The 56,310-nt window shown below is 61.9% G+C and carries 54 protein-coding genes and 2 riboswitches (2 of these 56 running past the window's edge); of the genes, 30 read left to right on the forward strand and 24 right to left on the reverse strand.

What is annotated here, in order from left to right; all coding sequences use genetic code 11:
- From CWS72_RS08850 to CWS72_RS08860, 3 genes are all read left to right on the forward strand, one after another.
- Positions 1-877, forward strand: the 3' portion of a protein-coding gene (locus CWS72_RS08850) for an L-fuconate dehydratase (protein WP_101250228.1). The gene continues 431 nt to the left of window position 1, outside the view; 877 of the gene's 1,308 nt are visible here — the last part of the coding sequence; its start codon lies off the left edge, out of view; its stop codon occupies positions 875-877.
- Positions 878-955: 78 nt separating this feature from the next.
- The gene (locus CWS72_RS08855; protein WP_199175601.1) at positions 956-2,290 is read left to right on the forward strand and encodes an MFS transporter; all 1,335 of its coding nucleotides are present in this window, start codon (positions 956-958) and stop codon (positions 2,288-2,290) included.
- Between the two features lie 190 nt (positions 2,291-2,480).
- Entirely contained in the window at positions 2,481-2,927 is a 447-nt protein-coding gene (locus CWS72_RS08860) for an RrF2 family transcriptional regulator (protein WP_101250229.1), read from the forward strand.
- 19 nt (positions 2,928-2,946) lie between these two features.
- Here the strand turns inward: CWS72_RS08860 and CWS72_RS08865 are convergent, their stop codons facing one another.
- Positions 2,947-3,147: a hypothetical protein gene (locus CWS72_RS08865; RefSeq protein ID WP_101250230.1), complete on the reverse strand. Its 201-nt coding sequence runs from the start codon at positions 3,145-3,147 to the stop codon at positions 2,947-2,949.
- A 209-nt stretch (positions 3,148-3,356) separates the two neighbouring features.
- Positions 3,357-4,118, reverse strand: coding sequence for a hypothetical protein (locus tag CWS72_RS08870; protein ID WP_101250291.1), 762 nt, complete (start codon positions 4,116-4,118; stop codon positions 3,357-3,359).
- Between the two features lie 209 nt (positions 4,119-4,327).
- Here CWS72_RS08870 and CWS72_RS08875 point away from each other — a divergent pair, with 209 nt between their 5' ends.
- From CWS72_RS08875 to CWS72_RS08900, 6 genes are all read left to right on the forward strand, one after another.
- A complete protein-coding gene (locus CWS72_RS08875; RefSeq protein ID WP_101250292.1) occupies positions 4,328-5,008 on the forward strand; it encodes a Crp/Fnr family transcriptional regulator in 681 nt (226 codons plus the stop codon).
- Between the two features lie 122 nt (positions 5,009-5,130).
- The gene (locus CWS72_RS08880; RefSeq protein WP_101250231.1) at positions 5,131-5,325 is read left to right on the forward strand and encodes a YgaP family membrane protein; all 195 of its coding nucleotides are present in this window, start codon (positions 5,131-5,133) and stop codon (positions 5,323-5,325) included.
- A gap of 8 nt (positions 5,326-5,333) precedes the next feature.
- Entirely contained in the window at positions 5,334-5,741 is a 408-nt protein-coding gene (locus CWS72_RS08885; protein ID WP_101250232.1) for a YeeE/YedE family protein, read from the forward strand.
- A complete protein-coding gene (locus CWS72_RS08890; RefSeq protein WP_199175602.1) occupies positions 5,738-6,160 on the forward strand; it encodes a DUF6691 family protein in 423 nt (140 codons plus the stop codon). Before CWS72_RS08885 ends, CWS72_RS08890 begins: the two co-directional genes overlap by 4 nt.
- 177 nt (positions 6,161-6,337) lie before the next feature.
- Positions 6,338-6,685, forward strand: coding sequence for a carboxymuconolactone decarboxylase family protein (locus CWS72_RS08895; RefSeq protein WP_101250233.1), 348 nt, complete (start codon positions 6,338-6,340; stop codon positions 6,683-6,685).
- 104 nt (positions 6,686-6,789) lie between these two features.
- Positions 6,790-7,809, forward strand: coding sequence for a substrate-binding domain-containing protein (locus tag CWS72_RS08900; RefSeq protein ID WP_101250234.1), 1,020 nt, complete (start codon positions 6,790-6,792; stop codon positions 7,807-7,809).
- 83 nt (positions 7,810-7,892) lie between these two features.
- Here the strand turns inward: CWS72_RS08900 and CWS72_RS08905 are convergent, their stop codons facing one another.
- From CWS72_RS08905 to CWS72_RS08935, 7 genes are all read right to left on the reverse strand, one after another.
- Positions 7,893-8,666 carry a TSUP family transporter gene (locus tag CWS72_RS08905; RefSeq protein ID WP_101250235.1) on the reverse strand — a complete coding sequence of 258 codons (774 nt, stop codon included), beginning with the start codon at positions 8,664-8,666 and terminating at the stop codon, positions 7,893-7,895.
- Positions 8,667-8,784: 118 nt separating this feature from the next.
- Positions 8,785-9,600: a phosphodiesterase gene (locus tag CWS72_RS08910; RefSeq protein WP_101250294.1), complete on the reverse strand. Its 816-nt coding sequence runs from the start codon at positions 9,598-9,600 to the stop codon at positions 8,785-8,787.
- Positions 9,601-9,611: 11 nt separating this feature from the next.
- Positions 9,612-10,694 carry an ABC transporter ATP-binding protein gene (locus tag CWS72_RS08915; protein ID WP_101250236.1) on the reverse strand — a complete coding sequence of 361 codons (1,083 nt, stop codon included), beginning with the start codon at positions 10,692-10,694 and terminating at the stop codon, positions 9,612-9,614.
- Between the two features lie 321 nt (positions 10,695-11,015).
- On the reverse strand, positions 11,016-11,822 hold the full coding sequence (locus CWS72_RS08920) for an ABC transporter permease (RefSeq protein WP_101250237.1): 807 nt from the start codon (positions 11,820-11,822) through the stop codon (positions 11,016-11,018).
- Positions 11,819-12,646 carry an ABC transporter permease gene (locus tag CWS72_RS08925; protein ID WP_241911646.1) on the reverse strand — a complete coding sequence of 276 codons (828 nt, stop codon included), beginning with the start codon at positions 12,644-12,646 and terminating at the stop codon, positions 11,819-11,821. Before CWS72_RS08925 ends, CWS72_RS08920 begins: the two co-directional genes overlap by 4 nt.
- Positions 12,643-13,653, reverse strand: a complete 1,011-nt coding sequence (locus tag CWS72_RS08930; protein ID WP_338056167.1) for an ABC transporter substrate-binding protein — start codon at positions 13,651-13,653, stop codon at positions 12,643-12,645. Before CWS72_RS08930 ends, CWS72_RS08925 begins: the two co-directional genes overlap by 4 nt.
- Before the next feature lie 152 nt (positions 13,654-13,805).
- Positions 13,806-14,216: a bacteriohemerythrin gene (locus CWS72_RS08935; RefSeq protein ID WP_146002686.1), complete on the reverse strand. Its 411-nt coding sequence runs from the start codon at positions 14,214-14,216 to the stop codon at positions 13,806-13,808.
- 165 nt (positions 14,217-14,381) lie between these two features.
- Here CWS72_RS08935 and CWS72_RS08940 point away from each other — a divergent pair, with 165 nt between their 5' ends.
- Both CWS72_RS08940 and CWS72_RS08945 read left to right on the forward strand, forming a co-directional pair.
- Complete coding sequence (locus CWS72_RS08940) at positions 14,382-15,542, forward strand: OpgC family protein (RefSeq protein WP_241911647.1); 1,161 nt, start codon at positions 14,382-14,384, stop codon at positions 15,540-15,542.
- 20 nt (positions 15,543-15,562) lie between these two features.
- Positions 15,563-16,429, forward strand: coding sequence for an SGNH/GDSL hydrolase family protein (locus tag CWS72_RS08945; protein ID WP_146002687.1), 867 nt, complete (start codon positions 15,563-15,565; stop codon positions 16,427-16,429).
- 10 nt (positions 16,430-16,439) lie between these two features.
- Here CWS72_RS08945 and CWS72_RS27745 read toward each other — a convergent pair whose 3' ends face one another.
- The 3 genes from CWS72_RS27745 to CWS72_RS08960 form a co-directional block, all read right to left on the reverse strand.
- Positions 16,440-17,225, reverse strand: coding sequence for an SGNH/GDSL hydrolase family protein (locus CWS72_RS27745; protein ID WP_241911648.1), 786 nt, complete (start codon positions 17,223-17,225; stop codon positions 16,440-16,442).
- Entirely contained in the window at positions 17,198-18,079 is an 882-nt protein-coding gene (locus CWS72_RS08955) for a dienelactone hydrolase family protein (protein ID WP_101250241.1), read from the reverse strand. Before CWS72_RS08955 ends, CWS72_RS27745 begins: the two co-directional genes overlap by 28 nt.
- Positions 18,080-18,411: 332 nt before the next feature.
- Complete coding sequence (locus CWS72_RS08960; protein ID WP_101250242.1) at positions 18,412-18,591, reverse strand: hypothetical protein; 180 nt, start codon at positions 18,589-18,591, stop codon at positions 18,412-18,414.
- Positions 18,592-19,008: 417 nt separating this feature from the next.
- On the opposite strand from CWS72_RS08960, the gene CWS72_RS08965 reads away from it, so the two are divergent.
- On the forward strand, positions 19,009-20,142 hold the full coding sequence (locus CWS72_RS08965) for an SAM-dependent methyltransferase (protein WP_274540592.1): 1,134 nt from the start codon (positions 19,009-19,011) through the stop codon (positions 20,140-20,142).
- A gap of 86 nt (positions 20,143-20,228) precedes the next feature.
- Here the strand turns inward: CWS72_RS08965 and CWS72_RS08970 are convergent, their stop codons facing one another.
- Positions 20,229-21,149: a DMT family transporter gene (locus CWS72_RS08970; RefSeq protein ID WP_101250244.1), complete on the reverse strand. Its 921-nt coding sequence runs from the start codon at positions 21,147-21,149 to the stop codon at positions 20,229-20,231.
- 66 nt (positions 21,150-21,215) lie between these two features.
- On the opposite strand from CWS72_RS08970, the gene CWS72_RS08975 reads away from it, so the two are divergent.
- The gene (locus CWS72_RS08975; protein ID WP_101250245.1) at positions 21,216-21,839 is read left to right on the forward strand and encodes a TetR/AcrR family transcriptional regulator; all 624 of its coding nucleotides are present in this window, start codon (positions 21,216-21,218) and stop codon (positions 21,837-21,839) included.
- A 136-nt stretch (positions 21,840-21,975) separates the two neighbouring features.
- On the opposite strand, the gene hpnJ is transcribed toward CWS72_RS08975, so the two are convergent.
- The 3 genes from hpnJ to CWS72_RS08990 are packed head-to-tail and all read right to left on the reverse strand — an operon-like array spanning position 21,976 to position 25,166.
- Positions 21,976-23,397: a hopanoid biosynthesis associated radical SAM protein HpnJ gene (gene hpnJ, locus CWS72_RS08980; RefSeq protein ID WP_101250246.1), complete on the reverse strand. Its 1,422-nt coding sequence runs from the start codon at positions 23,395-23,397 to the stop codon at positions 21,976-21,978.
- Positions 23,394-24,548, reverse strand: a complete 1,155-nt coding sequence (hpnI, locus tag CWS72_RS08985; RefSeq protein ID WP_101250247.1) for a bacteriohopanetetrol glucosamine biosynthesis glycosyltransferase HpnI — start codon at positions 24,546-24,548, stop codon at positions 23,394-23,396. Before hpnI ends, hpnJ begins: the two co-directional genes overlap by 4 nt.
- A gap of 6 nt (positions 24,549-24,554) precedes the next feature.
- Positions 24,555-25,166 (reverse strand): ABC transporter substrate-binding protein, encoded by a 612-nt coding sequence (locus CWS72_RS08990; protein WP_101250248.1) that lies wholly within the window; start codon positions 25,164-25,166, stop codon positions 24,555-24,557.
- Between the two features lie 323 nt (positions 25,167-25,489).
- Between CWS72_RS08990 and ispH the strand changes: the two genes are divergently transcribed.
- Both ispH and hpnH read left to right on the forward strand, forming a co-directional pair.
- Positions 25,490-26,413: a 4-hydroxy-3-methylbut-2-enyl diphosphate reductase gene (gene ispH, locus CWS72_RS08995; RefSeq protein ID WP_101250249.1), complete on the forward strand. Its 924-nt coding sequence runs from the start codon at positions 25,490-25,492 to the stop codon at positions 26,411-26,413.
- Positions 26,414-26,417: 4 nt separating this feature from the next.
- Positions 26,418-27,566: an adenosyl-hopene transferase HpnH gene (hpnH, locus tag CWS72_RS09000; RefSeq protein WP_101250250.1), complete on the forward strand. Its 1,149-nt coding sequence runs from the start codon at positions 26,418-26,420 to the stop codon at positions 27,564-27,566.
- On the opposite strand, the gene CWS72_RS09005 is transcribed toward hpnH, so the two are convergent.
- The 6 genes from CWS72_RS09005 to hpnA form a co-directional block, all read right to left on the reverse strand.
- Entirely contained in the window at positions 27,516-28,178 is a 663-nt protein-coding gene (locus tag CWS72_RS09005) for a phosphorylase family protein (RefSeq protein WP_101250251.1), read from the reverse strand. The genes hpnH and CWS72_RS09005 overlap by 51 nt on opposite strands.
- A 258-nt stretch (positions 28,179-28,436) precedes the next feature.
- The gene (gene shc / locus CWS72_RS09010; protein ID WP_101250252.1) at positions 28,437-30,365 is read right to left on the reverse strand and encodes a squalene--hopene cyclase; all 1,929 of its coding nucleotides are present in this window, start codon (positions 30,363-30,365) and stop codon (positions 28,437-28,439) included.
- A gap of 164 nt (positions 30,366-30,529) precedes the next feature.
- Positions 30,530-31,402 (reverse strand): presqualene diphosphate synthase HpnD, encoded by an 873-nt coding sequence (gene hpnD / locus CWS72_RS09015; protein ID WP_101250253.1) that lies wholly within the window; start codon positions 31,400-31,402, stop codon positions 30,530-30,532.
- Positions 31,399-32,250, reverse strand: coding sequence for a squalene synthase HpnC (hpnC, locus tag CWS72_RS09020; protein ID WP_101250254.1), 852 nt, complete (start codon positions 32,248-32,250; stop codon positions 31,399-31,401). The genes hpnD and hpnC overlap by 4 nt, the downstream gene beginning before the upstream one ends.
- The gene (locus CWS72_RS09025; protein WP_101250255.1) at positions 32,247-33,410 is read right to left on the reverse strand and encodes a glycosyltransferase; all 1,164 of its coding nucleotides are present in this window, start codon (positions 33,408-33,410) and stop codon (positions 32,247-32,249) included. The genes hpnC and CWS72_RS09025 overlap by 4 nt, the downstream gene beginning before the upstream one ends.
- Positions 33,407-34,399 carry a hopanoid-associated sugar epimerase gene (gene hpnA / locus CWS72_RS09030; RefSeq protein WP_101250256.1) on the reverse strand — a complete coding sequence of 331 codons (993 nt, stop codon included), beginning with the start codon at positions 34,397-34,399 and terminating at the stop codon, positions 33,407-33,409. The genes CWS72_RS09025 and hpnA overlap by 4 nt, the downstream gene beginning before the upstream one ends.
- Before the next feature lie 797 nt (positions 34,400-35,196).
- Here hpnA and CWS72_RS28590 point away from each other — a divergent pair.
- The 14 genes from CWS72_RS28590 to ltrA all read left to right on the forward strand — a co-directional run bounded on the left by CWS72_RS28590 (position 35,197) and on the right by ltrA (position 51,797).
- Positions 35,197-37,305 carry a HAMP domain-containing methyl-accepting chemotaxis protein gene (locus tag CWS72_RS28590; protein WP_101250258.1) on the forward strand — a complete coding sequence of 703 codons (2,109 nt, stop codon included), beginning with the start codon at positions 35,197-35,199 and terminating at the stop codon, positions 37,303-37,305.
- A 27-nt stretch (positions 37,306-37,332) separates the two neighbouring features.
- Positions 37,333-38,193 carry a CheR family methyltransferase gene (locus CWS72_RS09045; RefSeq protein WP_101250259.1) on the forward strand — a complete coding sequence of 287 codons (861 nt, stop codon included), beginning with the start codon at positions 37,333-37,335 and terminating at the stop codon, positions 38,191-38,193.
- A 532-nt stretch (positions 38,194-38,725) separates the two neighbouring features.
- Entirely contained in the window at positions 38,726-39,724 is a 999-nt protein-coding gene (locus CWS72_RS09050) for an HD-GYP domain-containing protein (protein ID WP_241911652.1), read from the forward strand.
- 59 nt (positions 39,725-39,783) lie between these two features.
- Positions 39,784-40,101: an STAS domain-containing protein gene (locus CWS72_RS09055; protein ID WP_101250260.1), complete on the forward strand. Its 318-nt coding sequence runs from the start codon at positions 39,784-39,786 to the stop codon at positions 40,099-40,101.
- A 2-nt stretch (positions 40,102-40,103) separates the two neighbouring features.
- Positions 40,104-40,472, forward strand: a complete 369-nt coding sequence (locus tag CWS72_RS09060) for a response regulator (protein WP_101250261.1) — start codon at positions 40,104-40,106, stop codon at positions 40,470-40,472.
- A complete protein-coding gene (locus tag CWS72_RS09065) occupies positions 40,469-42,532 on the forward strand; it encodes a chemotaxis protein CheA (protein ID WP_101250262.1) in 2,064 nt (687 codons plus the stop codon). The genes CWS72_RS09060 and CWS72_RS09065 overlap by 4 nt, the downstream gene beginning before the upstream one ends.
- A 19-nt stretch (positions 42,533-42,551) precedes the next feature.
- Entirely contained in the window at positions 42,552-43,004 is a 453-nt protein-coding gene (locus CWS72_RS09070; RefSeq protein ID WP_101250263.1) for a chemotaxis protein CheW, read from the forward strand.
- Positions 43,005-43,045: 41 nt separating this feature from the next.
- The gene (locus CWS72_RS09075) at positions 43,046-45,277 is read left to right on the forward strand and encodes a methyl-accepting chemotaxis protein (RefSeq protein WP_101250299.1); all 2,232 of its coding nucleotides are present in this window, start codon (positions 43,046-43,048) and stop codon (positions 45,275-45,277) included.
- A gap of 136 nt (positions 45,278-45,413) precedes the next feature.
- Complete coding sequence (locus tag CWS72_RS09080; protein ID WP_101250264.1) at positions 45,414-45,908, forward strand: chemotaxis protein CheW; 495 nt, start codon at positions 45,414-45,416, stop codon at positions 45,906-45,908.
- On the forward strand, positions 45,893-46,768 hold the full coding sequence (locus tag CWS72_RS09085; RefSeq protein WP_101250265.1) for a CheR family methyltransferase: 876 nt from the start codon (positions 45,893-45,895) through the stop codon (positions 46,766-46,768). The genes CWS72_RS09080 and CWS72_RS09085 overlap by 16 nt, the downstream gene beginning before the upstream one ends.
- Positions 46,769-46,770: 2 nt before the next feature.
- Positions 46,771-47,850 (forward strand): protein-glutamate methylesterase/protein-glutamine glutaminase, encoded by a 1,080-nt coding sequence (locus CWS72_RS09090; RefSeq protein ID WP_101250266.1) that lies wholly within the window; start codon positions 46,771-46,773, stop codon positions 47,848-47,850.
- Positions 47,851-48,136: 286 nt separating this feature from the next.
- A complete protein-coding gene (locus tag CWS72_RS09095; protein WP_101250267.1) occupies positions 48,137-48,661 on the forward strand; it encodes a PAS domain-containing protein in 525 nt (174 codons plus the stop codon).
- The gene (locus tag CWS72_RS09100) at positions 48,639-49,949 is read left to right on the forward strand and encodes a methyl-accepting chemotaxis protein (RefSeq protein WP_241911649.1); all 1,311 of its coding nucleotides are present in this window, start codon (positions 48,639-48,641) and stop codon (positions 49,947-49,949) included. Before CWS72_RS09095 ends, CWS72_RS09100 begins: the two co-directional genes overlap by 23 nt.
- A 513-nt stretch (positions 49,950-50,462) precedes the next feature.
- Positions 50,463-51,797: a group II intron reverse transcriptase/maturase gene (gene ltrA, locus CWS72_RS09105; RefSeq protein ID WP_199175604.1), complete on the forward strand. Its 1,335-nt coding sequence runs from the start codon at positions 50,463-50,465 to the stop codon at positions 51,795-51,797.
- A 590-nt stretch (positions 51,798-52,387) separates the two neighbouring features.
- Here ltrA and thiC read toward each other — a convergent pair.
- Positions 52,388-54,202 carry a phosphomethylpyrimidine synthase ThiC gene (thiC, locus tag CWS72_RS09110; protein ID WP_101250270.1) on the reverse strand — a complete coding sequence of 605 codons (1,815 nt, stop codon included), beginning with the start codon at positions 54,200-54,202 and terminating at the stop codon, positions 52,388-52,390.
- 75 nt (positions 54,203-54,277) lie between these two features.
- A riboswitch (TPP riboswitch) is annotated at positions 54,278-54,402 on the reverse strand.
- Between the two features lie 83 nt (positions 54,403-54,485).
- Positions 54,486-54,673, forward strand: a riboswitch (cobalamin riboswitch).
- 51 nt (positions 54,674-54,724) lie between these two features.
- Here thiC and cobT point away from each other — a divergent pair.
- Entirely contained in the window at positions 54,725-55,744 is a 1,020-nt protein-coding gene (gene cobT, locus CWS72_RS09115; RefSeq protein ID WP_101250271.1) for a nicotinate-nucleotide--dimethylbenzimidazole phosphoribosyltransferase, read from the forward strand.
- A gap of 115 nt (positions 55,745-55,859) precedes the next feature.
- Here cobT and CWS72_RS09120 read toward each other — a convergent pair whose 3' ends face one another.
- A protein-coding gene (locus CWS72_RS09120; RefSeq protein WP_101250272.1) for a multidrug efflux RND transporter permease subunit crosses the window boundary here: on the reverse strand, positions 55,860-56,310 show its final stretch. The gene runs 2,666 nt beyond the window's last position; only the last 451 of its 3,117 coding nucleotides appear in the window; the start codon falls outside the window, past its right edge; the stop codon is at positions 55,860-55,862.

A 56,310-nucleotide genomic window follows, 5' to 3' on the forward strand; every position in this document is an offset into this window, starting at 1 on the left:
GGAAGAATTGGTCCGCTGCGTCGACTTCACCTATCTGACCGACGTGCTCACGCCCGAGGAGGCGATCGCCCTTCTGCGCCGGGTGGAACCCGGCAAGGCGGCCCGCGAACGTGAAATGCTGGAACAGGGTTTCCCCGGCTATACCACGGCTGCCGGGTGGCTCGGTTATTCCGAGGAGAAGATGCGCACCCTGGCGCGCGCGGCGGTGGCCGACGGCTGGACTCATCTCAAGCAGAAGGTCGGCGCGGATATCGAACAGGATCTCCGCCGGGCCCGCATCCTGCGCGAGGAACTGGGGTGGGACCGCAAACTGATGATGGACGCCAACCAGACATGGGATGTCGATCAGGCCGTCGAGAACATGCGCAAGCTGGCGGCGTTCGATCCCTGGTGGATCGAGGAACCGACCAGTCCCGACGACGTTCTGGGGCATGCCGAGATTCGCCGGCGCATCCATCCCATCGGCGTGGCCACCGGGGAACATGCCCATAACCGGGTGATGTTCAAGCAGTTCTTCCAGGCCAAGGCTTTCGATTTCTGCCAGTTGGATCCGGCCCGCCTGGGTGGCCTGAACGAGGTTCTCGCCGTGGTTCTGATGGCAGCGAAGTTCGGGGTTCCGGTCTGCCCGCATGGCGGTGGCGTCGGCCTTTGCCAGTATTCCCAGAACATCGTTCTGTTCGATTACATCGCGGTGGCGGCATCCCTGGAAAACCGGGTTTTGGAATATGTCGATCATCTTCACGAGAATTTCGTGGAACCGATCGTGATCAGGCGCGGCCGCTACATGCCGCCCAAGCTTCCCGGATACAGCGTCACGATGAAGGAGCAGTCCCTGGACCGCTTCGCCTATCCGCACGGCGCGGAGTGGATCTCCTGAAGCTCCATCCTACTGAAGCAAAATAAAAAAATGCCGCCGCCATCGGGTGATGGACCGGGGCATCGTCAAACGGAGGAAATGATGACTACGACGGCGACGGTTCACGCGGACGCCCTGGCGAGGGCGATCAAAAAATCGGCGGTACGGCTGCTTCCATTCCTGGCCCTCATGTATGCGTTGTCCTTCGTCGATCGGGCCAATGTCGGATTTGCCAAGATCGCCTATCAGGCAGATACGGGCATCAGCAATGCCGCCTATGCCTTCGGTGCCGGCATCTTCTTCATCGGCTACGCCATCTTCGAAGTGCCCAGCAATCTGATCCTGCACAAGATCGGCGCGAAGATCTGGATGAGCCGGATCATGGTGACCTGGGGCATGGTTTCCGCCTCCATGATTTTCGCGACGACCGAAACCTCCTTTTATGTCGTAAGGTTCCTGCTGGGAGCGTCCGAAGCCGGTTTCTTCCCCGGCGTCATTCTGTTCCTGACCTATTGGTTCCCGGCCAAGCAGCGTTCCCGCGCCTTGGGCTTGTTCTATTTCGGCGTGCCTTTGGCCATGCTGTTCGGCAGCCCCCTTTCGGGCTACCTGCTGGATATGCACGGCATGTTCGGCTTCACCAACTGGCAATGGATGTTCATCGTCGAGGGGCTGTCGGCTTCGGTCGTCGGCGTCATCGCCTTCTTTTACCTGGACAGCCGTCCGAAAACGGCCAAATGGCTGGCCGAGGACGAGCGGGCCGCGCTGATCTCGGAAATCGAGGCGGAAGAGGCGGTCAAGGTGAAGAACGCCCCCAACTCGGTGTTCGGCGTGTTGAAAAGCGGCCGTGTCCTGCTGTTCATCGCCATATATTTCTGCATCCAGATCGGCAATGCGCCCCTGGCCTTCTATCTTCCCTCGAAGCTCGCCTCCTCGATGGGCGGGCAGGTTAATTTCATGGTCGGTCTGCTGCTGTCGGTTCCATGGCTTTGCACCATCTTCGCCATGCGTCTGGCCACCAAATTCGCCGATCGCCACGACAATCACCGCGTGGTCGCCACCTGCATGCTGGCGGCCGGCATTCTGGCTTTCGCCTCGCTGTCGGTGATCACCACTCCGGTCCTGACGGTTCTCGCCTTCTGCATCGCCATTCCCGGATTGGTGGCCTGCCAGCCGGTGTTCTGGAGCCTGCCCACCCGTTATCTGGGGGGAACGGGCGCCGCCAGCGGGATCGCCTTCATCGTGTCCATCGGTAATCTGGGCGGCTTCGTTTCGCCGCAGATCAAAGCCTATGCCGACACCCTTTCCGGAAACACCAATACCGGCTTCCTGGTGGTGGCCATCCTGTGCTTCGTCAGCGTGTTGCTGATGTGCACTCTTCCCCATCAGCCGGCGGCCAAGCCGGTGGCGGTCGGCTCCGAGGTGGAAACCGCCTGATTGCCGAACGGTTTCCGTGTAAGAAAAAAGAAGCGTGTTCCGCGTAATCGGGACACGCTTCTTCTTTTTCATCCCGCAAGATGATATTGAGGGCGCTTCGACTTCGCCTGCGAAATTTGCGCTTCACGCGCGGACATTGACATGAGAAACGCCGCTGAGGCACTCTCGCGGGCCACGGAGAAGGGCTAGAATGCTTTCGGCAAAAGCGAAATATGGTCTCAAGGCGGCGCTCTATCTGGCCGAACGGGAAGGTGAGGGCGGTATTCTGGTGGCGGATATTGCCGAAAGTCAGCGAATTCCCAAGAAGTTCCTCGACACCATCCTGCTCGAACTGAAGAACAACGGTCTGTTGTCCAGCAAGAAGGGCAAGGGGGGGGGATATATGTTGGCCCGCCCCGCGTCCAAGGTGATGGTCGGGCAGATCGTGCGTATTCTGGACGGACCCATTGCGCCGGTGGCCTGCGTCAGTCAGACCGCCTATCGTCCTTGCACCGACTGCACCAGCGAAGACGCCTGCCTGATCCGGCGGGTCATGCAGCGTGTGCGCGACGCGACGGCCGAAATTCTCGACAACACCAGTTTACGCGATATGGCGACCGCGCCGCGACCTCCGGCCGTTCTCAATTACGAAATCTGATCGCCCTTCCGGGCGGGCGTCATCGCGTCGGATGGGGCTTTTCGACCAGCCGCCATTCGAAGTGCGGGGTGTTGTCATAGACCCGGACGAGCGCGCGGGAGGCCTCGTCGCCGTTATTGAGATGTCGGGACAGGGGCCAGGCGATGGCCATGACACCTGCCGCGATCAGCAGGGCCTGGCGATATTGGCCGATCAAATCGCGCAGTTGACGAACCCACATTTTCCATCTCCGTAGTCCAGGCCGTCGGCAAGCGTGACGGATCTCCTGTTTCCAGAACGTTTTGCGGCTTGTTGTTCAAGCCCTTGGCCTTGGCGCACGCCTCTGCGTGCTTGGCCCGAGAAGCGTCATCGGCAACTGTAGGGCCTTTCCCCGTAAGGCTTCGACGGGGGAATTCATCAAAATTCCATAAACGTCCGGCCGTTGTGCGCTCAGATGCTGTAATCATCATGACGGGGCAGGCGGGTGGTGAAGGTCCCGCCCAGCAGACCCGCCAGCAGACGCAAGTCGGGCAGGATGTCGAGAAGCAGTGTCTCGGCGCCACCGCCCAGCAGAATGCCGGTTCCGCCATCTTCCGTCATCAGTTCCAGCCCGGTGCGGCCGATCTGGTCGATCGGCGCCTGCGGGGCGTCGATGGCATAGCTGATCATGTAGGGAACCTTGAGAGTCTCCAGCAGCAACGCCGCATCGATGGCAAAAGTGGGGTCGCGGGCGTCGTCCGCCGGCGGATCGATGAAGACGAAATCGGGGGCCGCCCGCAGCGAGAGTTGCGAGCGCAGGAACGAAAACCAGTCCAGGCTCCAGAAGCGGACCCAGGTTCCCTCGCGGTAGCCCCGTCCCTTGGCGACCAGGGTCGCGTCGATGTCATTAACGTCGATTTCGACCACCAGGCGTTCGCCGCCGGCCGACCCGATCACCCGCCCTGCCAGCACCCAGGAGCCGGGATGCTCATCGTCCGGTAGATGCGGTTCCAGCCCGGCGAAATAATCATCGGCGGCAAAGGAACGCCGTTCGGCGAACAGACGATCGAGGAGTGGACCGGGTTTGGGAATACGGCCCGAACCGGCATGGGTGTCCACATAGCAGAACGGAATGGCGCCATCGGCCGCCTGGGCAGCGGTCATCCTGGCCATTCGTCCCAGCGCCCGTGCCAGGATGAAATGATTCCACAAGGTCCTTCGGGCATCCGCCATCGTGGTAGCCGTCCAGACATGAGAAAGCGCAGCCGCCATAATCAGCATTAATTTCATGTTATTACTAATTGAAATAACATAGCACAGATGTTTTGAGGGAGGGAAACGTCCATCGCTATGCCTTTCGCGAGGGAGTTGCCGGTTCTTGGATCTTTCCGCGCGCAAAGGGCGATCTGGCGAAAGGCCCATTGAAAGCGCATATTTTCCAAATGAAGACCGTAAAATCAGACTGGCTACCTCTTTTTCCTCAATTCCAGGCACTGGACGCCGAGACCGCTCGCTCGCTGAGGGACGGCGCCCGGCTGGTCACTCTGCCGGCGGGGACGGTCCTGTTCCGCGAAGGAGAGCTTTGCGACAATTTCCTGCTGTTGCTGCATGGCAAGGTCCGCGTCCAGAAGGTCGCCGCGTCAGGACGCGAGATGGTGCTCTATCGGGTGGAAAGCGGCGAAAGTTGCATCCTGACCACCTCCTGCCTGATGGCCAGCGAGGCCTATAGTGCCGAAGGCGTCGCTGAAACCGAGGTTCGAGCGGCCGTCGTCGGCGATGCCCTGTTCCACGATCTGCTCGGGCGGTCGGCGGTTTTCCGACGTTTCGTCTTCGGTGCCTGCGGTCAGCGTCTGGCCGATCTGCTGTGTCTGCTCCAGGAGGTGGCTTTCGGCCGTATCGATGTTCGTCTCGCCCAGATACTGCTCGATCAGCCCGTCAGGGAGGGAGCGATCCGGACCACCCATCAGACGCTGTCGGTCGAATTGGGGACCGCCCGCGAGGTGGTCAGCCGTCAGTTGAAGGATTTCGAACGCCGCGGTTGGGTGAAGCTGGGGCGCGGATCCATCGTACTCTTGCAGCCGGACGCATTGGCGGCCGTGAGCGATCCCCGCTCCCTCCTGTGACTAGGTTACAGACGGAGGCCCCTTTTGGATGGTCTCCTCTCCGTCGTTATTCCAAGCAACCAAGGGCTCATGAAACGATGACGCATCGTTTCTCGGCTCCTTGATGGTGGAGGACCACGCGGATGTTCGGAAAAAATATCGGTCTTATCGATCGAGCCGCCCGGGCCGTGCTCGGATTAGCTTTGATCATCTGGGCTCTTCTCGGCGGGCCGCTGTGGGCCTGGATCGGCGTCTTGCCTCTGGCGACGGCGGCGGTTTCCTTTTGCCCTGCCTATGCCCTATTGGGGCTGCGGACCTGTCCCCGACCGAAAAGCTGAAATCCGTCATGTGGCATGACATCGTGTTGGCCTTGGCCGGCGGCTGCTTGATTGGCCTGGCGGCGGGTCTGTTCTATCTGGTCAACGGACGGATTCTGGGCATCAGCGGTCTTGCCCAATCGCTGCTCGGTCGCTGGCCGGCCCGGGCGTCGGAGTCCGTGCTGTTTTTCGCAGGCTTGCTGGTTGGCGCGCTGGTTCTTGCCGATCCGGCCAGATCCCTTGCCCTGGTTCCCACGCCCAGGCTGCTTTTCGCCGGTCTGCTTGTCGGGATCGGCGTTCGCCTGGCCAATGGATGCACCAGTGGCCATGCGGTTTGCGGGCTGGCCAGGGGGGCGCGGCGTTCTTTGGCCGCGACCGCGTTTTTCATGGCGAGCGCCGCGCTGACCGTCATCCTGGTGAAAGTGATCGGATCATGATGCGGAGTGTCGTTGCTGTCGTCGCCGGCCTGCTGTTCGGGGCCGGCCTGGCACTGTCGGGGATGGTCGACCCCGCCAAGGTTCTTGGCTTTCTCGATATCACCGGGGCATGGGATCCCAGCCTCGGAGGTGTGATGGCGGCGGCGATCCCGATGACCGCGTTATTCTATTATCTGGGACGCCGTCGGGGCGTTTCTCTGTCGGGCTCGCCTTTGCCCGAACCGCCTTCGAAGGTGATCGACGCCCGTCTGATCGGTGGCTCCATCATCTTCGGCATCGGATGGGGGTTGGCCGGGTTGTGCCCCGGGCCGGCCATCGCCGATCTCGCCCTGGATGGGCGGGTGCTGCCGTTCGTCGTCGCCATGGCGGTCGGCATGATCCTGGTAAAAGCGATCCGGAGAATTCCCATCATTCATTGATTATCCCGGCGAGCCGTTGATCTGGGCTGTTCGCCGCTAAGGGCCCGTTCCGCGATAACCGCGCCGACGTGGTGGTCGCGGGCACTAAGCCCGAGTGGCGTCTGAGCCAGGGTTTCCGCGGATGCGGAAACTCAACACTGATGACTTCAAGGGCCGTTATAATAAGGAGAGAGCACGATGGTTAAGGATTGGCAGAAGATCGCGGGCGACCTGGGCGGGGCCATCGCCAAGCTGCATACGGGCATTCCCGATGTGATGAAGGCGTTCCGCGCCATGGACGCCGCCGTGTCCACCGACGCGGCCTTGTCGCCGAAGACCAAGGAACTGATCGCCCTCGCCCTCGGCGTCGCCGCCCGCTGTGACGGCTGTCTGGCCTTCCATGCCAAGGCCGCCCGCAAACATGGCGCCGCGCGCGAGGAAATTCTCGAGACCATCGGCATGGCCATCTACATGGGCGGTGGCCCCTCGGTCATCTATGGCGCCCAGGCCTTGGAGGCCTTCGATCAGTTCAGCGCCGCCGACTGATAGACCTTTACAGGATTCATCTTGTCATCGGAGTGTCACGTGGCTGTGGAGGAGGAAAGAGGCAGTATGTGCCCGTCTTTTTCCACAGCCAGGAAATTCCGGTTATGAATGCCAAGATGTTCGTTTTCGCCGCCATGGCGACGGTGGCCCTGACGGCCAATGCCGAGGCCCGCGATCAGATCAGGATCGTCGGTTCCTCGACGGTTTATCCCTTCGCCACGACCGTTGCCGAGAATTTCGGCAAGACATCCGGCTTCAAGACGCCGGTGGTCGAAAGCACCGGATCGGGCGGCGGCTTCAAGCTGTTCTGTGCTGGCGCCGATGAGAACACTCCCGACGTCACCAACGCCTCCCGCCGCGTTACCGCCGGCGAAGTGGCGGCCTGTGCCGCCAACGGCGTCAAGGACATCACCGAAATCGTCATCGGATACGACGGCATCGTGATCGCCAATGCCAAGGCCGGTCCGAAATATGCCCTGACCAAGGAACAGATTTTCAAGGCGATCGCCAAGACTGTCCCCGTTGACGGCAAGCTGGTGCCCAACCCCTATAAGAAGTGGAGCGACGTCGATCCCTCCCTGCCGGCTGAAGCCATCGTCGTCTTCGGCCCCGCCTCCAACCATGGCACCCGCGACGCCCTGGTCGAGCTGGTGATGGACGAGGCCTGCCCCAAGTTCCCCGAGATCAAGGCGCTCTCCGGCGATGCCAAGAAGGTGGCCTGTGATGCGGTGCGCGAAGACGGCGCCTTCATCGAGGTTTCGGAAGACTATAGCCTGGTCATGCAGAAGCTGCAGAGCCAGCCGCACGCCGTCGGTGTCCTGACCTTCAGCTATCTCGATCAGAATGGCGACAAGATCAAGGCGGCGACCGTCGACGGCCAGACCGCGACCTACGAGAATATCGCCAGCAGCAAATATCCGGTGTCCCGTCCGCTCTATTTCTACGTCAAGAAGAGCCACGTCGGCGTGATCCCCGGCATCAAGGAATACATTGCCGAATTCACCTCCGAGAAGGCGTGGGGCAAGAACGGTTATCTGGCGAGCAAGGGCCTGATCGCCATGCCTGACGACCAGCGCAAGGCGGAAGCGGCGAAGGGCAAGGATCTGAGCAATCTGGCCCTGTGATTGACTTCCGGCGCTCGTGTTTCACGGGTGCCGGTTCCTTTTCAAACCCGGCGCGGGGACATCTCCCGCGCCGGGTTTCCTGTTTAAAACGGCAGAAAGCCTTTCTGCCAGAAATAACGGCCGACCATCGAGAAGCAGACGACGACGATGAGCGGGCGGATCAGGCGCGCGCCGCCCTTGATGGCCGCGTGCGTGCCGGCGTAGGCGCCGATGACCTGGCCGCAGACCATCACCATGCCGACCAGCCAGAGCACCTTGCCGCCGGCGATGAACAGAATGAGCGAGGCGATGTTGGTGGCGAAGTTCAGGACCTTCGCGACCGCCGTCGCGCCGATCAGGCTCTGTCCACGGAGCGAGACGCCGACCAGCGAGAAGAAGGATCCCGTCCCCGGTCCGAAGAAGCCGTCATAGAAGCCGATGATCGGCACCAGCACGAAACGATAGAGGCCGCCGCCGAGCCGGGGTTTGCCGTCAACCTCCCCGGCATTGGGAGCCAGCAGGAAATAGAAGCCGATTCCCAGCAGGATCAGCGGAATGATGGCGTCCAGGGCCTTGGGGTTGATCTGCTGTACGGCGATGGTGCCGAGCGCCGCCCCGAGGAAGGCGGCGATGAACGGGACCCGGACGTCGGCGAAGCGGACCTGGCGCTTCTTCAACATGGTGAGGGCTGCGGTGAAGCTGCCGGAACAGCCCTGCAATTTGTTGGTGCCGAGCGCCAGCAGGGGCGGAAGCTGCACCAGAAGCAGCGCCGGGATGGTGATCAGTCCGCCACCGCCGGCCATGGCGTCGATGAAGCCGGCGGCCATGGCCACGAAAAACAGCAAAGCGAGCACGTCACCGTGGAGTGTGAAGTCCATTGAAGACACCTGGATTGCGCGCCGATCGACGCGGTGGGGCGTCGCCGCGCCCCTGAGGGAAGCGAATGGAAAATCCAGGGCAGGTGATACAGCATGCGTGATCGCGGGTCGAGAGGGGTCAGTCGATCAGGCTGCCGTCCTTGAAGAAGGGATGCCGCGCCCCGTAGTCGCCGATCACCATGGTATGGGTGACCAGGCCGGACCTCGGCACCCAGAGATGCAGAAGATAACCGGGGGGTTCCATGATGAAACGCGACGGAGCGTCCGGCGCCAGGTCAAGGGCCACCTGATGGGCTGGGCTGGGGGCGCTGACCACCGGACGCCCGCCGACCTGGGCGTGGATCGGACGGTGCAGGTGCCCGCAAAGAATCCGCTGGATGTGGGGGTGTCGGGCCACCACCGCGGCGAAATCCGGAGCGTTGTCGAGGGAAATGGCGTCCATGTGAGTGACGCCGCAAAGAAATGGCGGATGATGCATGGCGACGATGGTCGGTTGCCCGGGCTTTTCCGCCAGCGTCGAGTCCAGCCAGGCAAGGTCCTCCGGATCGAGGTGACCGCCCCCCGATCCGGGACGCAGGGTATCCAGGCAGATGATGCGGATCGGCCAGTTTTCGATGACCGAATGCAGACGGCCGGGGCGCCTGGCCCAAGGCGCGTCCGGCCAGGCGGCGCGCATGGCCTCCCGGTCGTCGTGATTGCCGGGCAGCAGATAGACCGGCAGGCCGAGGGGGGCCAGCAATTGCTTGAAATGGGCGTATTCGTCCGGCGTACCGAAGTCGGCGAGATCCCCGGTGAAGAGCACCAGATCGGGTTGAGTGTCCTGGCGTGCGAGATGGGCGAGGCAGGCCGTCAGCGCGGTCGAGGTATCGACTTGGCCGTAGGCCAACCGTCCGGGCGTCTTGATATGGGTATCGGATATCTGGGCGATCAGCATCGGTCCGTCCTTCACGAAGGCATGACGCCCGTCTCCCGCGGAGAAGACGTGCTGGTAAGCGAGAGGATTTCCAACGGTACCGTCGCGCCGACGGCGAGGTCAACCGGCCCCATCAGGTCGACGGTGACCGGCCCGGCACCGATGCCGTCGATCAGAAGGCGGGTGCGATCTCCAAGAAAGAAGGCGGCGCTCAAGGTTCCCCGGACATGGGCCCGTTCCGTTTGGGTCAGGCGGGCATGTTCGGGGCGGAACAAGGCGTTACCCGGACCGTCGGATCCGGGGACGCCGTTGGCGCCGGCGGGAATGCGTCCTCCGGCGCAATGAAGCCAGCCATCCTTCCATTCACCGTCGACCCGGTTCATCAGGCCGACGAATTCGGCGACGAACAGGTCGGACGGCTGATGATAGATCTGATGCGGCGTGCCGATCTGGGCAATGCGGCCGTGACTCATCACGACGATCCGCTCGCCCAGGGCCATCGCCTCGGCCTGGTCGTGGGTGACATAGACGGCGGTGGTGCCCAGTTGCCGCAGCAAGCCGTTGATTTCGACGCGAAGGGTTTCGCGCAGTTTGGCGTCGAGCGCCGTCAGCGGTTCGTCGAACAGCAACAGCCTGGGGCGCGGCGCGATGGCGCGGGCCAGGGCGACCCGTTGCCTTTGTCCGCCCGACAACTGATCGATGGAGCGCCCGGCCAGCGCCTCGATGCGCATCATGGCCAGCAGTTCATCGACCCGTTTGCGGCGTCGCTCCCTCGGCATGCCGGCGATCTTGAGGCCGTAGCCGACGTTCTCGGCCACCGTCATGTTGGGGAACAGGGCATAGCTTTGGAACACCATGCCGACCTTCCGCCGTTCGATCGGCGCTGCCGTCACGTCCTGGTCGTCGAACCACACCCGGCCACCGGGGTCGGGGATGTCGAGCCCGGCGATCAAACGGAGAAGTGTGGTCTTGCCGCAGCCCGACGGTCCCAGGAAAGCCAGCGTCTCTCCGGCTCCGATGGAAAGGTCGAGCGGCTGGAGCGCTTTCGTGCCGTCCGGGAACGTCTTGGCGCAGCCTTCCAGGCGCACGGCCAAAGCTTTGTCGTTGAAGGTCATCGTTGGCTCTTGAATGCAGGAATACTCGTCAAAATGTGCGTCCTTGCACTGGGGCGTGTGGGAAATTGGCCAGATGCACTTTTTCCTCCCGATGGTTTCGGTGCGCTCCGGCTTTTTTAGAAACCACCAAGACACCAAGGCACCAAGGCGCCTTTCGGATCACCCGGCCGGCAGCCGATGACAGGGCGGGAAAATGCCTGAGGTACACTCCGCCGCCTTGGTGTCTTGGTGCCTTGGTGGTTCAAAATATCCGGGGCACCTTTCACGGCACTGGGGACCCAGAGGTCATCAAGGCCTGGCACGAAGGTCATGAATGTCACACTAGCTTTTCGATCGGCGGGACGCCGATGCCGCGGCCAGTTGCAGCAGGATCAGCGCCGGTACGATCATCAGCAGGAAAACCACGGTATAGGCGCTGGCGATTTCCATGCGCATCGAGGCATAGGCGTCGGCCAGTCCGACCGGAAGCGTCTTGGTCAGCGGCGTGTGCAACATCCAGGTCATGTTGAATTCGCCGATGGAAAGCGTCACCACCATCAACGATCCGGCCAGGATGCCCGGACGGGCATTGGGCAGCACCACCGTCGCCAGACGGCGAAAGGGGCCGGCGCCCAGGCTGGCGGCGCCTTCCTCCAGGGTCGGGACGTCGATGGCCGACAGCACCGCCAGAACCGAGCGAACCATGAAGGGCAGGGTGAACAGCACATGTCCGACCAGGATGAAGGCCGAACTGTTCCGGAAGTCATGCAGGCCGCCGTAGAGAATGATCAGGGCGAGCGCGGTGGCCAGGCCCGGCACGGCCACCGGCAGCATGATCAGTTCCTCGACCAGGCGGGTCCAGCGGCTCTGCCGGCGGACCAGCACATAGGCCAGGGGCACGCCCAGCGCCAGATCGCAGGCAAGGCAGGCCAGGGCGACGGCGAGCGAACGGGCGACGGTTTCGGCATAGAGCGCCCAGACCTGTTCGATCCATTGCAGGGTCAGGCCGCCGGCCGGACCTCGTTGCCAATTGAGACTGACGCCGGCCAGCATCGACAGGGCGACCGGCAGGATCAGGAAGGCGCAGACGGCGATGGTGAACGCCATCTGCGGCCAATAGAGGGGACCTCGGCGGGTCGTCGTCGTCATGCCGCCGCCGCCACGCCCGCCCCGGTCGCATTGCGGGCGAGGGCCAGGACCGCCCAGGTGACGACGCCGAGAACGAGGCTCAACGCCGCCGCCGTCGCCATGTCGGCGAACAGGGTGAATTCGGTATAGATCGTCATCGGCAGCACCGAAATGCGCGTGGCCAGGGTGAAGGCCGTTCCGAAGGCGCCCATCGAGGTGGCGAAGCACAGGGCGCCGGCCCCGATCAGGGCGGGGCGCAGGCCCGGCAGCAGGACGTCGCGGATCACGCGGGCGGGCGACGCCCCCAGCGAACGGGCCGCCTCTTCCAGCGCCGGGTCGAGTTTTTCGGCGGCGGCCATGATGGTGAGCAACACGCGGGGAATGGAAAAATAGAGATAGCCGAGGAACAGTCCGCCCATCGAATAGGCGAAGACCGGCTTGCCCGCGCCGATGGTCTGGGCGATCAGGCCGATCAGGCCCTGCCGGCCGGCCATCAGAATCACCATGAAGCCGACCACCACGCCGGGGAAGGCCATGGGCAGGGTCAGCATGCCGACCAGCAGGTCGCGTCCGCGGAAATCATGCCGGCTGAGAAAGACCCCGGTGATGCCGCCGATGATCAGGGTCGCCCCGGTGACGGCCATCGAAAGCAGGATGGTGGAAACCAGACTGGCCAGATATTGGGGATGGGTCAGCACCGCCAGATAGGCATTCCAACCGGTGGGGCCCGTCCCGGCGAACAGCGCGAGACGGGCCATCGGCAGCAGCCAGAAGGCGGTGAAAATCGCCACGGCCGGCATGGCGAGCACGACCAGCATGCGCCCGCCGCCGGAGATGCTGCTCAATGCACCTCCGCCTGATAACGATCGGTGAAGCTTTTCTGGACCTCGGCCATGTGGCCGTAATCCACGGTGCGGGCTCGCGCGTAATCGCTGTCGGGAAGGAATTTCGCCGCCACCTCGGGGGGGAGCGCGGTGGTCCGGACCGGCCGCAGGAAGGCCTTGGCCCACAAGGTTTGCCCTTCGTCGGACAGCGTGAAGTCGAGTACCTTGCGCGCGTCGGCGGCGTGCGGCGCTCCCTTGGTCAGGGTCATGACGTAGGGCACCGTCAGCGTTCCCTCCTTGGGGATGACGAAAACGATGTTGGCGTTGTCCTTGTATTTGGCGCGGTAGGCGTTGAAGTCGTAATCGACGAGAATGGGAATCTCGCCCGAGAGCGCCCGCGCGTAGGACGTCTGTTTCGGTACGATGGGGTCGTTCTTCGACAGGGCCTGGAAATAGGCGATACCGGGCGTGAAGTCGTCGAGCGTGCCGCCTCGGGCCTGATTGATCGCCACCGCGCCCACATAGCCGACGAATGCCGAGGTCGGGTCGAGATAGCCGACCATGCCTTTGTAATCGGGCTTCAGAAGATCGGCCCAGGACTGCGGAACGGGTTTGCCGCCAAGGGCATCGACGTTGACCAGGAGGCCCAGCGTTCCCGAATGGATGGTGAACCACTGGTCGTCGGGATCCTTCAATCCGGCGGGAATCTCATCGGCCTTGGCAGGCCGGTAGGCGGCGGTGATTCCTTCCTTCTTGGCCTGGATTCCGAAGGTGACGCCGAGGTAGGCGACGTCGGCGACCGGACTGGACCGTTCCGCCAGCATCTGAGCCAGGGCCTGACCGGAGTTCTTGTTGTCGAAGGGTATCGTGATGCCCAGGCGGTCCTTGATCGCCTTGATCTGAGCCGCCCAGTCGGCCCATTCCGGCGGGCAGTTGTAGCAGATGGTCGTCTGGGCCTGGGCCATTCCCGTCAGGGAAGCGGTTTGAGCCAACGCCAGCAGAAGGCCGAAAAGCAATCGTCGCAGCAAGAGAGTCCCTCCTCGTCGACGCCCCGGAAGCCGGGGCGAATGGTCGGGACAAAATGGACTGTTCTGGCCGAACGATCTAATGACGCTTTCTTGACAAATCGGCCGCGCAAGCCTTGAGCTGCGCTTGGTTTGCGAGGAAAGCGGAGGGAACTCTAGCCAGCCAGAACCATATCTTTCGGCTTAGCCAGATATTTGGCGAAGGTCTGATCGTGGGTCTTGATATGGTCGACGACCAGACGTTTCAGCATGGTGATTTCGCTTGCCGTCATTTCGGAATCACCGGCCACGAAGCCATCCTCGACCTTGCGTAATTGCTCGATCAGATGATCGTGTTCCATTTCATGCCCGCCGATGTCGGGATAGGCATGCAGTCGCATCAGCAGTTGCTCCGACATGAAATGAATATTCGTATATTCGACCAGTTGATTGAGGATGGAGGAAATGTCGCTGCGGCCCCGACCCTGCTGGAGGCTTTGTTCGAGAGCCTGGATCAATCCGATCTGAACCTTGTGTTCCGCGTCCATTTCGGTGTGGTTGGTTTTGGCATCGTCTTCTTGCTTCATGAAAAGCCCCTCCGGCAGGCCTGGATGCAATTGGACATTGACCGGGGTGTTGCGTCAATCGGGAAACGTCGCCATGGACAGAGCGGGGCGGGAGGCCTAGCGTCGAAGGCTTCGAAAGGGGGCTGTCACCGGCCTCGTTCATAAATGAAGTGGGGTCCCGGCGAGATGATGACCGGTTCCGCGACCGAACAACCGACGAAGCCCGGGAAGCCGGGGGTGCCGCGCGAGTTCCGCCTCGATTTTTTTCGCGGTCTCGCCCTGATCTTCATTTTTCTCGATCACATTCCTTCCAATGCCCTGAACTGGCTGACGATCCGCAATTTCGGATTTTCCGACGCTTCCGAGGCCTTCGTCTTCATCGCCGGCTATTCGGCCGTTCTCGCCTATGGGCGGCGTCTCGACGTCAATGGCTTCGTGTTCGTCGCCGCGCGAATTTACAAACGATGTTGGCAGCTTTACGTCGCGCAATTGCTGTTGTTCATGGTGTTCACGGCGCAGGTTGCGTATACGATGGAAAAGTTCAATAATCCAATGTATAGCGAGGAGATGGGGATCGTTAATTTTTTTAATGAACCGCATATTACATTAATGCAGGCGATACTTCTAAAATTTCGTCCGACGAATATGGATATATTGCCGCTCTATATAGTGATTTTGGCCACCTTTCCGTTCGTTCTTCTGGGGTTGCGACATTTTCCGAAATGCGTTCTGCTGATTTCGGGATTGGTCTATCTGGCGACCAGCCGCTTCGCGTGGAATTTTCCGACATGGCCGGATGGAACCTGGCTGTTCAACCCGCTGGCCTGGCAGTTCCTGTTCGTTCTGGGGGCAGCCGCCGGCGTTGCCCATGGTCGCCCCTGGATGCGTCGTTTTCGCGCCTGGGTCGTTCCTCTTGCCGCGCTTTATCTGTTATTCGCTTTGTTCGTCGTATCGACGTGGCACTTTCCGTTCCTTGAGATCTATCTGCCGGATCGGCTTGAATCCATGCTCTATCCGATCGACAAGACGGATTTGTCACCCTTGCGGCTCGTCCATTTCTTCGCTTTGGCCTATCTGGTCATTCTGGCCGTACCGGCCGACAGCCGGCTCATGAAGTGGCGCCTGCTGCAGCCGGTGATCCGGTGCGGACAGCATCCGCTGGAAATCTTTTGCCTGAGCATCTTCCTGTCCTTCGCGGGGCATATGCTGCTGGTTGAATTGAGCGACACCCTGGCCGCGCAGGCCGCCGTCAGTGTCGCCGGGATCGTCCTGATGGTCGCCGCGGCCTATTACCTCGGCTGGTATCGGAAGTTGGAAAAATCCGCAGTGGCGGGCCGGGGGGCATGATGCGGGAGCGGAACAGGGCTATGCCGGTAAATCCGGCGGGGGTGTTCGTGACGATCGTCGGAATTCTGCGACTCCGCCGACTGTTCCCGCCACCGGCGGGTAGGGCGTCGCAATCCTTGCGTCCAGCCGTCTTTCTGCTGTCGGCCTGTCTGCTGGCCCTTTGTCCGGAGGGAAGGCTCTTCGCCCAGGAGGCCAACGAGCCCTGCGCGGTTTCGGATGACCTCGCGATCGTCAACTATCCGCTTGACCATGTTTATGCGCGCCTCCAGGCAAAGGCACCCTTGAAAATCCTGCTTGTCGGATCGACCTCGTCGACGGGCTCGCCGGCCTGGGCCGGCAAAGGTCTGGCGGTGGCCTTCCGGGCGTATCCTCGATTGCTCGAAGGTGAATTGGCCGGTCTCATGCCCAGTCTGCGCGCCAGCGTGACCGACAAGACGGCGGCGGGACTGACCGCCCCGATGGTGGTGGCGCAGTTGGAGGCGAATCTGGCTCAGAACCGCCCCGATCTGGTGATCTGGGAGACCGGCACCACCGACGCCGTTCGGCGCCTGGATGTGAATGTCTTCGGCGAGACCTTGACCGATGGCTTGCGGAAGATTCATGAGCGCGGCATCGACGTCATGCTGGTGGATATCCAATACAGCCCGCAGACCGACTCGATCTATGACTTCCAGCCTTACCTGGATTATCTCTGGCGTGTCGGCGAGGCGGAGGATGCCAATATCCTGCATCGCTTCGGTATCATGCGTTATTACGTCGACCAGGGGCGCTTCGATCCCGCCGCGACGACCGCCGCCGAGCAGATGAAAAATGCCAATTTCGTTCACGCATGTCTGGCCCGGCAGTTGGCCAGGATGATCCTGACGGCCGCTCAGCAGCAGCCCTGATCCGAAAGGTTTACCGTCCCGCCGCCAGCGTGGTCAGGCGATCAGCCAGCAGCGTGGCGACGCAATGATAGCCGGCGTCGGTTTGATGCAGGCCATCCCTGGTCAGGACCGGACTGTCGGCGAAACGGATGTCGGTGGACCACTGTCGCGACGGGGAGAATCGGTCGAAGAGGGCGACGTTCGCCGCCGTGGCGGCGTCGCGCATGGCTTTCAGATAATCGGCATGGTCGGCGACGTCGATGAACTGCGGCGCATATTGCGGCGTCATCAGGATGACATCGATGCCGCGCGCCCGCAGATCGCTCAGGCCAAGGGCCAACTGGCTGCGAAACCGGGCGATCGGGATGTGATTGATGGCATCGTTGGTACCTGTCTGCCAGATCACCAGATCCGGTTTTTCGGCGAAGACGTCCCCGGGAAAACGGGTGAGCATCCTGTCGATATTATCGCCGCCGACACCTTTGTTGAGGATATGGATGGCGGAATGGGGGAAATGCGCCTTCAGCAGTGCCGTCAGTTGGGCAGGGTAGGCTCGGGTGGGGTCGCTGGCGCCGTAGCCTTGGGTGGAGGAGGAGCCGACGGCGACCACCGTCAGGGAATGGTGGTTCCGCAGGGCCGCCAGGGTTCGTGGCAAGGAGGCGTTTCCCTGGAGACTCTCAGTATCGATCCGGCATTTGCCGTCTTCGATCGAGGAGGCCGGTCCGGAGAGCGAAATGGCGGCGGCCGCCAGCAGGCAGCCGCCCCATATTTGGAATCTTCTATCGAATGTCAGGCGACGCCGAATTTCTTGAACCAATCTTGCAATCGATGCCAGCCATCCTCGGCGGCGTTCCGATCGTAACTCGGACGGTAGTCCGCATGGAAGGCATGTCCGACGTCGGGATAGATGACGATCTCGGAAGATGTGCCGGCCAGTTCGGCTTTCAGTGTTTCCACATGGGCGACGGGGATCGAGGTGTCCTTGGCGCCGTAGAGGCCCAGCACCGGCACCTTGAGCTTGGGCAGCAACTGGAAGACCGAGATGGCTTTCTCGTTCCACATCGGCGGATCGACCATGCCATACCAGGCGACGGCGGCCCGCACTTTGGAATTATGCGCGGCATAGAGCCATGTGGCGCGTCCACCCCAGCAAAATCCGGTAATTCCCAAGCGCGTGATGTCGGCCTTGCCGGAGGAACGGGCGAAGTCGACCAGGGAATCGATGTCCGAAATCACCTGTTCGTCGGGCACCTTGGAGACCACCTTGGCGAAGATCTCCTTGATGTCGGTCAGTTTCGAGACGTCGCCCTGGCGGGCGTAAAGTTCGCCGGTGACGGCGTAATAGCCAAGCTTGGCCAGGCGGCGGCAGACATCCTTGATATATTCATGAACACCGAAGATTTCCTGAACCACGATCACCGTGGGAAAGGGGCCGCTGCCCGTCGCCGGGTAGGCCTGGTAGGCCGGCATGACGCCGCCGGCGACGGGAACCGCCACTTCGCCGGCGATCAGGCCTTCGCCGTTCGTGGTGACGGCTTGGGCCATCACCGGCTGAGCCGCCGCGGCGAAGCCGACGGCAAGCGAGGTCACCATAAAGCCTCGGCGGCTGAGATCGGATGTGGCGTCGGCGGTGAGCCAGGCGCGGCGATGATCGAAGGGGATGCTGCCCATGAGGTTCTCCACTGAAGGAACGGAGCGGGGGGGATCCGTAGCGTCCGCTACCGAAGCATCCGCGGATCTCCGGGATAGGCCCAGCCGTGACCATGCAGAGGATGCGCCGACCGCGTCGCGGGGATGTTTCGGTGGTTGTGTTTTATTTGCCGTCAGCCACTTTCAGAACGTCAAAAACGGAACACCAGCGCAATTGGGGGCGGCGAGGGCGTTTTGCAAGATGCCGCCGTCCGCTTCCCCAGAGGGCAATCGCGTGAACCACCTGCCTTGAGCTCATGTCATTGTCTTCGGTCGCCGGGGCTTGGCTTGTGCGCCAACGATGGCGCGGGCGCTCAGTGCGGGGAGATGACCGAATGAATGCCGAAGACCAGAATGACGATGCCGGCGACGAACAGACCCGCCGCCGTATAGTTCAGTTCGAAGCCGCATTTCGCCGAAATCCGGCGGAGCCACCCCGCATCCGATGAGCTCCGCCGGGTGTCGGCCGGGGCTTGCCGCGAAAGTTGGTTCATTGAAATTCTCCCTGTCCGATGCGTTGTGGCGATGCTCTGCGCAACTCTCTTGATCGGCAAGCAAAAGTGAGAGGAACCGCGAACGGCGGGATGCCCGCCGCCGACGATTGCCGGCGGGATAGAGGAATGATGGCCGATATTATTCCAATATGGAATAGTAATAATTGGTACAATTCATTTCTAATATGTGTGGCTTGCTCTTACAATCGAGGCGTTTTATGGAATTGGCATGGCTTCTGACGGCATTGTCATATGATTTTGTGGATGAGTGCTATGCAAGTTCAAAGTGTGTATCCGTAAAAGCACGGGGAATATGTGATGTCATTCCTGAATTTGTTTCTGCGAAGATTTATAGTTCATGGATCTTTGACAGTTATTTATTCAAATGGTCAATCATTTTTGTTTGAGGGAAAGGCGTTGCCGGATGTCCAGCCCTGCACGATCCGACTCCACGATTCCCGGCTGCCCTGGACTATTCCGTTGTCCCCGTCGCTGGCCGTGGGCGAGGCGTTCATGGAGGGCCGTCTGACCATCGAGGAGGGCACGCTTTACGATTTCCTGGCCCTGGCGACGGCCAACGCCCGGCGGTTCGGCGGAGTCATCAGTCCGAGCGACGTCCTGGCGTGGCTGACCCGCCGTTTGCAGCAATGGAACCCGGTGAGCGCGAGCCGCCGTAACGTGGCCCATCATTACGATCTGTCGGATGCCTTCTATGATTTGTTTCTGGATGAGGACAGGCTTTATTCCTGTGCCTATTTCCCCGTCCCGCGGATGACGCTGGACCAGGCGCAAGCCGCGAAAAAAAGACATATCATCGACAAGTTGCGCCTTTCACCGGGGCAACGGGTGCTCGATATCGGCTGTGGATGGGGCGGTCTCGCCTTGGCGATGGCGCGCGAGGCCGATGTCACGGTGACCGGCATCACCTTGTCGGAGCATCAGCTGAAAATCGCCCGCCAACGTGCCAAAGCGGCAGGACTCGATGACCGGGTGAACTTCGAACTGATCGACTACCGTCAGATCGGCCTAACTTTCGATCGTATCGTCTCGGTCGGCATGTTCGAGCATGTCGGTGTCGACCACTACGCCACGTTCTTCAATAAGGTGAGGGGGTTGCTGACCGATTCCGGAATCGCCCTTCTTCATGCGATCGGCCGCAGCGGCAGGCCGACGACGACCGATCCATGGATCCGGAAATATATTTTTCCGGGAGGCTATTGTCCTTCCCTGTCCGAGGTTCTGCCGGCCACGGAAAAAAGCAGCCTGTTCGTGACCGATCTGGAGATTCTTTCCCCCCTTCACTACGCCGATACGCTCCGGCACTGGCGTGCGCGCTTTTGCTCCCGGTGGCACAAGGCCGCCGCCTTGTATGACGAGCGGTTCTGCCGGATGTGGGAGTTTTATCTGGCGGGGGCCGAAGCGTCGTTCCGCTACGGCGATCTGATGGTTTTCCAGATGCAGATGGCCGGCAATCCCCAGGCCGTCCCACGGACGAGGGATTACATGCTGGGTGCCGATGCGCCGATAGCCGCCGCTCGCGCGGCGGAATGATGGTCGGGGACCGGAGTTGAGTAACGGCGAGTTCGAGCGGTACCTCTCAGACGCTCGTCTCGGACCCCCCGGGGGGCAACCGCAGGCTATGCCCGCGGCTTAGTGCCGATGGCGAGGCCGGCCATGATGATGAACGCGGAGAGGATCAGGATCGGGTCCCGCCCTTCTCCGAGGAGAAGGGCGGCTAGTCCGATCCCGCAGACCGGTGTCGCAAGGACGCCGAGCGCCACGGTGGTGGCCGGCACCCGTCTATTCACGACGGTCATCGCCCAAAAGCCGAGCGCCGTACCGATCACGCCGTTATAGGCAAGAGCGAGGATTGCGGGTGCGCCCATCCGGGTAGGCGGCGGCCCCTCGAAGGAGAGGGCGAGGATCGCGAGCACCGCGGCGGCGAGAAGGCATTGCCAGGGCATGAGTTGGAGGGGCGTCGCCGTCCAGCGATGGGCGCGCGTGTAGACGATGCTTACTGACCAGCAGATCGCCGCCAGGATCGGGAGACCATGACCGAGAATGGCCTCTCTGCTCTTCCAGTCGAAAGCGCTTGGTCCGACGAGGAGCAAGAGGCCGGCCATGCCGATCCCGATGCCGAGGATCTGCCGGAATGACATTCGCTCCTTGAGGAAGAGAAAGGCGGCCGGCGCGACCCAAAGGGGCGTGGTGTAGCCCAGCACGATTGCGCGACCGGCCGAGACATAAGTGAGGCCGGCCGTCATGAGGGCCGCGAAGGCGACCATGTGGAAAAGGGAGATCACGAGGACGATCGGGTAGTCGGCAGGTGGGGGGCGTACGAGTTGGTGGTTGGCATGAAGGGCGGGGATAAGCACCGCGGCGGCCAGTGCGGTACGTATCGTGACTGCCCAGAGCGGTGTGATGTCCTGCACGGCCAGTTTCATGACGACCCAGTTGAGGCTCCAGGCCAGCACGACGAAGACGAAAAGCCAAATGGTCGACAGAGCCGCTGAGGCCGGTCGTTCGGAGGGCGGGGTGGCGGACGGTGCGGACGTCATGGAACAGCCTTTGTAGACAACTCTGTCTACGTTGACGGATGTGGAACGACCTGTCTACATAAAAGAATGAGACGGAGTTCCCCACTATCGGCGTCTGTCGGCCTCTCGGCTCGGGATCGCATCCTGCGCGCCGCACAGGACCTTTTTTATCTGCACGGCGTGCGTGCCACGGGCATCGACCGTGTCATCGCCGAGGCGGGCGTGACGAAGGTGACCTTCTATCGACACTTTCCGTCCAAGGATGACCTGATCCGCGCGTATCTGCGCCAGCGGCACGAGACGTGGATCGCGTGGTTCAAGGAAAGCCTTGCCGCGTCACGGGCCTCCCAGTCAGCCGCAGACCGACGGACACAGCCGCTCATGCCAGTGCTTCAGGTGGCGCGGGAATGGTTCCATGCATCGACGTTTCGCGGCTGCGCCTTTGCCAACACGGTCGCGGAGATCGGAGAGAGTGTTCCCTCGATCACGGGCATCGCGCTACAGCACAAGCAGGCGGTGCGAGACGCCATCGCGGACCTGCTTCCGTCGGATGTGGCAGCCGCCCACATGGCTTGGGCTGCCACTCTCGCCCTGGACGGAGCGATCGTGAATGCGCAGTTAGGCGGCTCCTCAACGGAGGCGGCCCTTCTTGGACTGCAGCACCTGCTGCACGCCCTTGCGTGTGGGTATTGCGATCAGGGAAACGGCTGAGCCTCTTACACGGCGCTTTCCAGATCGGGCATCATCATCCGTCTGGCACCACCGCCACCCCAGACATTATCGGACGGGGCTTCGGGAAGCCCGAGCGGCGCCTCCGCTCCGCCGGAAGCGGAGGCGCCGCATGGACCTATGCGGCGACGTCGTTGCGGGTGCGCAGGAACTGGAAGAATTCGACGCCTTCGCGCAGGCGCCGCTTCATCATGTCCCAACTGGAGAGCATTTCCAGGGTGATCTCGGCGATTTTCTTCGGACGGAAGTAGAAGGCCTTATAGAACTCGGCCAGGGATTCGAAGATCTCTTCCGACGACAGATGCGGATAATTGAGCGCCGCGATCTGCAGGCCGTTGTCCTGGATCAGGTCGCCGCCCTTCAGCCAACCCTTCTCGATCGCTTCCTTGTAGAGCGCCGTACCCGGGTAGGGGGCGGCCAGGGACACCTGGATGGTGTGCGGGTTGATGTCCTTGGCGAAGGCGATGGTCTGGCGGATGGTTTCGTGGGTTTCGCCGGGCAGGCCGACGATGAAGGTGCCGTGGATGGCGATGCCCAGCTTGTGGCAATCGGCGGTGAAGCGCCGGATATATTCGATGCGCGTGCCCTTGCGGATGTTGTTCAGGATTTCCTGGACACCCGACTCATAGCCGACCAGCAGCAGCCGAAGGCCGTTTTCCTTCAACACCTTCAGCGTCTCATAGGGAACGTTGGGCCGCGCGTTGCAAGACCAGGTGACCCCCAGCTTGCCCAGGCCGCGGGCGATCTCCTCGGCGCGGGCATGGTCGTCGGTGAAGGTGTCGTCGTCGAAGAAGAATTCCTGAACCTGGGGGAACTTCTCCTTCATCAGGGCGACTTCCTCGACCACCTTGGCGGCGCTTCTCGTCCGGTAGGTGTTGCCGCCGATGGTCTGCGGCCACAGGCAGAAGCTGCACTTCGCCCGGCAGCCGCGCCCGCTGTAGAAGGACATGTAGGGGTATTTCAGATAGCCGATGAAATAATCCTCGACCACCAGATCGCGATGGTAGACCGGTGTGACCATCGGCAGGGCGTCCATGTCGTGGATCTGGGCGCGGTCCTTGTTATTGACGATCTTGCCGTCACGGCGCCAGGTGATTCCGTCGACGTCCTCGAACGGCTTGCCTTCGGCGATTTCAAGGATGGTGTAATCGAATTCGTGACGGGCGATGAAGTCGACCTTCTCGGAGGCTTCCAGCGAAGATTCCGGCAAGGTGGCGACATGGGCGCCGACCAGGCCGACCATCAGCTTGGGGTTGGCCTTCTTCAGGGCTTCGGCCACCGCGATGTCGGAGCGGAAGGTCGGAGCGCTGACATAGAGCACCGCCATCTCGAAATCGCCGGCCATCGGAAGAATGTCGTCGAGAAGCAGGCCACGGGCCGGCGCATCGATCAGCTTGCTGTCGGGGACCAGGGCGGCCACCTGGGCCAGCCATGTCGGGTACCAGAAGGATCGCACTTCCCGCTTGGCCTGGTACCGCGAGCCGGCGCCGCCGTCGAAACCCTCGTAGGAGGGAGGATTGAGGAACAGCGTTTTCTTCATGTCGGGATACCTTCCTTACTCTCAAGCGTGCCGTCGCGACGAATAGTGAACCGCCGACCGCGCCATATCACAGTACGGCCGCAGCAGGCGACGATAAAAACAACAAAACTGAGCAGTTCGCGCAATGCCACCGCCGGCAAGCCGGCGCGGGGCAGAACCAACGCCCGTTCCTCGGCGCGGATCGCCCACAGGCGCACCGCGCACGCTGCCAACAACACACCGGCGAACGGCCAGGCCATGGCGCCCAAAAGGACGGCCAGGGCGGCCAGTGCCACCGGTTGCGTGATCACCGACGCCATATAAGACGTCCGATCGACGGCGGCAATGGTTCTTCCCCAGCGAATTTCATGGGCGAACAGACTGCCGAAGTCGGGCTCGTGGACGATAATATCGACTGGCCGCGCCGCCAAGGTGATTCGTAACCCGCCCCGTCGAACAGCGGCACCCAATGCCCAGTCGTCGGCCAGAATGTCCTGGAGCGGGGCCAGTCCGCCCACGGAATCCAGTGTTTCGCGCCGCAGCGCCATGGTTGCGCCGAAGCAGCCGTCATGTCGTCCGACGGCGCGCGCCACCAAGGCCGAGGGCAGAAAGCCGTGGTTGATTCCCATGGCGCCGATCCGGCTCCACAGTCCGTCGTTCGGCCGGCCGACATAGAGGCAAGTGACCAGGCCGACCGAAGGATCGGCCAGCGGCGCCACCACATCGTCCAGATAACGCGGCTCGACCCGGACGTCGCTGTCGGCGATCACCAGGACCTCGCCATGGGCGCGGGGCAACATGTTGAGCAGGTTGCCGACCTTGAGATTGCATCCGTGCCCCGTCGGATCGACGACGATCGTTTCCCGGTCGTCGGACGAGGCGTCGCCATCCCGGGCGATGGCCGAGAGCGCCGGATCATCCGCGTCAGCCACGCCATAGACGATCTGCACCGCCGGATAATCCTGGTCGCGGAAGCTGCGCAGATTTCCGGCGAGATGCGGTTCGTTGCCGCACAGGGGTTTCAGCAGGCTGACGGCCGGCCGCGCCGAGGGGCGCGGACGCGGCCCGCCCAGGAAGCGGCGCAAGTGACGGACGGCGACCGTCTGATACCCCATTCCGGCGAGGCTGGCTCCGGCCAGCCCCCAAGCGGCCAGCGTCAAAACGGCGGACATCAAGCCTTACTTGCTTCCCATGGCGGACATTTTCTGGGTCAGCATGGCGGACAGACCGGGAAAGCCGTCCCGGCGGAAGATCGAGACGAACTCCGAACGGCGCACCGCCGTCTGGCTGATCGTTCCGTCGAGCAGAACGTCGATGATCTTCCAACGGCCGGCGTCCTGATGCAGGAGATAGTCGATCTCCGTCGCCTGGCCATTCTTGAGAACGATGCGGCTGGGGACGATCAGCGATCCCTCGGTCGACGGTTTGGGCTCGCCCACTTCGAAGGTCTCGCCATCCCATCCGTCGAATTGCTCGGCATAGCTGTAAACCGAGAAACGGGAGAAGAGATCGGTCAATTGCTGGGCTTCCTCGGCGGAAAGCTTGCCATAGGCGACGCCCAGCGTGGCCTTCGTGGCCGCCGGCATGTCATAGGCCTCGACGACCACCTTGGTCAGCTTCTCGACTCGTCCCTGAAAGCCCAATTGCTGACTTTGCTTCATTACGGTGAGAAGGCGTCCGCATAAGCCCTGGACGACTTCCTTGGCGCCATCGTCGGCCTGGGCGCCGACCGGCAACGCCAGCATGGCGGCGATGAAAAGGACGACGAAACGCTTGCAAATCTTCATCATGAAAGGCCGCCCCTTTGACGGCGATATGTCGGAAAACGCGGACCATGCCACGTCTCGCCGGGCAGGTAAAGAAAATGCCTTCCGGGGCAATCGGGCGAACCCGATTGCCCCGGTCCAACTTCAATCCCCTCAGTCGCCGGACGGCGGACATCCGTCCGCCTGCGTTCGCGGGCGGTGGGGCCGTTGCGGCTCGATCCCCATGGGACATATTTCCCACACCTGTTCTCGGGTTGAAATCATCAGACATGGCCCGTATGGTTTGCTGCCCGATGCCCGAAATGTGGCCGGGAGCCGGGAATAGGCGGAATTTTGGAGAGGTTTGGATGCGCGTGGTACTCGCCGAGGTTCGTGGTTTTTGTGCCGGCGTGCAGCGGGCAATCGATATCGTTGAAGTAGCCTTGGAAAAATTCGGCTCGCCGATCTATGTTCGCCATGAAATCGTTCATAACCGTCATGTGGTTGATCGGCTGCGCGCCAAAGGTGTGCGCTTTGTCGAGGAATTGAGCGAGGTACCGGCCGGCAGCGTGACCATTTTCAGTGCCCACGGCGTCTCGCCGTCGGTTGCGGACGAGGCCGAGGAGCGCGGACATCAGGTGATCGATGCAACCTGTCCGCTGGTGTTGCGCGTTCATAATGACGGAGGCTATTACGCTGCTCAGGGGCGCGAGGTTATTTTGATCGGTCACGCCGGGCATCCGGAGGTAGAGGGAACCATGGGCTGGCTCAAGGGCGCCGGCCGGCTGGTTTCGACCGTCAATGATGTCGACCTCCTGGAGGTGGCCGATCCCGACCGGCTGGCCTATGTCACCCAGACGACCTTGTCCGTGGACGATACCCGCGTCATCATCGAGGCGTTGCGCCGGCGTTTCCCGTCGATCATCGGACCGGATACCAAGGAAATCTGCTACGCTACGCAAAACCGGCAGCAGGCGGTGGCGGAACTGGCCGAGCAGGTTGATCTGGTGCTGGTCGTCGGCGCGAAGAACAGCTCGAATTCCAACCGTCTGTGCGAAATTCCCCTGGCACGCGGCGTGCCGACCTATCTGGTCGAGGAGCCGGCCGCGCTTCGTCCGGAGTGGCTCGAAGGGGTCGAGACGGTCGGCGTTACCGCCGGCGCCTCGGCGCCTGAGGATCTGGTGCAGGGCCTGATCGAGGCTCTGCGGTCGCACGGGGCGACGGAAGTGACGACGCTTCCCGGTGTCCCCGAAGACCTGCACTTCAAACTTCCCCCCCAATTATTGAGTTGATCCCGTGTCCGTACCCCTTCAGCAGTCCATCAAAATCGGTTTGTATCTCATGCGTCAGCGCCTCGCCGGCGTGAAACGCTATCCCCTGGTGTTGATGCTTGAGCCGCTGTTCCGTTGCAATCTGGCATGCAACGGCTGCGGCAAGATCGACTACCCGGACAAAATCCTGAACGCCCGTCTTTCGGTCGAGGAATGCCTGGGAGCGGCCGACGAATGCGGCGCTCCGGTGGTCGTCCTGGCTGGTGGCGAGCCCCTTCTCCACAAGGAGATCGGCGAGGTGGTCGAGGGGTTGTTGGCGCGCGGCAAATTCATCTATTTGTGCACCAACGCCCTGCTGCTCGAAAAGAAGCTCGATCAGTTCAAGCCCAATCCGGCTTTCGCCTTCACCGTCCACCTCGACGGCGGACGCGAGGACCACGACAAGGCGGTGTCCCAGCCCGGCACCTACGATATCGCGGTCAAGGCGATCAAGGCGGCCCGGGCCAAGGGTTTCCGGGTCAATATCAATTGCACGCTGTTCTCGGGAGCCGAGCCGGGCCGTGTCGCCGACTTCATGGACGAGGTCAAGGCATTGGGCGTCGGCGGCGTCACCATTTCCCCCGGCTATGCCTACGAGCGGGCGCCGGACACCCAGCATTTTCTCAATCGCCGGAATACCAAGCAGTTGTTCCGCGAGATTTTCCGGCTGGGCCGTGGCCGCAAATGGACGTTCGTCCAGTCCTCGCTGTTTCTCGACTTCCTGGCCGGGAACCAGACCTATCATTGCACGCCCTGGGGCAACCCGACGCGCAATGTCTTCGGTTGGCAGCGTCCCTGCTATCTGTTGGGCGAAGGTTATGTGAAAACCTTCAAGGAACTGATGGAACAAACCGACTGGGATGCCTATGGCACCGGCAATTACGAGAAATGCGCGGATTGCATGGTCCACAGCGGTTTCGAGGCGACGGCGGTGGCCGATACCATGAAGAACCCGCTGAAAGCCCTGGCCGTCGCCCTGCGCGGTCCCCGCGTCGATGGGCCGATGGCATCCGACATTCCGCTCGATCATCAGCGTCCGGCGGAGAAGGTGTTCGATGCGCTGCTTGAACAGAACCTGGGGCGTCTAGAGGCCGAGGGCCGGGCCCAGCCGACCCACCGCCGCGTTCAGGGCTGACAAGGCCGCCCGGCTGTCGAGGCCGACGCGGATCAACCCTGGTAATTCCTGTGGCCGCCGGAGCAATCCGGCGGCCACTTTCATCGGCAGCGGCCGTCCCTCGGCGTCCAACGCGTCCAGTGCCAGGGAGGGCAGGCGGCGTCCCGCCGGATCGGCGACGGCGCGGATCACCGCGAAGGGCTTCCCCGCCGCCTGACAGGCCTCGGCCACGGCACCGCTTTCGAGGTCGACCGCCAGGGCGCCGGTTTCTCGATGCAATTGGCTTTTTCGTTCCGGTGTCGCGGCAATATCCGTGTCCCCGTAAACCAGGCCGCTGACCGCCCGGGGCAGCCGTCCAATCAGTTGCCGCAGCCAGGCGGGATCGGCGGCGATGGTGCGCGTGCCGGCCACGACCCCGGTGCCGATCACCAGATCGCCCGGACGCAGCATCGGGGCCAGTCCGCCGGCAATGCCGAAACTGATCAGTCCACTAGCCCCCGCCCCCAGAAGTTCCCCGGCGATCTGCCGCGCCTTGGCGGGGATCCCGCCGCTGCAGGCGATGGGATAAGCGGTGGGAAGCAAAGCCGCCTCCGAACGCATTCCCACGACGAAGCCGATTGTGAGGGTGGTCATCTCTCTCCGATCACTCGAGTTCTTCCCGCCCACCCAGGCCAATGTCGGCTGGCGGATTCACATATCTTTGTCTTTTCATTTCCGGACGATTAGCTGCACTCGTCATGCCCGGACTTGTTCCGGGCATCCACGTCTTTCCGTCTCCGAAATATTCGTGCCTATGGCACTGCGTGGATCCCCGGGTCAAGCCCGGGGATGACGAAAAAATAGCGGGAAAACCAAAACCGGCGACCGGCTTTAAACCCCAACAAAGGAAATCTACAGGGCGTGGAGGACGGGTCCGGCGTTTCCGGAGGTGAGGTTGCGATAGCGGGCCAATGCCCAGACCGGGAAGAAGGTCCGGTAGCCGTGGTAGCGCAGATAGAAGACGCGCGGGAAGCCGACGGCGGTGAAATGCTCCTCGTCCCACAGGCCTTCGTCGTTTCGGCTCTCCAGCAGATAGGCGACGCCGCGGGCGACGGCCTCGCTGTCGGTCTCGCCGACCGCCATCAGCCCGAGCAGGGCCCAGGCGGTCTGCGAGGCGGTGCTCACCGGACCATCGCCGCGCGGCTGCTCGTCCCAATAGGACCGCCCATCCTCGCCCCAGCCGCCGTCTTCGCGCTGTTTCGAGACCAGCCAGGCCACCGCCTTCCTCACCGCCGGATGATCATGGGCGACGCCGGCCGCGTTCAGCCCCGCCAGCGCCGACCAGGTTCCGTAGATGTAGTTGGTTCCCCAGCGCCCGAACCAGGAACCATCCGCCTCCTGCTCGGCCAGCAGATAGTCGACGCCCTGCTTGACCACGGGGTCCTCGCGCCGTTCGCCCAGCATCGACAAGGCCGAGACGCAGCGCGCCGAGACGTCCGCCGTCGGCGGATCGAGCAGCGCCCCATGATCGGCGAAGGGAATGTGGTTCAGCGCGTAATGGGTGTTCTCGGCATCGAAGGCCCCCCAGCCGCCGCCCTCGCTCTGCATGCCCCGGATCCAGGTGGCGCCCGAGGCGACCACCTGCCCATAGCGCTCCCCGTCCAGCCGGTCGAGCGCCGCCATCACCACCGCCGTGTCGTCGACGTCGGGATAATGCGGATTGGCATATTGGAAAGCCCAGCCCCCCGGCGCCAGATCCGGCCGTTGCAGCGCCCAGTCGCCCACCACGTCGGTGATCTGGCGTTCGACCAGCCAGTCGGCGCCGCGCCGCGCCGCCGCCATCGAGGCCTCGTCCCCCGCCTCCAGCAACGCGTGGCAGGCGAGCGCCGTGTCCCAGACCGGCGAGACGCAGGGCTGGACCCACGCCCGGTCGCCCTCGTCGACCACCAGCTTGCGCAATGCCCGCTTGGCCGTCACCACCCGCGGATCGGACGGATCGGTGCCCAGGACGTCGTGCATCAGGACCGCGTTGACCATCGCCGGGAAAATGGCCCCCAGGCCCTCCTCCCCGTTCAGGCGCTCGTCGACCCAGGCCCGGGCCCGGGCGATCGCCTTGCGCCGCCCGGCCTTCGGGAACCACGGGTCGACCACCTGGAGAACGCCGTCGAGACGGCGGAAAAAATAGGCCCAGCGCGACCGCGCCGGCTCGGTGTGCCAGTCGCGAACCTCCTCCGGCGCCACCTGAAACAGCTCGCGCACATGCACGCCCAGCGGATTGCGCGCCTGCGGCTTCAACGCCATCAGCACCAGAAGCGGAACGATCACTGTGCGCGACCAGTAGCTCACCTTGTCCAGATGGAAGGGGAACCATTTGGGCAGCAACATGATCTCCACCGGCATCACCGGCACCGCCCGCCAGGGAACCTGGCCGAACAGCGCCAGGAGCGTCCGCGTGAAGACGTTGCTGGCCGCCGCCCCGCCATGCGCCAGGATCGCCTCCCGGGCGCGGCGCATGTGCGGCGCCGCGATATCGTCACCCAGCGCCTTCAAGGCGAAATAGGCCTTCACCGAGGCGCTGACGTTCAGATCCCCGCCGGGAAACAGCGGCCAACCGCCGTGCTCTTCCTGGATCGAGCGCAGATAGACGCCGATCTTCTCTTCCAGGGCGGGATCACGCTCGTCCAGATAATGCAGATAGAGAACGTACTCGGCCGGAATGGTGGCGTCGGCCTCCAACGGAAAAACCCAGTGGCCGTCCGCCTGCTGCCGCGCCATGAGCGCAGCCGCCGACCGCGAAACCACCGCGTCCAAGCTGTTCTCATCTTCCGCGAAGTCGAACATGACCCGGTTTAACTCGCTACTCGACACCCTTGAATCCTCTCATCCGATGAATCTTCTCATCCGATTCTGCACGCCTCATAACACGTGAACAGGCGATTTTCGAGCCTGACATTAATGGGTTAACCCATATTTTGGAAAGGTGTGGTCTTGTTGACACGGGTTTTTCAGAAAAAACCATGCCGCAGCGCACACCAGATCTTGCGGACCTTGGGAATGTGAATCTCGTCCGGGGGCTGCCAATGGGCCGCCTCGAGCCGCTCGAAGATATCGCGATACATGGCCATCATGACCGCCGCCGGGCGCATGGCCCGGCGGGAACAGTCCGCCATGGCGGACTGGGCTTCGGCGAAATGACCACGGGCGATCTCTCCGAGATCTCGGCAAACCCGGGCGATGGCCGGGTGGTCCGCCACCGTCTGCGGATCCGCACTTTCAATGCCATGCGCCGAAAGCAGATTGTCGGGCAGATAGAGGCGCCCGATCTTCGCGTCCTCGCGGACGTCGCGCAGGATATTGGTCAATTGCAGGGCGCGCCCCTGATGATTGGCGACGTCCAGGCTGCGCGGCGTGAAGTCGCCGAAGATGCGGACCGACAGACGTCCGACGGCGCAGGCGACGCGGTCGCAATAAAGCTCAAGCGTCGGCATGTCGGGGCGGACGACCCCCTTCCCGGTATCCATCTCGCAGCCGTCGACCACCGCGATGAAATCCTCGGAAGGCAGGTCGAACTGGCGGATCGGTCGGGCCAAAGCCGCCGCCAGGGGCAAGCGTGGAACGCGGTTTTCGTAAAGCGCGACGATATCGTCACGCCATTCGCCCAGCCGCCGGCGCTTGTCCGTGGTCTCGCCGGGTTCGTCGACGATGTCGTCCACTTCGCGGCAAAAGGCGTAGATGGCATACATCGCCTGCCGTCGTTCCAGCGGCATCATGCGCATGGCCCAATAAAAGGAACTGCCCGACCGGCGGACCCGCTCGGTGACCAGGGCGATCAGGGCTGCCTCGTCGTCGGGCGCGTCCGTCCGGGCGACGGCGGTCATGAGCGGCCTCCCAGGAAGGAGCGGAAAATGCCGCCGGCGGCGGCCATGGCGATGGCGGCCGGCCCCAGCTTGACCCGCTTGGCCAACGGATCCTCGCGATCCAGCCGTTGCAGAAGGCGTTCGGCGAGGGCGACGATGATCGCCGATTCGGCCCGCAAGCCGCGATCCTTCACGCCGCCGGGCAACCGGCGCGCCTGTTCGACCAGCGGCCGGGTGGCGGCGACGGCGCGATCCAGCGTACGGCGCAGGCCGGGAGTGGCGGCCGGGCGGCGCAGATCCTCGATGCCGGTGCCGTCTTCGGCCATCCAGTCGGCGGGAATATAGACACGGTCGATTTTCAGGAAGTCCTTGGCGCAATCCTGGAGATGGTTGATCACCTGCAAGGCGGCGCAAAGCGCGTCCGAGGCCGGCCAGGTGTCCCGGGATTCGCCGTGCAGGTCGAGCAGATAACGGCCGACCGGCGCGGCGGACAGCCGGCAATAGTCCATCAGTTCGCCCCAGTCGGCATAACGGGTCTTGGTGGCGTCCTGGCGGAAGGCGTCGAGCAGTTCGTGGCAGTGGATCGGATCGATGGCGCATTCCCGCAGGCTGACGCGCATCATGGCCGCGGCCGGAGCATCGGGGCCCTCGGCGCCGTTCAGCACGTCGGCCATGCGGTCGAGGCGCCGCAATTTCTCCTCCGCCGTCAGATCGGTGGCGTCGGCGACGTCATCGGCGTTGCGGGCGAAGCGGTAGAAGGTGTGGACATGACGCCGCAAGGGGGCCGCGATAAGCAGCGAGCCGACCGGAAAATTCTCGTCCTGGCTGCCCTTGCCCGACGCGTGTTCGACGGTGCCGTCCGGCATCATCCCTCTCTCCTTGTTGTGTCCGCGGCCTGCACCCGGCCTTTCCATTCGCCGCCCCGGCCCTGCCAGTGGCGGCGTGCCGAATCGAGTGTCGCTCCCAAATAGAACAATGCCGTCAACGGGAGCAGCGGCGCGCAGGGTAACGGAAGACGATAGAAGCGCAACATCGGGGCGAAGGCCAGCGACAACTCGGCCCAGGCCAGCAAGGCCGGAAGCCGCTGGGGCCCCGGCATGACGGTGAAGACCGGCGGCAGAAGGAAGGTGATGGCCATGGCGAGTACGGTGCCCGCCAGCAGCAGGGGCGAACAGCGAAGCTGGGTGTAGGCCGAGCGGGCGATCATCATCCAGAGCCCCTCGACGCCGGGATAAAGGCGAAGGCTGACCGTGTCCCGGCTCAAATCCAGGGTGACGCGGCCACCGGCCCGTTTGACGGTGGCGGCCAGGCTGCAATCATCGATGAGGGCGTTCCTGATGGCGGCCAAGCCGCCGATCTTCTCCAGCATGGTGCGCCGGATCAGGATATAGCCCCCGGCGGCGCCCGCCGTTTTCCTGGCCCGATCGGCAATCCAGCGGAACGGATAGAGCAGGCGGAAGAAAAAGACGAAGGCAGGCACCACCGCCTTTTCGGCGAAGCTCGTCGTCGACAGCCGCACCATCAATGAGGCCATGTCGGATTTTTCGGCCAGCAGGCGGGCGACCATGCCGGTCAATTCACCAGGGGCATGTCCGATATCGGCATCGGTCAGCAACAAAAGTTCGGTATCCGGGAAGGCCGACAGGGCCGCGTTCAGGGCTTGCGACTGGGCCCACATTTTGCCGCTCCAGCCGGGCGGCAGCGGAGCGGCCTCGACGACCAGCAGTCTGTCCTCGGCGTCCCTTTCGGTGGCGGCGGCGCGGGCCAGACGAGCCGTGCCATCGCTGCTGTGGTCGTCGGTAACCACGACCCGGAAATGCCCCGGATAGTCCTGATCGAGCAGGGAGCCGACGGCCTGGCCGATCACTTCGGCTTCATCACGGGCCGGGACCAGGGCGGCGACAACCGGCCAGGCCGCGGGGCCGGGGGCCGCCTTCGGCCGTTCGATGATCCAGAAGCGGCCACGCAACAGCAACATCCAACCCCAGGCGAGGGCGGCCAGCCAGGCGAGAAGGGTGGCGAAACTCATCGGCAATATCCGTTGGCGCGAAACCAGGCGATGGCATCTTCGATGGCCTGCCCGGCCGGGCGATGGCGATAGCCGAGATCCCGTTCGGCCTTGGCCGAACTGAACCACATGCGCCATTTTGCCATTTTCAGCCCATCCAAGGTCAGGAAGGGCTCGGTTCCCGACAGGCGGCCCCAGGCCTCGGCGACGACCGCCAGCGGATAGAGCGGCAGGCGCGGCAGCTTGACCGCCGGCGGGCGCCGGCCGACCGTCCTGGCGATGATGGCCAGGATTTCAGCCAGCAGAAGGTCATCCCCGCCCAGGACGTAACGCTCGCCGATCACGCCCTTTTCCAGGGCCAGCAGATGGCCGGTCGCCACGTCGTCGACATGTACGACATTGAGGCCGGTGTCGACATAGGCGGGCACCTTGCCGGAGGCGGCTTCGACGATCAGGCGGCCGGTCGGTGTCGGTTTGATGTCTCCGGGGCCGATCGGTGTCGATGGATTGACGATGACCGCCGGCAACCCCTCTTGCCTGATCATTCGCCGCACTTCTTCCTCGGCGAGGAATTTCGAGCGTTTGTAGGGGCCGGTCATATCCGCCAGCGTCGAGGGGGTGGTCTCGTCGGCAGGCCCGTTTTGGCCGTGCCCGAGCGTCGCCACCGAACTGGTGTAGACCATGCGCTCCACGCCGGCCGACATGGCTGCCCGCATCAAGGCGCGGGTGCCGTCGACGTTGGTGCGCAGCATGGCGGCGGGATCCCTGACCCACAGACGATAGTCGGCGGCCACGTGGAACAGGTGACGGCAACCGGCCACGGCGGCCTCGAGCGAGGCCGGGTTTTCCAGGTTGCCCTCGGCTATGTGAACATCGAGGCCGGCCAGATTACGCCGGTCGCTGCCCGGCCGGGCGAGGACGCGAACCTCATGGCCGGCGGCGAGCAAAGTACGGACGACAGCGGAACCGACGAAGCCCGTCGCTCCCGTGACCAGTGATGTGGAAGACATCCCAAGATACCACGCGGTTGAATCCGAATGGCACGGTCGTGCCCAAGGTCGACCATGCCGCCGGTCTAGTTATAACTTTGCGGCAAAGACCGCTAGCGATTCTTCAAAAGGCGGATGGAACCGGGCTGATTCGGTGGGCCGGCGGAGTGTTGGCCGGCCGACTAAAAGTATTAGCCCCTTTTCATATGCATATCAGGATATGCAATATATCAACATATTGGATATCTTTTGCATAAAAAATCAACTAAAAGAACTACATCTCTGATTTTTTGGCGGTCGTTTAATTCAAAAAAAGGAGAAATAAATATATAAAAAATCATATATAATTCGTACTAATTGTGACTGTAATCAGTAAATAACCATACTTTGGTATTACATCAAGCAATGTTAACCGTTTAACATTGCTTGATGATTCTCTGTTATTCAGTTTTATCCGTATTGATAATGTCGTTTTAAAAAAATATCCTGTGAATATGACTATAAATAATGCCGAGATTGTAGAGATGTTAGGTGGCGGTCGCGACTTGGTGAGGCTCGCGTCATCCGTCCAGAAGATCGTTGCTGATCTCGACATGCCTCGGACGGACGTTCCGGCTCAGCATCCGCGAGGCATGAAGGGGTGTATCCCGTTCCCTCCACCGAATCCGACGATCAGAAGAAGCGTGAGGTCCACCGCTCGGATTCTCCTCGTTCAGGCGGACCCGGGGCCAAAGGCCGGCCGGTTCATCCGGGGCCATATCCTCTCTTCGCAGTGACGCCGCTGGCGTTCCGAAGAGCGATCATAAGGGAAGCGGAACATGCGTATCTCGGTCAAACTGAAACTCGGCCTCGCGTTTGGCGTTGTCATCGTTCTGTCCTCGGCGGGAGCCATCATGGGTGGCAACAGCCTGGCCTCGATCAACGAACGGCTGGACAATCTGGTCGATGTCCTGGCCAAGCGCATTGAGGTGACCTCCGGCATGAAAATCGACCTGCTGACGATGGCGCGGGCCGAAAAAAACATGATCCTGGATAACACGGACGCCGGAATGGACCGCTATGACGCCGAGATCCTGAAAGCGCGGGAAGCCCTGCGCCAAAAACGCGAATTTGTGGTTGCCAATGCCTCGGAAGAGGGGAAGGCCAAGCTGGCGGTCCTCAATACGGTGTTGGATCGTTATTTCGCCATCCAAGACAAGGTCAGGCAGTTTGCCCACCTCAACTCGACCGTCCGGGCGCGCGACATGTCTCACAGTCAATCGCTTCCGGCCTTTCGGGCGGCGGGCGAGCCGCTGCGGGAACTCCAGGGGCGTGTCGACAAGATGCCCCCTTCGGTCGATCGCGGGAAAGTCATCGGTCTGAGCGGTGGCATCCTCCTGAAATTGACCGAGGCATACAAAGACGAAAAAACCCTGATTCTGCAAGATTCCGTCAAAGAGATGGACGTGTATGCCGAGCTGTCAAACGGCGAAATCACAGATGCCAAGCGGATGAGGGATCAGTTGCGGCAGATTGTTGGTGATGATGACAAAAAATATATAGATAACCATTCTGATGCTCTTGAAAAATGGGTGAAAATACATTCAGACGTCGTGTCGATCGCCAAGGAGAACGGAAATAATTTCGCGATGGATTTGTCCGCCAACAGTGGGCAGCAGGCGCGACAGGAGGCCGATGCGATCTTCGATGATCTGATCGCCCTCAATATCAGGCGAATGGCGGATGCAAAAGCCGCGGCCGATGTCTTGTATCAACAGACCAGGACGAGTTTGGCCGTCGTTGTCGTGGTCTCCCTGCTGGTGGCCGTGGTCGCCGCCGTCTGGGTGCTGATCAATCTCAATCGCGGCCTCTCCCAAGCCAGAGGGTTGGCGGAGGCCGTCGCCGGCGGCGATCTGTCGCGCACGGTCACGAAGACGGCGAACGATGAGATCGGCGATCTCCTGAACCATTTGAACGATATGGTGGGACGCCTGCGTTCGGTGGTGGGCGAGGTGATGTCGGCTGCGGACAATGTTTCGTCGGGCAGCCAGCAGTTGTCGGCCAGCGCGGAACAGATGAGCCAGGGGGCGACCGAGCAGGCCGCCTCGACGGAGGAGGCCTCGGCCTCGGTCGAGCAGATGGCGGCGAACATCCGGCAGAATGCCGATAACGCCTCGCAGACGGAAAAGATCGCCCGGCAGTCGTCGAAGGATGCCCAGATCAGCGGTGAAGCCGTCTCTCATGCGGTTGATGCCATGCGGATCATCGCCGAGAAGATCCTGATCGTCCAGGAAATCGCCCGGCAGACCGATCTTCTGGCGTTGAACGCCGCCGTGGAGGCGGCGCGTGCCGGCGAACATGGCAAAGGCTTCGCCGTGGTCGCTTCCGAGGTGCGCAAGCTGGCCGAGCGCAGTCAGGCGGCGGCCAGCGAGATCGGCGCCTTGTCGTCGAACACGGTGAAGGCCGCCCAGGATGCGGGGGACATGCTGAGCAGGCTGGTGCCGGACATCCAGAAGACGGCGACCTTGGTCGAGGAGATTTCGGCGGCCTGCCGCGAACAGAACATCGGGGCGGAACAGATCAATCAGGCGATTCAGCAGCTCGACAAGGTGACGCAGCAGAACGCCAGCGCTTCGGACCAGATGTCGGCCACCTCCGAAGAGCTCGCCGCTCAGGCCGATCAGATGCTCTCGGTTGTCGGATTCTTCCAGACCGATGAACGGGGGGGGGAGCGTGCCGTTTCGGTGCCGCAGAAGAATCCCCGCTCCCATGCGATTCCGCATTTATCGGCGGGCGGCGACGGCGCCGCGAAAGTCCGTTCGCGGCGGCCGGCGGCGAGCAATGCCATCGCCATGGGGGGGAAGCGCCCCGCGCGGGAGGGGTTTGCCCTCGATCTGAAACAGGGCGCGCCCGCGGATTCGCGGGATGCCGAGTTCGAACAGTTCTGATATCGCGTTGTGGCGTGGGGAAATGGCATGAGCGGGTCGACGGGTTCGGGGATCGATCGTCTGAGTACGTCCGATTTTCGGCGGCTGGCATCGTTTATCGAGAATTACAGCGGCATCAAGATGTCCTCCAACAAGAGGACCATGGTGGAGGGACGCCTGCGGAAGCGGGCGCGGGCGCTCGGGCTGGAGAGTTTGAGCGAGTATTGCCGCACCCTGTTCGAGGACGGGGGCATGGTGGGCGAGGCGATCAATCTGATCGACGCGGTGACCACCAACAAGACGGATTTCTTTCGGGAAATTCCCCATTTCCAATTTCTGGCCGACCATGTCTTGCCGCAATTGGCGGGCGGCGACATTCGAATCGGCATCGATGTGCCCTTGAAGGTGTGGAGCGCCGCCTGCTCGACGGGCGCCGAGCCTTACAGCCTTGCCATGATGCTTGAGGAATTCGGCCGGCAAATCCGCGGTTTCCGCTTTTCCGTCCTGGCCACGGACATTTGTACCGAGGTCTTGGCGATAGCCAGGGAGGCGATCTATCCGGAGACCATGATCGCGCCGATTCCGGATGCGTTGCGCCGGAGTTGTCTGCGACGTTCACGCGACAAGGACCGCTCCCTGGTCCGGATCTCCCCCGCCCTCAGAGGCAAGGTGTCCTTTGGCCGGCTTAATCTGATGGACGACAGTTATCCCGTCGATAAGGACATGGACGTCATCTTCTGCCGGAACATTCTGATCTATTTCGACCGGCCCACTCAGGAGGCCGTGGTGAGGAGGCTGGTCGGCCATCTCAAGCCCGGCGGGTATCTGTTCGTCGGTCATACGGAAAGCATGGCCGGCTTTACCCTGCCCCTGCGACCGGTTGCCAGTTCCGTTTTTCAGAAACGCTGAGAGGCGCGGCGGGGAGGAGTCATTTTTCGAGTCCCATACGAATGGATTAAACCTTTTTCGCAATTGGCGTGTGCTCGTAAAAACCGATGTGGCGGTGGCAAAGGTGGATAAAAATTAATGGCATGATGTTCTGTGAGATTAATCGTGCGTAATTACGCAATTTAGATTCTGTATATTCCTTCAATTGATATAACGCACTTCAATAAAAATAATCGTTTTTTGATATGGTGGTATTTATATTTTAAATATCAAAAATTATCTTTTTCATTTGGAATGCACGATGTTTATCAATGTATTTTTATTTTATGAGCAGGTGGATTTTTTTTGAAGACACCTCGTTTACATTTTCGATGTGCTGGTTGTGGATTGAAGGTTTTTGATGTTTATGGTAAAAAACTAGCAATAAAATTAAACCCAGAGTGTCATCGTGGCTGTCGGTGCGTTTTCTTCCTTTCCTTCCTCCGATGGCCCGCTCCAGCAGGCTCTCCTGACGGTTGTCATTGTCGATGATAGCAAGAGTGCCCTGTCCTACATGTCCGACCTGGTTTCCGAATTGCGGGGCGCCGAAGCGGTCGCTTTCCTGAGTTCCCTTGCCGCGTTGTCCTGGCTGGAGCGGAATCCGGCTGATCTGGTGGTGGTCGATTACATGATGCCGCCTCCAGACGGGCTCGCTTTCATCAAGGCTTTTCGGAAGGATCCGGTCTGCAAGAGCGTGCCCATCATCATGGTCACGTCTTCCGATCTGCGGGAGGTGCGCTATATGGCGCTGCAACTCGGCGTCACCGACTTCCTGACCAAGCCGGTGGATCCCGTCGAGTTCATTGCCCGGACGGGCAATGCCTTGGAATCCTACCGGGCGCACAAGATCCTCGCCAATCAGTCGGTTTGGCTGGCTGGGGAAGTGGCGCGGGCGACTGCCGCCCTGGTCGAGAATGAACGGGAGGCATTGCTGTTTCTGGCGCGTTCCGCCGAACACCGGGATCCGGAGACGGGGAACCATTTGGCGCGGATGTCAAGCTATTCGCGATTGATCTCGGTGGCGCTCGGCCTTCCGCCCGAACAAACGATGATGATCGAGTCCGCCAGTCCATTGCACGACGTCGGCAAGGTAGCCATTCCCGACAGCATTCTGCGCAAGCCCGGCAAGTTGACCCCCGAGGAGTGGAGTGTCATGCAGGGGCATGCCCAGCATGGCGGAGCCATTCTCTCCGGCAGCAAGTCGCCGCTTTTGCAACTTGCTTGCGAGATTGCGCTCACGCACCACGAAAAATTCGACGGCAGCGGTTATCCGCGAGGATTGCAGGGGATGGATATTCCTTTGGCCGGCCGCATCGTTGCGGTGGCTGACGTGTTCGACGCCTTGACGACGGTCCGTCCTTATAAGCCGGCGTGGTCATTTGAGGAGGCGTGCTCTTATCTCAGCGACAACCAGGGAACACATTTCGACTCTGCCTGCGTGGAGGCATTCATGTCGGCATCTGACGAAATAAAAGTTGTATTCTGTGCGCATGTCGATAATTTTATTAATTAATATCTGCGTTTAGTGGAAATTATTATCTGCTGTTATTTGTAATATTCGCGGGGTTCTTCATGGAAGCTGACGAAAATTACATGGAAGTAGATATCTCTGGAGACGTTTCTTTCGTCTGTTCAGCAGATATTCATGACCGTCTCTGCAAGGCTTTGACCAATGGGCGTCCCGTCGTGGTGGATTGCGCCGGCGCCGTCAACATCGATCTCAGCTTCATCCAGCTATTGCTGGCCGCACGGTTGAGCGCGATGCGCCGCGGCCTGCCCTTCGCCCTGAAGCGACCCGTCGGGGAGGCGTTGCTGAGCGCTTTGCGGCGGGACGGCTTTTTGTCGGAGACGCCCCTCCCCAATGACGCGTTCTGGACTGGTGGAGTTTAGCCATGCCGAAAACGATTCTCAGTGTCGACGACTCGGCCAGCATGCGTCAGATGATCAAATTGACCCTGATGGCGGCCGGCTACCAGGTCGTCGAGGCCGCCGACGGCAAGGAGGCGCTCGACAAGGCGAAGGTTGGCGGGATCGATATGGTTCTCACCGATCTCAATATGCCGAACATGGATGGCTTGGCGTTGATCCGCGAATTGCGCGGCATGCAGGCCTTTCGGGGCCTTCCCATCATTTTCCTGACCACCGAATCGGATCCCGCAAAAAAAAATGAGGCGAAGACCGCCGGCGCCACCGGCTGGATCGTCAAGCCTTTCCAGCAGGATCAATTGCTTGGTGTGGTCCGCAAGGTGCTTGGATCATGAACGGGCGCAGCGATCCGGCGCAAACCTTCCGGGACGAATCGGTCGAGTTGCTGGCCGAGCTGGAGACGACGCTGCTCAGCCTGGAGGAGCGTCCTGACGATCGCGACCTGCTCGACGCCGCTTTTCGCGCCTTGCATACCCTCAAGGGATCGGGAGCGATGTTCGGCTTCGAGGCTGCGGCGGCGTTCACCCATCACCTGGAAAACGCCTTCGATCAGGTGCGCAAGGGCCAGCTTGCCCTGAATTCGAGTTTGATCGGCGTCGCCCTGGCGTCCAAGGACCATATCCGGGCACTGATCGAATCGCCCGAGTCGGCGGACAAGACGGAGGGGGAACGTCTGCTCGGCCTGGTGGCCCAGCAAATCGGTACGGTGGAAACCGCCTCGGTTTCCAAAGACGTCAAGGGCGGACCCGAAGCCGGTGGCGAGGTCACCTGGCGCATTCGCTTCCGGCTCGCCGCCGATGCCCTGGAGCGCGGTACGAAGTCGTCCTTGTTGCTGGACGAACTCCGCAGTCTGGGCACGGCGACGGTGGTCGCCTTGACCGAAGCCTTGCCCCCGATCGAGGAGATGGATCCCTTCCGCTGCTATGTCGCGTGGGATGTGATCCTGACCACCAGCCAGCCGCGCACGGTGATCGAGGATGTTTTCATTTTCGTCCTCGACGACACCGATTTGACGATCGAGCCGGTGGATCCCCAATCCGAACGGATTGGCGAAATTCTCGTCGCCCGGGGAGAGATCGACGGTGAACAGGTGAACGCCGTCGCCGCGGAGCAGCCGAAGATCGGGCAGTTGCTGGTGAAGAGCGGCAATATTTCCGAGGAGCGTCTGCACTCCGCTCTGGCCGAGCAAAAACATATCCGCGCTGAATCCGAGCAGGCCAAGACGGCCAATTCCATTCGCGTTCCGGCGGAGCGGCTGGACGACCTCATGGACCAGGTCGGCGAGCTTGTCATCGCGCACGCCCGTCTGAAGCAACTGGTGTCCGCCAGCCAGGATCTGCAGATCAAGTCGGTGACCGAGGAAATCGAGCGTCTGTCGAACAGCTTGCGCGATACCACCATGGGCATCCGGATGGTTCCCATCGGGTCGTTGTTCAGCCGCTTCCGGCGTCTGGTGCGTGACCTGTCCCAGGAATTGGGCAAGGATGTGGCGCTGACCATGTCGGGCGAGGAGACCGAACTCGACAAGACGATGATCGAGCGGCTTAACGATCCCTTGATCCATATCATCCGCAACAGTCTGGATCACGGTTTGGAACAGCCGCAGGTCCGGCAGGCATCCGGCAAGGCGTCGCAAGGCGAGATTCACCTGTCGGCCCGGCATGCCGGGACGCAGGTCCAGATCTCCATTCGCGACGATGGCCGGGGGCTCGACCGCGACCGCATCCGTGCCAAGGCCGAACAGCAGGAGTTGATCCAGCCCGGCGCCAAGATTTCGGATTCCGAACTTTTCCAACTGATCCTGCACCCCGGATTTTCCACCGCGGCGGCCGTCACGAACCTTTCCGGGCGCGGCGTCGGCATGGATGTGGTCAAACGGGCCATCGATTCCCTGCGGGGAACCATCGATATCGCCTCGACGCCGGGGGCCGGGACCGTCATCACCCTCGGGCTACCCTTGACGCTGGCCATTATCGACGGCCTGCTGGTCCGGGTTGGCGCGGGACGCTACGTCATTCCCTTGTCCGCCGTCGAAGAGTGCGTCGAGCTGTCGCAGGAAGAGGATCAGCGCAACACCGGGCGCAATTTCCTCAATATCCGGGGGGCCCTGGTCCCATTCATTCGCCTGCGCGAACTCTTCGGCACCCGGGATGCGCCGGCGCCCTATCCGAAAGTGGTGATCATCTCGACCGGGGATCGCCGCGTCGGATTGGTCGTCGACCAGGTTCTGGGCGATCACCAGACCGTCATCAAATCCTTGTCCAAACTGCATGCCGACGTCGAGAACTTCTCCGGCGCCAGCATTCTGGGCGACGGGACGGTCGCGCTGATCTTCGACATCGGCCATCTGGTCGCCTTCGGGCAGTCTTTCGAGGCGCAACGCGACGCGTCGTGAGGAAGGGAAGCGGAAAGTCATGGCAGCCAACGATAACCAATCCTTCGAGGCGCTGACATTGGGGCTTGGCGGCGAAATCTTCGCCATCGACGCCAACTGCGTCCTCGAGATCCTCGACATGATTCCGCAGACCGAGGTGCCCGGCGCCCGTCCTTTCGTCGGCGCCCTGATCAATGTGCGCGGCAAAGTCGTGCCGCTTACGGATCTCCGGTTCAAGTTCGACATGGAGCGGACGCCGCCATCCATCGACAGCCGGATCGTCGTGGTCGAGATCCCCTTGAACGGCGAACCCGCGGTGATCGGTCTGCTGGCCGACAAGGTTTATGAAGTCACCAATATCGGCGGCGCCTCCATCGAGGACACCCCCGATATCGGCATGCGGTGGCGTCCCGAGTTCATCAAGGGAATTGGCAAACGCGGCAACGACTTCATCGTCATTCCGGACATCGTTCGCATCTTTTCCGGGGATTGAAGGGCCGTCAGACAAGACGTCTGCGCAGTGGGGGAACCGTCATGAGAATTACCATCAAACTGAAAATGGCCCTGGCCTTCGGACTTCTGATCGTCCTGTCGGCCATTTCCGCCGTCATCGCCATCAATGGTTTGGCGGATCTCAACGGCAAGATCGATGAACTGACGCGTCTTTCGGTGGAAAGGGTCAGGATTTCGGAGCTGATGCCGAGGACGATTTTCCTGATCCAGCGGGAAGAGAAGAACTTCCTGTTGTCCAGCGACCCTGCCGATCTCGACAAATTCGACAAGTCCATGCTGACCAACCGCGAGGCCTTCAAGGGGATTATCGAGGACTATCGGAAGGTCGCGGGCGAGCAGGGACTGAAGCTCCTGCCGGTGATTGAATCCGCTTTCGGCGAATTCACCGCCGCCGAGGACAAGGTTCGCGCCCTGGGCCGCATCCATTCCAACGGCAAGGCGGGGGACATGCTGACCGGGGCGGGAAGCGAGACGACGAACGCGGCCTTGGACGCCTTGAAGCCGCTGCTGGACCGGGTGGAGAACGGCGCGAATCCGACGCCCGCCCAGGTTCGCGTGGCTGCGGAGATCCGTCTGCTGACCACGCAGATCGGCCAAATGCATGTGGTCATCCGCAATGGAATCATGGCCTCTGACGACGCTTCGACCGAAGCGGCGCTGAAACCGCTGCCGGCCGTCATCGACAGGATCCATGGCTTGCAGGAGTCCATCCGCGCGCGCTTGACCGTGGACGAGGATATTCGCGCCTGGGCCGTATTCCTCGATAAATACCGCACGTGGGAAAAGCTGGCCGACGAGGTCGTCGTCCAGGCTCGCCGGAACACGGAAATCAAGGCCCTGGCCCTTTCCATCGGCGAAGTCAGGGCGGCCGCGACCAAGCTTGCCCAATCGGCCGAGGAGCTGGTCTCCGCGGCGCAAAAGCAGATGGCGGCGGACAAGCAGCAGGCGGAACAAACCTACGCATCGATCCGCACGCTGATGTTCGCGGCGGTTATCCTGTCTCTGGTCATCGGCATCGGCGCCGGTGCCTATATCGCGGTGAGCGTGGCGCGCGGGCTCGGCAAGACGGTCGCCCTGGCCAATGCCGTCGCCGTCGGCGATCTCAGTCAGGATGTGCAGATTTCCTCCAACGATGAAATCAGGGATCTCGTCACCGCCCTGAACAACATGACGGCCACCCTGAGGAATTCCGCCAACATCGCCAGTGAGATCGCCCAGGGCAATCTGACGGTCAAGACCTCGCGCCTGTCGGACAAGGATACCTTCGGCATCGCCTTGGAAACCATGCTGGAGAGACTGCGCTCGGTCGTCATCGATGCCAGCTCCGCCGCCAACAACGTGGCGGCCGGCAGCCAGGAACTGTCCGCCGGCTCGGAACAGTTGTCGCAAGGGGCGACCGAACAGGCGGCGGCGACCGAACAGGCCTCGGCCTCCATCGAGGAGATGGCCGCCAATATCAAGCAGAACGCCGAAAACGCCACGCAAACCGAAAAAATCGCCCGACAGTCGTCGGCCGACGCGCAAAGTTCGGGCGAGGCGGTCAATCGGGCGGTCGACGCCATGCAGACCATCGCCCAGAAGATCGGCATCGTTCAGGAAATCGCCCGGCAGACCGATCTTCTGGCGCTCAATGCGGCGGTCGAGGCGGCCCGCGCCGGCGAACATGGCAGGGGTTTCGCCGTGGTGGCGTCGGAGGTCCGCAAGCTGGCCGAGCGCAGCCAGGGGGCGGCCACCGAAATCAGCACATTGTCCGTGGAGACCAGCAAGATCGCCCTGGAAGCAGGGCAAATGCTGGCCCGATTGGTGCCCGACATCAAGAAGACGGCCGAATTGGTCGAGGAAATCAGCGCCGCTTGCCGGGAACAGGACATCGGTGCCGAACAGATCAATCAGGCCATTTCGCAATTGGACAAGGTCACCCAGCAAAATGCCGGCGCGTCGGAGGAAATGGCGTCGACGTCGGAGGAATTGTCGGCCCTGGCCGAGCAGTTGCAGGACACGATCGGCTATTTCCGGCTCGATGCGCAGCCGGATGGTCATGGCCACACGCGCGCCCGAGCCGGCACCGCCTTGGTTCCTCGCACGGTTCCGGCCATTTCGCATCTGCCCCCGGCCAAGGCCAGGCGCGACGGCGCCCCGGCAAAAACGTCGTCGAAGGAGGCCCGGCCCGGTGGAGGGGAGCGCGGGGTGACGCTCAATCTGGAAAGAGGGGACGACGCCGACGGCCTCGATGCCGAATATACGAAGTTCTGACCGAACCGGGGGCGGTTTGCCGCTCCCGATTCGTCACGGCCTCAAGCCCGCCGAGGCGGAGCGCAGGCATCATCTGAAACCTTAGGGTTTGGAGCGACCATCTCGCGACAAGCCCGGAAGATCCGGTGGACAGCCAATGACCGAAACCGCCGTCACACGCGAGCCGTCGCAATATGTCACCATCGGCATCGACCGCGAGATTTTCGCGGTCGCCGTCGAAGATGTGCGCGAAATTCTGAATATGCAGCCCATCACGCGCCTGCCTCAGGCGCCGTCTTTCATGGTCGGCATGATCGACGTTCGCGGGTTGAGCGTGCCGACCATCGATCTGCGGGGGAAGCTGGGGTTGCCGATGATTCCGGTCACGGAAACAACCCGGATCGTGGTTCTCGACGTGTCCATCGATGGCCGGCCCCGGACCATGGGAATCATCGCCGACCGGGTGATCGAGGTGACGGCGCTGACGGAACAGACGCTGGAGCCGCCCCCCGACGTCGGGGTTCGCTGGAAATCCGACTATATCCGCGCCATCGGCCGTTCGAACGGGTCGTTCGTGATCATCTTCGACCTCTCGCGACTGTTCTCCTCGACGGACGTGGCCCTGCTGGAACAGTCATGCGAACCATCGTGAAGGGGGCATCCCTGGTTTCCCCCGATGACAGGCTCAGTCAGCAGGACTTCACCCGGCTGGCCGATATCATCCAGAACCATTGCGGCATCCGCATGCCCCCGGCCAAGCGCACGATGGTCGAGGGGCGGTTGCGCAAGCGGGCCCGCGCTCTCAATCTGCCCAGCGTCCACGAATACTGCCGCCACATTTTCGATGACGGCGCGCTGGACGAGGAACTGGTCAATCTCATCGATGCGATCACCACCAACAAGACGGATTTCTTTCGCGAAGAGCAGCATTTTCGGTTTCTCTCTTCCAGTGGGATACAGGCCCTGACGCAGTTGCCGCATCGCCCCGGCCGGGATCGCCCCATGAAGGTTTGGAGCGCGGCCTGTTCGACGGGGGCCGAGCCCTATACGCTGGCCATGGTGTTTCTGGAATGGGCCCGTCTGCAGCGGGATTTCCGTTTCGAAATCTTCGCCACCGACATCTGCACGGATGTCCTGGCCAGGGCGAAGCGGGCGGTCTATCCGGAGGAAATGGCCCGGGCCGTGTCGCCGGATCTGGCGGCCCGTTATCTGCGGCGTTCACGCAACCGGGACGACCCGACGATAAGGTTGGTCCCGGAAGTCCGCCGATCCGTCCATTTCGGTCATTTAAATCTGATGGATCCGTCCTATCCCATGGCGACGGACATGGATGTCATCTTTTGCCGCAATATTCTGATCTATTTCGACAAACCTACTCAATTATCCGTATTGAAAAAGTTATGTGATCATCTTTCCTGTGGGGGATATCTTTTTGTGGGGCACAGTGAAACCATCTCGGGGCTCGATCTTCCCGTGAGTGCCGTGGCCCCCTCCATCTTTGCCCGGACGTGACGATGACGAAAAAAATACATGTTCTGATCATCGATGATTCGGCCTCGGTCCGGCAGACCCTGGCGGCGATTCTCACGTCCGATCCGGCGATAGAGGTGATCGGTACCGCCGCCGATCCATTCGCCGCGGCGCGGCGCATCGCTCAGGAAACACCAGACGTCATCACATTGGACGTCGAAATGCCGCGAATGGACGGGATTACCTTCCTCCGCAAATTGATGAGCCAGCACCCGATTCCGGTGGTGATCTGTTCCTCCCTGGTGGAAGACGGATCCGAGACACTGATGCAGGCGCTGGAGGCTGGCGCGGTCGACGTGATTCTCAAGCCAAGGGTCGATACCCGGCAGATGCTGCTTGAGGCGCAGGTCCGCATTTGCGACACGGTCAAGGCCGCCGCCGGTTCCCGCCTGCGCAGGCGTGCCGAGTCCGTGGCGCGGCTCAGGACGCCCGAGCCGAAACTGACGGCGGATGTGATCATGCCGCCCCCCAAGGGGGGCGCCATGGCCAAGACCACCGAGCGGGTGGTCTGCATCGGGGCGTCCACCGGTGGAACCGAGGCGCTGCGCGAGGTGCTGGAGGCGCTTCCTCTCGACGTGCCGGGGATCGTCATCGTTCAGCATATGCCGGAGAAATTCACGGCGGCCTTCGCCCGCCGGCTCGATTCGCTGTGCGCCGTTTCGGTCAAGGAGGCGGAGGACGGCGATACGGTGTTGCGCGGCCAGGTCCTCATCGCGCCGGGGAACCGCCATATGTTGTTGCAAAGGAGCGGGGCGAGATATTACGTCGCGGTCAAGGATGGTCCCCTGGTGTCGCGCCACCGTCCGTCCGTCGATGTCCTGTTCCGTTCCGCCGCCCATTCCGCCGGGGCCAATGCCGTGGGCATCATCATGACCGGCATGGGTGACGACGGGGCGAAAGGCCTGCTTGAAATGCAGCAAACGGGCGCGCTCACCTTGGCGCAGGACGAGGAAAGCTGCGTCGTCTTCGGAATGCCGAAGGAAGCCATCGCGCTCGGCGCCGCGAGCAAGGTGATGTCGCTGGGCGCGCTACCCGCAGAAATTGTTCGGGTCGGACGTTATTGACCGTTTGGTAGTGTTTTTGTTAACCCACGTTCAATAATCAGAATTTCCTTCGCCACAGTGGTGGTGTCTATTACATTGCGTTGGCGGCAAGATTATTTTTGTTGCGAATTTTACATTCTGTAGTTGTCGCGTTAACAATTTGAAGAGGTGGGGTTTGAAAATAATCCTATCACTTATTATTTGCGCTTGCGAGATGGCTGAAGCTGCGGCATATAGTCATTATAAAATTTGTGGGTATATACGGAATTCCCTCGTAAAAACGGTGCCGCTTTTGAGGTGGGCTTAGATGGCAAGAGCTGACGGCGGTCTGACTGGCGTGGAGCGAACTTTCCGCTCGGATGAGATCATTGTCAGCAAGACGGATCTCAAGGGCCGCATCATCTATGCGAACGAGGTCTTTCAGAAGGTTTCCGGCTTTACCGAGGCGGAATTGCTGGGCCAGCCGCACAGCATCATTCGCCATCCCCAAATGCCGCGCTGCGTCTTCAAGCTGCTTTGGGATACTATCGAATCCGGCAAGGAAATCTTCGCCTATGTCTTGAATCGCGCCAAGAATGGCGACGAATACTGGGTGTTTGCCCATGTGACGCCGACCTTTGACGCGTCAGGCAAGATCATCAGCTATCATTCCAACCGGCGCTCCCCGCGACGCGAGGCGGTGGAGAAAGCGGCGGGGCTCTACGAAAAATTGCTGGCCGAGGAGGCGCGGCATGCCGATCGCAAGGACGGTATGACTGCCTCCACCCGCATGTTGTTGGATCTTCTCGGCAGCCTGGGAAAGCCATACGATGAGTTCGTCTTCAGTCTCTAAGCCCATGTGGTGCGCGGGTGCCGGCTTTCTGGGCGCCCTGGCGCTTCTGGCCGATGCCGCGGCGGGGGGTCGGCCCGTGGGCGCCGTTTTGGCCGTTCTGGTGGCCGGCGTGTCGTTGCTCGGTTTGCTGTGGACCCGCCAGTCCGATCGGGGCCTGGACAAGGCGTGCGACGTGTTGTCCGCCGCGGCGCAAGGCAATCTCGACCGCCGGGTGGTGAACATTCGCAGCCAGGATCGGATCGGCCTGATGCTGATCCATATCAACCGGCTTCTCGATCTGACCGAGGCCTTTACCAAGGAGGCCGACGCCGCCATGGCTTGCGCTTCCGGCGGCCGGTATTTCCGCCAGATCCTGCTGTCCGGTCTGGCCGGCGAATTTTCGTCCCACGCCTCGCTGATCAACGAGGCCCTGACCTCGATGGAACAACGGACGAACACCTTTGTCGGCGAGGCATCGGGGATCGGCGAGACCATCAAGTCGGCGAGCCACGCGATGGCGGCGACCGCCACCGAATTGGAGGCGACGTCCCGCCAGATGAGCGAGATCGCCAGCACCAACAGCAGGAAATCGGCCGAGGTCGCCCGTATTTCCGAGGAAGCCTCGTCCGACGTGGAAACCGTTGCGACGGCCGCGGAACAGGTTTCCTCCGGGATCAGGGAAATTGCCGAACGGGTGTCGCATTCGGCGGAACAGGCGAAGGAAACCGTGCGCGAGGTTTCCCAGACCGACAGCGACATCCAAAGCCTGCTGGACGCGGCTCAGCATATCGGCGAGGTGGTCAGCCTGATCACCGCGATCGCCAACCAGACCAATCTGCTGGCCTTGAACGCGACCATCGAGGCGGCGCGGGCCGGCGAGGCGGGGAAAGGCTTCGCCGTGGTGGCCGGCGAGGTGAAAAATCTCGCCAACCAGACGGCGCGGGCGACCGGCGAGATCGTCGAACAGATCGATTCGATCCGGACCGCCACCGAAACCGCCGTTTCGGCGATCCGCAAGATCGCCGGCCTGGTGCACGAAATCGACAGCTCATCGACCGCTATTGCCGCGACGACGGCGCAGCAAAGCGCGGCGATGGCCGATATCAGCCGCTCAATTCACAATGTTTCCGCCGGTGTGCGCAGCGTCGCCCGGACCATTTCCGACGTCGCCGGCACCGCCGACACCGCCACCGAGGCGGCCGGTCAAGTTCTGCTGGCGGCGGGGAATCTGGCGGAGCGGACGGTCACGATGAACGACGGCATCGACAATTTCGTCGACCGGGTTTGCGTCGGCATCGCCCGGGCCTGAGCGGAGCCCTCCCTCTCTTCCACTAGGGCTAGAGCGGTTTGCGACCAGGTTGGGTCACTTACCCTTTCGTCATTGCCGGGCTTGACCCGGCAATCCAGTGCGTCCGTGAGGACATTTTGTCAACAGGGTGCAAGTCCCTGTCGAAGTGAGTCGTAGCTTTGTAGCAGAAGGTAACTGCGTGGCCGTGAGGTCGGGTGGAGAGCAACCGGATGCGAAAGACCAGTCCGTAGGAGCACGAATCCGTTTCGGCGTAGAGCCGTGGCGAGCCCGCTGGATTATGGCGAAGCCTGGAAGAACCGCTGGCGCTAAGGCGACTGACAAAGCGACCAGGGGACGGCCTACGTGATTGGGATCGGAATGGTCGGACGGCAAGATGGAGTAAGCGGAGAGACCTGCCGGAGAGGTGAAGTCGGCAGGAGTCAGAACCTTCATAGTACCGACGCCGCGGATATGGTGAGAGGGTCGGGTAGCAAAACCGACCCGAGGGAAGGGAGGTAGGAAGTTGGAGGTGCGATGACGGAAGCGAGGCAAAGAAGTCCCGAGAGTGCCGAAGAGGCTAAGCAAGGGACAGAAGCGGGAAGCCACCGTGACTGGTGGTGGGTGGAAGCCTCGATTTGGTCGGAGCACATGGTGTCGGCGCTGGGCAACGGCGTCAAAGGAGGCAAGTGGTTCAGCCTGATAGACAAGGTCTATCGGCCGACGACCCTGGAAGCGGCTTGGCGGAAAGTCGAGCGGCGGATGGGGGCGGCGGGTGTTGATGGGCAAAGCATCGAACGGTTTGCGGCACAGAAGGATCGGTATCTCAAGGAACTCCAGGAACAGCTGGAGACGGACAGCTATCGGCCTGCGGCGGTGAAACGCGTCGAGATACCCAAAGGAGACGGACGTAGCCGTCCCCTGGGCATTCCGACGGTCAAGGACCGGATCGTGCAAACGGCGCTCAAAATGACCATTGAACCGATCTTTGAAGTCCAGTTCCGGCCTGGTAGTTACGGCTTCCGGCCGGGGCGAAGCTGCAAAGAGGCATTGCGGGAAGTCGATCGGTTATTGAAGGAAGGCTATGGCTACGTTGTCGACGCCGACCTGAAGACCTACTTCGAGACGATTCCGCATGACCGGCTCATGCACCTGGTGGAGGGCTCGATCAGCGACGGACGCGTTCTTAGCCTGATCGAGAGCTTTCTTCGGCAAGACATCCTGAAGGAGATGGAAAGGTGGCGCCCGACCACGGGCACGCCTCAAGGAGCGGTCATCTCTCCGCTGCTGGCCAACATCTATCTGCACCCGCTCGACATCTTGATGGAAGAGAGCGGTTACCGAATGGTGAGATATGCAGACGACTTCGTGGTGCTTAGTCGGACGGAAGAAGAGGTCACGGCAGCATACCGTCTCATAGAGAAGTGGATCGCCACCAATGGCCTATCTCTCCATCCAGACAAAACACGGATCGTCGACAGCCGACAACCGGGCCAAGGATTTGACTTCCTCGGCTATCGGTTCGAGGCGGGACGCCGTTTTGTGCGGAAAAAGAGTCGGAAAGCGTTCAAGGACAAAATACGCGCCAAGACGGGGCGCAGCCGGGGGTTGAGCCTGGGGCAGATCATCGCCGAGCTCAACCCTATGCTGCGAGGATGGTTCGGCTACTTTCAAGACGCCGTCCCGTCCGAGTTCCGCCTTCTCGACGGCTTCATCAGACGACGACTGCGCGCCATTCTGCGGAAGCAGGAGAAGCGGCCCGGCTTCGGACGAACCGTCGATGACCATCAACGATGGACGAATGCCTTCTTCGCGGATAATGGGCTGTTCACCTTGGCCACAGCCCATTATCAGGCGAGACACTCCCGATGAGGAAACCAACGACTGGAGAGCCGTGTGCGGGAAAACCGCACGCACGGTTCGGAGGGAGGGGAGGCGCAAGCCTTCCCTACCCCCTATTGGACCCCCGGATCAAGTCCGGGGGTGACGGAAAAAATGATGATTCAATACGATCGCAAACCGCTCTATTGGATTCACGCATCTTTTTTTCGGTGGAGAGAAATCAATCGTCCGCGAGCCAAAGACGAAGCCATCCTACGAGTGGCACCGGCGTCCCTGCCCATAGGCGCTAACTTAAGGCCTCTCTCCCGCGGACAAGCGGGAGAGAGGGGGGGGCCGCATCCCGCATCTTGCCGGATCCGTGGCGCCATTATCGGGAACACAGATGAACAAGATGAACACAGATAAGCACAGATGAGCTTTTTCTTTATCTGTGCCCATCCGTGTTCATCTTGTTCATCTGTGTTTCTCTGGAAAGGCGTTGGGAGACAGTGTTCTCCCTCTGGTTTTCGCTTCGGATCTTGCCCGATTCCCCCCCCTCCCGCTGACGCGGGAGAGGGCTTATTTGGGGCTTATGCTAGCGCATATGGGCGCGGACGCCGGTGCCACTGATCGGGAATTGTTTAGGTGGTCGGCAGATAGATTTCCGCCCCCGATGCCATGAATTCCTCCGATTTTTCGGCCATGCCGGTGGCCGCGGCGTTGTCGCGGACCTCCTGGGAGATCTTCATGGCGCAGAATTTCGGTCCGCACATCGAGCAGAAATGGGCGAGCTTCGCCCCTTCGGCCGGCATGGTCTGGTCATGGAATTTCTCGGCCGTGTCGGAATCGAGCGACAGATTGAACTGATCCTTCCAGCGGAACTCGAAGCGGGCCCGGCTGAGCGCGTCGTCCTGCAACCGCGCGGTGGGATGCCCCTTGGCCAGATCGGCGGCATGGGCGGCCACTTTATAGGTGATCACGCCGGTCTTGACGTCGTCGCGGTCGGGTAGTCCCAGATGTTCCTTGGGCGTCACGTAACAGAGCATGGCCGTGCCGAACCAGCCGATCATCGCGGCGCCGATGGCCGAGGTGATGTGGTCGTAACCGGGGGCGATGTCGGTGACGAGCGGCCCGAGGGTATAGAAGGGGGCTTCGCCGCAAAGTGCCAACTGCTTGTCGACATTGTCCTTGATCTTATGCATCGGCACATGGCCGGGGCCTTCGATCATTACCTGGACGTCATGCTTCCAGGCGATTTTGGTCAGTTCGCCCAAGGTTTCCAACTCGCCGAACTGGGCGGCGTCGTTGGCGTCGGCATTGGAGCCGGGGCGCAGGCCGTCGCCCAGAGAGAAGGCGATGTCGTAGCTTTTGAGGATTTCGCAGATGTCCTCGAAATGCTCGTAGAGGAAGTTCTCGCGATGATGGGCCAGGCACCATTTGGCCATGATCGATCCGCCGCGCGAGACGATTCCGGTAACCCGCTTGGCGGTCAGCGGAATGTAGGACAGCCGGACGCCGGCATGGATGGTGAAATAGTCGACGCCTTGTTCGGCCTGTTCGATCAGGGTGTCGCGGAAGATTTCCCAGGTCAGGTCCTCGGCCTTGCCGTCGACCTTCTCAAGGGCTTGATAGATCGGCACCGTGCCGATGGGAACCGGCGAATTGCGGATGATCCATTCGCGGATGGTGTGGATGTTCCGGCCGGTGGACAGATCCATCACCGTGTCGGACCCCCAGCGCGTCGCCCAGATCAGCTTCTCGGCCTCCTCCGCCACGGACGAGGTGACGGCGGAATTGCCGATGTTGGCGTTGATCTTGACCAGGAAATTGCGGCCGATGATCATCGGCTCGGTTTCCGGATGGTTGATGTTGGCCGGAATGATGGCGCGGCCGCGGGCGATCTCGTCACGAACGAATTCCGGCGTGACGTAATCAGGCAGGTCGGCGCCGAAGGATTGGCCGTCGGGGCGGGGCTGTCCGGCCAGTTTCGCCCGGCCCAGATTTTCGCGGATGGCGACATATTCCATTTCCGGGGTGACGATGCCGGCCCGCGCATAGGCCATCTGGGTCACCGCGCGTCCCGGCTTGCCGCGCAGCACCTGGCGCGTCCCGCGATCGAACTTCGGCACGGGGCTCGATTCCCCCGGAGCCAGTCCGTTGTCCTCGGCCTTTTCCGCACGCCCCTCATAGTTTTCGGTGTCGCCCCGCCCGGCGATCCAGGATTGGCGCAAGGGCGTCAGGCCCCGACGGATATCGGTGGTGACGGCAGGGTCGGTATAGGCGCCCGAGGTATCGTAGACGCGGAAAGGCGGTTCGTTCGCCGATGCCGTCAGGTCGATTTCCCGCATGGCGACCCGAATATCGGGAAACAGCGTTCCCGCGACATGGATTTTGCGGGACGACGGCAGTCCTCCCGTGGTGACGGTGAAGTTATCGGACGAATGTGAATCTGGCATGGGATCTCCTTCCTGGACGAGGCTTTTGGGAGACCCGGGGGCTGGTTTGGAGCATGCGGACGTCCCGTCGCCGGGCCCGGCCGCCAGTTCCTCTCCCTACGCCGGTATGACCCGGATCAGGTTCAAACGGTTTCCGCGCCGGTCTTGCCCGGACCTAGCGGTATCTCAGCCTCTTTGGCGAGGCTCCCCTTGGAACAGGGCCGATGGTGGCCAAGTCCGGGGTGTTTTGTCAAGGAAGCTGTTTAAAGCCCCAGGCCCCTTGAGGACTCCTCAAAAACGTGCCACAACGAAAGTGACTCCAGGTGCCGTCCGGATCGCCGGGCGGAGAATCGGGAAGGTGGTGTGACTCCACCGCGTGCCCAACGCTGTGAAGGGGACTGTCCGCACGAGAGAACCCACTGGTTTCGGCCGGGAAGGGGTGCGGATGGGATGAACCTGAGCCAGAAGACCGGCCTTGAGGAGTTGATTAAGCGGGTGTCGTGGACGGACGCCGGCGCGCACATTTCATGTCAGGGGACGCACATGAAAGATTTTGCTCCTGTTTCTTCCCTTTCCGCCGTTCATGCCCTCTTGCAATCCATGCCCACCGCCGACGAGAAGGCGATTGCGTTGTGGGCCGCGCGCGAGCCGCAATTGACCAAGCCGGCGGGATCTCTCGGCCGTCTTGAGGAAATCAGCCGTTTCCTCTGCGCCTGGCAGGGCCGCCACCCCCCCCGTCTTGAGAATGTGCGGGCACGGGTTTACGCCGGCAATCACGGCGTCGCCGCCCTCGGCGTCTCGGCCTTTCCGGCCGAGGTGACGGTGCAGATGGTTCAGAATTACCAGCATGGCGGGGCGGCCATCAACCAGCTATGCAAGACGTTCGCCATCGAACTGGCGGCGGAATCCCTCGATCTCGACCGGCCGACGGCCGATTTCACCAAGGGGCCGGCGATGAGCGAGGCCGAGTGTGTGGCCGCCATGGCGACCGGCATGCGGGCGGCCGAAGACGGCGTCGATCTGTTGATCCTGGGTGAGATGGGGATCGGCAATACGGCGTCCGCCGCCGCAATTTCCCACGGTTTGTTCGGTGGTGCCGCCGCCGATTGGACCGGTCGGGGCACCGGCGTCGACGACCAGCATCTGAAGATCAAGATCGACGTGGTCGGCCGCGGCGTCCAGGTCAACCGTTCCGACGATCCCTTGCAGATTCTGCGTTGCCTGGGCGGCCGGGAACTGGCGGCGATGGCCGGTGCCGTTCTGGCGGCGCGGCACCGCCGCATTCCCGTGCTGCTCGACGGCTATGTCTGCACCGCCGCCGCCGCCGTCCTGCATGCCGCCGATCCCCATGCGCTAGATCATTGTCTGGTCGCCCACGCCTCGGTCGAGCCCGGCCATCGGCGCCTGGTGGCGCAACTCGGCAAACGCCCGTTGCTCGACATGGACATGCGCCTCGGGGAAGGGTCGGGGGCGGCTCTGGCGGTCGGTCTGGTCCGCGCCGCCGCCGCCTGCCATACCGGCATGGCGACCTTCGCCGAGGCCGGCGTCAGCGACAAGCACTGAGGGGAAAACACCGTCGTTCGCGAGGAACGAAGCCATCCAGGGCGCCCGGCCGGGGCTGCCCTGGATGGCTTCGTTTCGCTTGCGTTGGCTCGCGAGCCCTCATCGAAAGCTGATATTATTCCGTCCGCTGAAGCGCGTGGGACGGCTTTGCCGGGCCCGCTTTTTTCGCCCGACGCCGTTCGCTCAAATGCTCGAAGGCGAGGTAGATGACCGGGGTGGTGAACAGGGTCAGCGCCTGGCTCACCGCCAGACCGCCGACCATGGCGATGCCCAGCGGTTGGCGCAGTTCCGAACCGGTGCCGGTTCCCAGCATGAGGGGTAATCCGCCCAGCATGGATGCCGCCGTGGTCATCATGATCGGGCGGAAACGCAGAAGGCAGGCCTGGCGGATGGCCTCTTGCGCAGGTAATCCCCGCTGGCGCTGGGCGGCGATGGCGAAGTCCACCATCATGATGCCGTTCTTCTTGACGATGCCGATCAGCAGCAGGATGCCGATCAGGGCGATCACCGACAGATCCTTGTGGAACGCCATCAAAAACAACAGGGCGCCGGCGCCGGCCGAAGGC

This window comes from Telmatospirillum siberiense (genome assembly GCF_002845745.1).
Lineage (GTDB): Bacteria > Pseudomonadota > Alphaproteobacteria > Rhodospirillales > Magnetospirillaceae > Telmatospirillum > Telmatospirillum siberiense.

What these genes read in the sequence shown, in the direction of transcription:
- CWS72_RS08855 (WP_199175601.1), top strand. Translation starts at nt 956, where the DNA reads ATGATGACTACGACGGCGACGGTTCACGCGGACGCCCTGGCGAGGGCG.
- CWS72_RS08860 (WP_101250229.1), top strand. Translation starts at nt 2,481, where the DNA reads ATGCTTTCGGCAAAAGCGAAATATGGTCTCAAGGCGGCGCTCTATCTG.
- CWS72_RS08865 (WP_101250230.1), bottom strand. Translation starts at nt 3,147, where the DNA reads ATGTGGGTTCGTCAACTGCGCGATTTGATCGGCCAATATCGCCAGGCC.
- CWS72_RS08870 (WP_101250291.1), bottom strand. Translation starts at nt 4,118, where the DNA reads ATGGCGGATGCCCGAAGGACCTTGTGGAATCATTTCATCCTGGCACGG.
- CWS72_RS08875 (WP_101250292.1), top strand. Translation starts at nt 4,328, where the DNA reads ATGAAGACCGTAAAATCAGACTGGCTACCTCTTTTTCCTCAATTCCAG.
- CWS72_RS08880 (WP_101250231.1), top strand. Translation starts at nt 5,131, where the DNA reads ATGTTCGGAAAAAATATCGGTCTTATCGATCGAGCCGCCCGGGCCGTG.
- CWS72_RS08885 (WP_101250232.1), top strand. Translation starts at nt 5,334, where the DNA reads ATGTGGCATGACATCGTGTTGGCCTTGGCCGGCGGCTGCTTGATTGGC.
- CWS72_RS08890 (WP_199175602.1), top strand. Translation starts at nt 5,738, where the DNA reads ATGATGCGGAGTGTCGTTGCTGTCGTCGCCGGCCTGCTGTTCGGGGCC.
- CWS72_RS08895 (WP_101250233.1), top strand. Translation starts at nt 6,338, where the DNA reads ATGGTTAAGGATTGGCAGAAGATCGCGGGCGACCTGGGCGGGGCCATC.
- CWS72_RS08900 (WP_101250234.1), top strand. Translation starts at nt 6,790, where the DNA reads ATGAATGCCAAGATGTTCGTTTTCGCCGCCATGGCGACGGTGGCCCTG.
- CWS72_RS08905 (WP_101250235.1), bottom strand. Translation starts at nt 8,666, where the DNA reads ATGGACTTCACACTCCACGGTGACGTGCTCGCTTTGCTGTTTTTCGTG.
- CWS72_RS08910 (WP_101250294.1), bottom strand. Translation starts at nt 9,600, where the DNA reads ATGCTGATCGCCCAGATATCCGATACCCATATCAAGACGCCCGGACGG.
- CWS72_RS08915 (WP_101250236.1), bottom strand. Translation starts at nt 10,694, where the DNA reads ATGACCTTCAACGACAAAGCTTTGGCCGTGCGCCTGGAAGGCTGCGCC.
- CWS72_RS08920 (WP_101250237.1), bottom strand. Translation starts at nt 11,822, where the DNA reads ATGACGACGACGACCCGCCGAGGTCCCCTCTATTGGCCGCAGATGGCG.
- CWS72_RS08935 (WP_146002686.1), bottom strand. Translation starts at nt 14,216, where the DNA reads ATGAAGCAAGAAGACGATGCCAAAACCAACCACACCGAAATGGACGCG.
- CWS72_RS08940 (WP_241911647.1), top strand. Translation starts at nt 14,382, where the DNA reads ATGATGACCGGTTCCGCGACCGAACAACCGACGAAGCCCGGGAAGCCG.
- CWS72_RS08945 (WP_146002687.1), top strand. Translation starts at nt 15,563, where the DNA reads ATGCCGGTAAATCCGGCGGGGGTGTTCGTGACGATCGTCGGAATTCTG.
- CWS72_RS08955 (WP_101250241.1), bottom strand. Translation starts at nt 18,079, where the DNA reads ATGGGCAGCATCCCCTTCGATCATCGCCGCGCCTGGCTCACCGCCGAC.
- CWS72_RS08960 (WP_101250242.1), bottom strand. Translation starts at nt 18,591, where the DNA reads ATGAACCAACTTTCGCGGCAAGCCCCGGCCGACACCCGGCGGAGCTCA.
- CWS72_RS08970 (WP_101250244.1), bottom strand. Translation starts at nt 21,149, where the DNA reads ATGACGTCCGCACCGTCCGCCACCCCGCCCTCCGAACGACCGGCCTCA.
- CWS72_RS08975 (WP_101250245.1), top strand. Translation starts at nt 21,216, where the DNA reads ATGAGACGGAGTTCCCCACTATCGGCGTCTGTCGGCCTCTCGGCTCGG.
- hpnJ (WP_101250246.1), bottom strand. Translation starts at nt 23,397, where the DNA reads ATGAAGAAAACGCTGTTCCTCAATCCTCCCTCCTACGAGGGTTTCGAC.
- hpnI (WP_101250247.1), bottom strand. Translation starts at nt 24,548, where the DNA reads ATGTCCGCCGTTTTGACGCTGGCCGCTTGGGGGCTGGCCGGAGCCAGC.
- CWS72_RS08990 (WP_101250248.1), bottom strand. Translation starts at nt 25,166, where the DNA reads ATGATGAAGATTTGCAAGCGTTTCGTCGTCCTTTTCATCGCCGCCATG.
- ispH (WP_101250249.1), top strand. Translation starts at nt 25,490, where the DNA reads ATGCGCGTGGTACTCGCCGAGGTTCGTGGTTTTTGTGCCGGCGTGCAG.
- CWS72_RS09005 (WP_101250251.1), bottom strand. Translation starts at nt 28,178, where the DNA reads ATGACCACCCTCACAATCGGCTTCGTCGTGGGAATGCGTTCGGAGGCG.
- shc (WP_101250252.1), bottom strand. Translation starts at nt 30,365, where the DNA reads ATGTTCGACTTCGCGGAAGATGAGAACAGCTTGGACGCGGTGGTTTCG.
- hpnD (WP_101250253.1), bottom strand. Translation starts at nt 31,402, where the DNA reads ATGACCGCCGTCGCCCGGACGGACGCGCCCGACGACGAGGCAGCCCTG.
- hpnC (WP_101250254.1), bottom strand. Translation starts at nt 32,250, where the DNA reads ATGATGCCGGACGGCACCGTCGAACACGCGTCGGGCAAGGGCAGCCAG.
- CWS72_RS09025 (WP_101250255.1), bottom strand. Translation starts at nt 33,410, where the DNA reads ATGAGTTTCGCCACCCTTCTCGCCTGGCTGGCCGCCCTCGCCTGGGGT.
- hpnA (WP_101250256.1), bottom strand. Translation starts at nt 34,399, where the DNA reads ATGTCTTCCACATCACTGGTCACGGGAGCGACGGGCTTCGTCGGTTCC.
- CWS72_RS28590 (WP_101250258.1), top strand. Translation starts at nt 35,197, where the DNA reads ATGCGTATCTCGGTCAAACTGAAACTCGGCCTCGCGTTTGGCGTTGTC.
- CWS72_RS09045 (WP_101250259.1), top strand. Translation starts at nt 37,333, where the DNA reads ATGAGCGGGTCGACGGGTTCGGGGATCGATCGTCTGAGTACGTCCGAT.
- CWS72_RS09050 (WP_241911652.1), top strand. Translation starts at nt 38,726, where the DNA reads ATGTCCGACCTGGTTTCCGAATTGCGGGGCGCCGAAGCGGTCGCTTTC.
- CWS72_RS09055 (WP_101250260.1), top strand. Translation starts at nt 39,784, where the DNA reads ATGGAAGCTGACGAAAATTACATGGAAGTAGATATCTCTGGAGACGTT.
- CWS72_RS09060 (WP_101250261.1), top strand. Translation starts at nt 40,104, where the DNA reads ATGCCGAAAACGATTCTCAGTGTCGACGACTCGGCCAGCATGCGTCAG.
- CWS72_RS09065 (WP_101250262.1), top strand. Translation starts at nt 40,469, where the DNA reads ATGAACGGGCGCAGCGATCCGGCGCAAACCTTCCGGGACGAATCGGTC.
- CWS72_RS09070 (WP_101250263.1), top strand. Translation starts at nt 42,552, where the DNA reads ATGGCAGCCAACGATAACCAATCCTTCGAGGCGCTGACATTGGGGCTT.
- CWS72_RS09075 (WP_101250299.1), top strand. Translation starts at nt 43,046, where the DNA reads ATGAGAATTACCATCAAACTGAAAATGGCCCTGGCCTTCGGACTTCTG.
- CWS72_RS09080 (WP_101250264.1), top strand. Translation starts at nt 45,414, where the DNA reads ATGACCGAAACCGCCGTCACACGCGAGCCGTCGCAATATGTCACCATC.
- CWS72_RS09085 (WP_101250265.1), top strand. Translation starts at nt 45,893, where the DNA reads ATGCGAACCATCGTGAAGGGGGCATCCCTGGTTTCCCCCGATGACAGG.
- CWS72_RS09090 (WP_101250266.1), top strand. Translation starts at nt 46,771, where the DNA reads ATGACGAAAAAAATACATGTTCTGATCATCGATGATTCGGCCTCGGTC.
- CWS72_RS09095 (WP_101250267.1), top strand. Translation starts at nt 48,137, where the DNA reads ATGGCAAGAGCTGACGGCGGTCTGACTGGCGTGGAGCGAACTTTCCGC.
- CWS72_RS09100 (WP_241911649.1), top strand. Translation starts at nt 48,639, where the DNA reads ATGAGTTCGTCTTCAGTCTCTAAGCCCATGTGGTGCGCGGGTGCCGGC.
- ltrA (WP_199175604.1), top strand. Translation starts at nt 50,463, where the DNA reads ATGACGGAAGCGAGGCAAAGAAGTCCCGAGAGTGCCGAAGAGGCTAAG.
- thiC (WP_101250270.1), bottom strand. Translation starts at nt 54,202, where the DNA reads ATGCCAGATTCACATTCGTCCGATAACTTCACCGTCACCACGGGAGGA.
- cobT (WP_101250271.1), top strand. Translation starts at nt 54,725, where the DNA reads ATGAAAGATTTTGCTCCTGTTTCTTCCCTTTCCGCCGTTCATGCCCTC.